At 65.6% G+C, this 56,175-nt stretch carries 52 protein-coding genes and 1 pseudogene (2 of these 53 cut by a window edge); 27 read left to right on the forward strand and 26 right to left on the reverse strand.

The window, feature by feature from the left end:
- The 5 genes in view from GJV37_RS10755 to GJV37_RS10775 are tightly spaced (at most 29 nt apart) and all read right to left on the reverse strand, a layout consistent with a single transcriptional unit that may run on beyond the window.
- Positions 1 to 459, reverse strand: the 5' portion of a protein-coding gene (locus GJV37_RS10755; protein ID WP_024762774.1) for an arsinothricin resistance N-acetyltransferase ArsN1 family B. The gene continues 87 nt to the left of window position 1, outside the view; the window shows 459 of its 546 coding nt (coding positions 1–459); it begins with the start codon at positions 457 to 459; the stop codon falls past the left edge of the window.
- A gap of 7 nt (positions 460 to 466) precedes the next feature.
- Positions 467 to 1,168, reverse strand: a complete 702-nt coding sequence (arsH, locus tag GJV37_RS10760) for an arsenical resistance protein ArsH (RefSeq protein WP_024762775.1) — start codon at positions 1,166 to 1,168, stop codon at positions 467 to 469.
- Between the two features lie 12 nt (positions 1,169 to 1,180).
- Positions 1,181 to 1,651 (reverse strand): arsenate reductase ArsC, encoded by a 471-nt coding sequence (locus GJV37_RS10765; RefSeq protein WP_024762776.1) that lies wholly within the window; start codon positions 1,649 to 1,651, stop codon positions 1,181 to 1,183.
- A 29-nt stretch (positions 1,652 to 1,680) separates the two neighbouring features.
- Positions 1,681 to 2,964: an arsenic transporter gene (locus GJV37_RS10770; RefSeq protein ID WP_170858634.1), complete on the reverse strand. Its 1,284-nt coding sequence runs from the start codon at positions 2,962 to 2,964 to the stop codon at positions 1,681 to 1,683.
- 21 nt (positions 2,965 to 2,985) lie between these two features.
- Positions 2,986 to 3,333: a metalloregulator ArsR/SmtB family transcription factor gene (locus tag GJV37_RS10775; protein WP_024762778.1), complete on the reverse strand. Its 348-nt coding sequence runs from the start codon at positions 3,331 to 3,333 to the stop codon at positions 2,986 to 2,988.
- A 174-nt stretch (positions 3,334 to 3,507) separates the two neighbouring features.
- Here GJV37_RS10775 and GJV37_RS10780 point away from each other — a divergent pair, with 174 nt between their 5' ends.
- The gene (locus tag GJV37_RS10780; protein ID WP_169887668.1) at positions 3,508 to 4,173 is read left to right on the forward strand and encodes a TetR/AcrR family transcriptional regulator; all 666 of its coding nucleotides are present in this window, start codon (positions 3,508 to 3,510) and stop codon (positions 4,171 to 4,173) included.
- 54 nt (positions 4,174 to 4,227) lie between these two features.
- Entirely contained in the window at positions 4,228 to 5,754 is a 1,527-nt protein-coding gene (locus GJV37_RS10785; protein ID WP_193452438.1) for an MDR family MFS transporter, read from the forward strand.
- Between the two features lie 11 nt (positions 5,755 to 5,765).
- On the opposite strand, the gene GJV37_RS10790 is transcribed toward GJV37_RS10785, so the two are convergent.
- From GJV37_RS10790 to GJV37_RS10800, 3 genes are all read right to left on the reverse strand, one after another.
- Positions 5,766 to 5,906: a hypothetical protein gene (locus tag GJV37_RS10790; protein ID WP_169887666.1), complete on the reverse strand. Its 141-nt coding sequence runs from the start codon at positions 5,904 to 5,906 to the stop codon at positions 5,766 to 5,768.
- A gap of 93 nt (positions 5,907 to 5,999) precedes the next feature.
- Positions 6,000 to 7,286, reverse strand: a complete 1,287-nt coding sequence (locus GJV37_RS10795; RefSeq protein ID WP_193452439.1) for a glycosyltransferase — start codon at positions 7,284 to 7,286, stop codon at positions 6,000 to 6,002.
- An 86-nt stretch (positions 7,287 to 7,372) separates the two neighbouring features.
- Positions 7,373 to 8,305: a GntR family transcriptional regulator gene (locus GJV37_RS10800; RefSeq protein ID WP_193452440.1), complete on the reverse strand. Its 933-nt coding sequence runs from the start codon at positions 8,303 to 8,305 to the stop codon at positions 7,373 to 7,375.
- A gap of 199 nt (positions 8,306 to 8,504) precedes the next feature.
- Here GJV37_RS10800 and GJV37_RS10805 point away from each other — a divergent pair, with 199 nt between their 5' ends.
- From GJV37_RS10805 to GJV37_RS10845, 9 genes are all read left to right on the forward strand, one after another.
- Positions 8,505 to 9,554: a polyamine ABC transporter substrate-binding protein gene (locus GJV37_RS10805; RefSeq protein WP_017519222.1), complete on the forward strand. Its 1,050-nt coding sequence runs from the start codon at positions 8,505 to 8,507 to the stop codon at positions 9,552 to 9,554.
- Positions 9,555 to 9,642: 88 nt separating this feature from the next.
- A complete protein-coding gene (locus tag GJV37_RS10810) occupies positions 9,643 to 10,515 on the forward strand; it encodes an ABC transporter permease (RefSeq protein WP_065084685.1) in 873 nt (290 codons plus the stop codon).
- Entirely contained in the window at positions 10,508 to 11,311 is an 804-nt protein-coding gene (locus tag GJV37_RS10815) for an ABC transporter permease (RefSeq protein WP_024762784.1), read from the forward strand. Before GJV37_RS10810 ends, GJV37_RS10815 begins: the two co-directional genes overlap by 8 nt.
- The gene (locus tag GJV37_RS10820; protein WP_193452441.1) at positions 11,304 to 12,383 is read left to right on the forward strand and encodes an ABC transporter ATP-binding protein; all 1,080 of its coding nucleotides are present in this window, start codon (positions 11,304 to 11,306) and stop codon (positions 12,381 to 12,383) included. The genes GJV37_RS10815 and GJV37_RS10820 overlap by 8 nt, the downstream gene beginning before the upstream one ends.
- A gap of 31 nt (positions 12,384 to 12,414) precedes the next feature.
- Entirely contained in the window at positions 12,415 to 13,719 is a 1,305-nt protein-coding gene (locus tag GJV37_RS10825; protein WP_193452442.1) for a nucleotide disphospho-sugar-binding domain-containing protein, read from the forward strand.
- Entirely contained in the window at positions 13,712 to 14,077 is a 366-nt protein-coding gene (locus tag GJV37_RS10830; protein WP_193452443.1) for a cupin domain-containing protein, read from the forward strand. Before GJV37_RS10825 ends, GJV37_RS10830 begins: the two co-directional genes overlap by 8 nt.
- Before the next feature lie 137 nt (positions 14,078 to 14,214).
- Positions 14,215 to 14,559 carry a cupin domain-containing protein gene (locus tag GJV37_RS10835; RefSeq protein WP_017519228.1) on the forward strand — a complete coding sequence of 115 codons (345 nt, stop codon included), beginning with the start codon at positions 14,215 to 14,217 and terminating at the stop codon, positions 14,557 to 14,559.
- 4 nt (positions 14,560 to 14,563) lie between these two features.
- The gene (locus GJV37_RS10840; RefSeq protein WP_193452444.1) at positions 14,564 to 15,616 is read left to right on the forward strand and encodes an aminoglycoside phosphotransferase family protein; all 1,053 of its coding nucleotides are present in this window, start codon (positions 14,564 to 14,566) and stop codon (positions 15,614 to 15,616) included.
- The gene (locus tag GJV37_RS10845) at positions 15,613 to 17,115 is read left to right on the forward strand and encodes an aldehyde dehydrogenase family protein (RefSeq protein WP_038803180.1); all 1,503 of its coding nucleotides are present in this window, start codon (positions 15,613 to 15,615) and stop codon (positions 17,113 to 17,115) included. Before GJV37_RS10840 ends, GJV37_RS10845 begins: the two co-directional genes overlap by 4 nt.
- Positions 17,116 to 17,119: 4 nt before the next feature.
- Here GJV37_RS10845 and GJV37_RS10850 read toward each other — a convergent pair whose 3' ends face one another.
- From GJV37_RS10850 to GJV37_RS10860, 3 genes are all read right to left on the reverse strand, one after another.
- On the reverse strand, positions 17,120 to 17,716 hold the full coding sequence (locus GJV37_RS10850) for a GNAT family N-acetyltransferase (RefSeq protein WP_024762791.1): 597 nt from the start codon (positions 17,714 to 17,716) through the stop codon (positions 17,120 to 17,122).
- Between the two features lie 187 nt (positions 17,717 to 17,903).
- Positions 17,904 to 18,584: a response regulator gene (locus GJV37_RS10855; protein WP_024762792.1), complete on the reverse strand. Its 681-nt coding sequence runs from the start codon at positions 18,582 to 18,584 to the stop codon at positions 17,904 to 17,906.
- Between the two features lie 54 nt (positions 18,585 to 18,638).
- On the reverse strand, positions 18,639 to 19,961 hold the full coding sequence (locus GJV37_RS10860; protein WP_038803181.1) for a CapA family protein: 1,323 nt from the start codon (positions 19,959 to 19,961) through the stop codon (positions 18,639 to 18,641).
- 282 nt (positions 19,962 to 20,243) lie between these two features.
- Here GJV37_RS10860 and GJV37_RS10865 point away from each other — a divergent pair, with 282 nt between their 5' ends.
- The 6 genes from GJV37_RS10865 to GJV37_RS10890 all read left to right on the forward strand — a co-directional run bounded on the left by GJV37_RS10865 (position 20,244) and on the right by GJV37_RS10890 (position 28,358).
- Complete coding sequence (locus tag GJV37_RS10865) at positions 20,244 to 22,097, forward strand: DUF1302 domain-containing protein (protein ID WP_193452445.1); 1,854 nt, start codon at positions 20,244 to 20,246, stop codon at positions 22,095 to 22,097.
- A 26-nt stretch (positions 22,098 to 22,123) separates the two neighbouring features.
- A complete protein-coding gene (locus GJV37_RS10870; RefSeq protein WP_024762794.1) occupies positions 22,124 to 23,482 on the forward strand; it encodes a DUF1329 domain-containing protein in 1,359 nt (452 codons plus the stop codon).
- 209 nt (positions 23,483 to 23,691) lie between these two features.
- Positions 23,692 to 24,597 carry a LysR family transcriptional regulator gene (locus GJV37_RS10875; RefSeq protein ID WP_024762795.1) on the forward strand — a complete coding sequence of 302 codons (906 nt, stop codon included), beginning with the start codon at positions 23,692 to 23,694 and terminating at the stop codon, positions 24,595 to 24,597.
- Positions 24,598 to 24,717: 120 nt separating this feature from the next.
- Positions 24,718 to 25,911, forward strand: coding sequence for a M20 aminoacylase family protein (locus GJV37_RS10880; protein WP_024762796.1), 1,194 nt, complete (start codon positions 24,718 to 24,720; stop codon positions 25,909 to 25,911).
- Positions 25,908 to 27,182 (forward strand): MFS transporter, encoded by a 1,275-nt coding sequence (locus GJV37_RS10885; RefSeq protein WP_170858638.1) that lies wholly within the window; start codon positions 25,908 to 25,910, stop codon positions 27,180 to 27,182. Before GJV37_RS10880 ends, GJV37_RS10885 begins: the two co-directional genes overlap by 4 nt.
- A 66-nt stretch (positions 27,183 to 27,248) precedes the next feature.
- Entirely contained in the window at positions 27,249 to 28,358 is a 1,110-nt protein-coding gene (locus GJV37_RS10890; RefSeq protein WP_193452446.1) for a M14 family metallopeptidase, read from the forward strand.
- A 144-nt stretch (positions 28,359 to 28,502) separates the two neighbouring features.
- Here the strand turns inward: GJV37_RS10890 and GJV37_RS10895 are convergent, their stop codons facing one another.
- The 15 genes and pseudogenes from GJV37_RS10895 to GJV37_RS10965 all read right to left on the reverse strand — a co-directional run bounded on the left by GJV37_RS10895 (position 28,503) and on the right by GJV37_RS10965 (position 46,104).
- On the reverse strand, positions 28,503 to 28,682 hold the full coding sequence (locus GJV37_RS10895) for a hypothetical protein (protein ID WP_024762799.1): 180 nt from the start codon (positions 28,680 to 28,682) through the stop codon (positions 28,503 to 28,505).
- A gap of 165 nt (positions 28,683 to 28,847) precedes the next feature.
- Positions 28,848 to 29,324 carry a hypothetical protein gene (locus GJV37_RS10900; protein WP_226046495.1) on the reverse strand — a complete coding sequence of 159 codons (477 nt, stop codon included), beginning with the start codon at positions 29,322 to 29,324 and terminating at the stop codon, positions 28,848 to 28,850.
- Between the two features lie 311 nt (positions 29,325 to 29,635).
- Complete coding sequence (locus GJV37_RS10905; RefSeq protein WP_193452447.1) at positions 29,636 to 30,994, reverse strand: OmpA family protein; 1,359 nt, start codon at positions 30,992 to 30,994, stop codon at positions 29,636 to 29,638.
- 176 nt (positions 30,995 to 31,170) lie between these two features.
- Entirely contained in the window at positions 31,171 to 32,964 is a 1,794-nt protein-coding gene (locus GJV37_RS10910; RefSeq protein WP_193452448.1) for an acyl-CoA dehydrogenase, read from the reverse strand.
- Between the two features lie 122 nt (positions 32,965 to 33,086).
- Positions 33,087 to 34,067, reverse strand: coding sequence for a patatin-like phospholipase family protein (locus GJV37_RS10915; RefSeq protein WP_246228321.1), 981 nt, complete (start codon positions 34,065 to 34,067; stop codon positions 33,087 to 33,089).
- A gap of 36 nt (positions 34,068 to 34,103) precedes the next feature.
- A pseudogene (locus GJV37_RS29510) lies at positions 34,104 to 34,511 on the reverse strand (DUF3336 domain-containing protein); the annotation flags it as partial.
- A gap of 74 nt (positions 34,512 to 34,585) precedes the next feature.
- Entirely contained in the window at positions 34,586 to 36,094 is a 1,509-nt protein-coding gene (locus GJV37_RS10925) for a wax ester/triacylglycerol synthase family O-acyltransferase (RefSeq protein ID WP_170858643.1), read from the reverse strand.
- Between the two features lie 30 nt (positions 36,095 to 36,124).
- The gene (locus GJV37_RS10930) at positions 36,125 to 38,113 is read right to left on the reverse strand and encodes an alkyl/aryl-sulfatase (protein ID WP_193452451.1); all 1,989 of its coding nucleotides are present in this window, start codon (positions 38,111 to 38,113) and stop codon (positions 36,125 to 36,127) included.
- Positions 38,114 to 38,176: 63 nt separating this feature from the next.
- Positions 38,177 to 39,001 carry an SDR family NAD(P)-dependent oxidoreductase gene (locus GJV37_RS10935; protein ID WP_038803182.1) on the reverse strand — a complete coding sequence of 275 codons (825 nt, stop codon included), beginning with the start codon at positions 38,999 to 39,001 and terminating at the stop codon, positions 38,177 to 38,179.
- Positions 39,002 to 39,012: 11 nt separating this feature from the next.
- Positions 39,013 to 39,432 (reverse strand): MaoC family dehydratase, encoded by a 420-nt coding sequence (locus tag GJV37_RS10940; RefSeq protein ID WP_193452452.1) that lies wholly within the window; start codon positions 39,430 to 39,432, stop codon positions 39,013 to 39,015.
- A gap of 14 nt (positions 39,433 to 39,446) precedes the next feature.
- Positions 39,447 to 39,887, reverse strand: a complete 441-nt coding sequence (locus GJV37_RS10945; RefSeq protein WP_037009498.1) for a MaoC family dehydratase N-terminal domain-containing protein — start codon at positions 39,885 to 39,887, stop codon at positions 39,447 to 39,449.
- An 18-nt stretch (positions 39,888 to 39,905) separates the two neighbouring features.
- Entirely contained in the window at positions 39,906 to 41,093 is a 1,188-nt protein-coding gene (locus GJV37_RS10950; RefSeq protein ID WP_193452453.1) for a lipid-transfer protein, read from the reverse strand.
- Positions 41,094 to 41,112: 19 nt separating this feature from the next.
- Positions 41,113 to 42,252: an acyl-CoA dehydrogenase family protein gene (locus tag GJV37_RS10955; protein WP_024762806.1), complete on the reverse strand. Its 1,140-nt coding sequence runs from the start codon at positions 42,250 to 42,252 to the stop codon at positions 41,113 to 41,115.
- Positions 42,253 to 42,374: 122 nt separating this feature from the next.
- Complete coding sequence (locus GJV37_RS10960) at positions 42,375 to 43,202, reverse strand: enoyl-CoA hydratase/isomerase family protein (protein WP_084357722.1); 828 nt, start codon at positions 43,200 to 43,202, stop codon at positions 42,375 to 42,377.
- Between the two features lie 85 nt (positions 43,203 to 43,287).
- Positions 43,288 to 46,104 carry a winged helix-turn-helix domain-containing protein gene (locus GJV37_RS10965; protein WP_193452454.1) on the reverse strand — a complete coding sequence of 939 codons (2,817 nt, stop codon included), beginning with the start codon at positions 46,102 to 46,104 and terminating at the stop codon, positions 43,288 to 43,290.
- Positions 46,105 to 46,352: 248 nt separating this feature from the next.
- On the opposite strand from GJV37_RS10965, the gene GJV37_RS10970 reads away from it, so the two are divergent.
- From GJV37_RS10970 to GJV37_RS11015, 10 genes are all read left to right on the forward strand, one after another.
- Complete coding sequence (locus GJV37_RS10970; RefSeq protein ID WP_193452455.1) at positions 46,353 to 47,507, forward strand: CaiB/BaiF CoA transferase family protein; 1,155 nt, start codon at positions 46,353 to 46,355, stop codon at positions 47,505 to 47,507.
- 45 nt (positions 47,508 to 47,552) lie between these two features.
- The gene (locus GJV37_RS10975; protein ID WP_193452456.1) at positions 47,553 to 48,752 is read left to right on the forward strand and encodes an acetyl-CoA C-acetyltransferase; all 1,200 of its coding nucleotides are present in this window, start codon (positions 47,553 to 47,555) and stop codon (positions 48,750 to 48,752) included.
- Between the two features lie 15 nt (positions 48,753 to 48,767).
- Positions 48,768 to 49,163, forward strand: coding sequence for a Zn-ribbon domain-containing OB-fold protein (locus tag GJV37_RS10980; protein WP_193452457.1), 396 nt, complete (start codon positions 48,768 to 48,770; stop codon positions 49,161 to 49,163).
- Positions 49,160 to 50,305, forward strand: a complete 1,146-nt coding sequence (locus GJV37_RS10985) for a thiolase family protein (protein WP_193452458.1) — start codon at positions 49,160 to 49,162, stop codon at positions 50,303 to 50,305. The genes GJV37_RS10980 and GJV37_RS10985 overlap by 4 nt, the downstream gene beginning before the upstream one ends.
- Before the next feature lie 9 nt (positions 50,306 to 50,314).
- Positions 50,315 to 51,061, forward strand: coding sequence for a 3-oxoacyl-ACP reductase FabG (gene fabG, locus GJV37_RS10990; RefSeq protein WP_037009491.1), 747 nt, complete (start codon positions 50,315 to 50,317; stop codon positions 51,059 to 51,061).
- Positions 51,062 to 51,064: 3 nt separating this feature from the next.
- A complete protein-coding gene (locus tag GJV37_RS10995; protein ID WP_193452459.1) occupies positions 51,065 to 51,868 on the forward strand; it encodes an enoyl-CoA hydratase/isomerase family protein in 804 nt (267 codons plus the stop codon).
- A 21-nt stretch (positions 51,869 to 51,889) separates the two neighbouring features.
- Entirely contained in the window at positions 51,890 to 53,044 is a 1,155-nt protein-coding gene (locus tag GJV37_RS11000) for an acyl-CoA dehydrogenase family protein (protein ID WP_170858654.1), read from the forward strand.
- Positions 53,045 to 53,079: 35 nt separating this feature from the next.
- Entirely contained in the window at positions 53,080 to 53,997 is a 918-nt protein-coding gene (locus GJV37_RS11005) for an SDR family NAD(P)-dependent oxidoreductase (RefSeq protein WP_024762814.1), read from the forward strand.
- 10 nt (positions 53,998 to 54,007) lie between these two features.
- Entirely contained in the window at positions 54,008 to 55,240 is a 1,233-nt protein-coding gene (locus GJV37_RS11010; protein ID WP_193452460.1) for an acyl-CoA dehydrogenase family protein, read from the forward strand.
- A 129-nt stretch (positions 55,241 to 55,369) separates the two neighbouring features.
- Positions 55,370 to 56,175: the beginning of a long-chain fatty acid--CoA ligase gene (locus GJV37_RS11015; RefSeq protein WP_193452461.1), read on the forward strand. Its footprint extends 919 nt past the window's final position; only the first 806 of its 1,725 coding nucleotides appear in the window; it begins with the start codon at positions 55,370 to 55,372; the stop codon falls past the right edge of the window.

The raw sequence follows: 56,175 nt of genomic DNA on the forward strand, positions 1-56,175 counted from the left end.
CCATTGGCCGAGCTTGAAACCGACCTGCGGGAAGGTGCCGACATGCTGGAAACCCAACCGCTCATGCAGGCCGACACTGGCTGCATTGGGCAGGGCTATGCCGGCATAGGCGGCGGTGAATCCCTGCCTGGCCAGGATGGGGAGCAGCTCGGCATAGAGGCTGCGGCCCACACCCGAGCGCCGCTCGCTCTCCGCGATGTAGACCGTGACATCCACTGCCCATCGATAAGCAGCGCGCGCCCGGTGCTGGCTCGCATAGGCGTAGCCGGCCATGCGCCCATCGCGTAACGCAACCAGGTACGGGTAAGTCTGCAGGGTCGTGCAGATCCTCTGCCGAATCTCTGCGGCACTCGGCGGCACCTCTTCGAAGGAGATCGCCGTTCCACTCACTATCGGCGCGTAGATGGCCTGGATTGCTGGCGCATCCTCGGGGCGCGCCTCCCTGATTTCGCTGGGCATGGTCACCTCAGATCGAGCGCTGATTCACACGGGCGGACAGCTGCTCGGCGTTCTCCTTGCGCTCCGAATAACGATCCACCAGGAACTCCTGGCGATCCCGCAGCAGCAGGGTGAACTTCACCAGCTCCTCCATGACGTCGACCACGCGGTCGTAGTACGCCGAGGGCTTCATCCGGCCCGCCTCGTCGAACTCCAGGTAGGCCTTGGGAACCGAGGACTGGTTGGGGATGGTGAACATGCGCATCCAGCGGCCAAGGACGCGCAACTGGTTGACCACGTTGAACGACTGCGAGCCGCCGCAGACCTGCATCACCGCCAGCGTCTTGCCCTGGGTGGGGCGCACGGCGCCGAGGGCCAGGGGGATCCAGTCGATCTGTGCCTTGAACACCGCCGAGAGTGCGCCGTGGCGTTCCGGCGAGCACCAGACCTGGCCCTCCGACCACCGCACCAGGTCACGCAGTTCCTGCACCTTCGGATGCTCCACCGGCACATCGTCCGGCAGCGGCAGGCCTGAGGGATTGAAGATGCGCGTCTCGGCACCGAAGTGCTGCAGCAGCCGTGCGGCTTCCTCCACCAGCAGGCGGCTGAAGGAGCGCTCGCGCGTCGATCCGTAAAGCAGCAGGATGCGCGGTTTGTGCTCGCTGGCATCGGCGGCTGCTGGTAGCGGATCGATCAGCGACAGGTCGAGGTTGGGCAGTTGTTCGGACATGTGTCCTCCTGATCAAAGGGCGCCGATACGATCCAGCTCGCGCTTGAGTTCGTCGCGGCCGAGGGTGGCGAAGGGCAGGGCGAAGAAGGCGCGGCAGCGCAGTTCGATGCGCGCCAGCGTGGCGCGGAAGGCGGCGTCGATCGCGGCCTCGTCACCCTCGGCATCCGAAGGATCTTCCAGCCCCCAGTGGGATTTCACTGCCGGGCCGAAGTAGACCGGGCACGCCTCGCCGGCGGCCTTGTCGCAGACGGTGACGACGATATCCGGCGGGTTGCCTTCGAAGGCGTCGTTGCCCTTGCTGCTCAGGCCTTCGGTAGAGATGCCGGCCTGCTCCAGGGTAGCGAGGCTGCGGGGCAATACCTGGCCCTTGGGAAAACTGCCGGAGCTGACCGCCTCGAAGCCTTCGGGCGCCAGGTGATTGAACAGCGCCTCGGAGAGGATGCTGCGGCAGCTGTTGGCCGTGCACATGAACAGGACTCGCATGGAAGGCTCCTCCGCTTCTGGGCGGGACGTCAGAGGCTCAGGCGCAACGCCAGGGCCGAAAGGGTGATCAGCAGAACCGGCAAGGTCAGGAGGATGCCGACCTTGAAGTAGTAACCCCAGGTAATCCGCACACCCTTGCGTTCCAGCACATGCAGCCAGAGCAGCGTGGCGAGGCTGCCGATGGGGGTGATCTTCGGGCCGAGATCGCAGCCGATGACGTTGGCGTAGATCATCGCCTCGCGCACCAGGCCTTCCGCGCCGCTGGCCTGGATCGACAAGGCGCCGACCAGCACGCTGGGCATGTTGTTCATCACCGAGGACAGCAGCGCCGAGAGCAGGCCGGTGCCGAGGGCGGCGCTCCACAGCCCCTGTTGGGCAAGACGGTCGAGCAACTGGGCAAGGAAGTCCGTGAGGCCGGCGTTCTTCAGGCCGTAGACCACCAGGTACATGCCGAGGGAAAAGATCACTACCTGCCAGGGCGCTTCGCGCAGTACACGGCGGGTGGAGATGCGCCGGCCGCGGGCGGCGACAGCGAAGAGGAGCGCGGCACAGGCGGCGGCCACGGCGCTGATCGGGATGCCCAGCGGCTCCAGGGCGAACAGGCCGACCAGCAACGCCAGCAGCGTCCACCAGCCGACGATGAAGGTGGCGCGGTCATGGATGGCGGCCTTGGGTTCCTTCAGCGCATGGAGCGCGTACTGCCTCGGGATGTCGCGGCGGAAGTACAGAAACAGCACCAGCAGGGTGGCGGCAATGCTGGCAAGACTCACCGGCAGCATCACCGAGGCGTATTCGGCGAAGCCCAGGCCGAAGTAATCCGCCGAAACGATGTTCACCAGGTTGGACACCACCAGCGGCAGGCTTGCGGTGTCGGCGATGAAGCCGGCGGCCATGACGAAGGCCAGGGTCGCGGCGGGGGAGAAGCGCAGGGCGAGCAGCATCGACATGACGATGGGCGTGAGGATCAGGGCCGCACCATCATTGGCGAACAGCGCCGAAACGGCCGCGCCGAGCAGCACGCAGAAGGCGAACAGGCGATGACCGCTGCCGTTGGCCCAGCGCGCCACGTGCAGTGCGGCCCACTCGAAGAAGCCGGCCTCATCCAGCAGCAGGCTGATGACGATGACCGCGATGAAGGTGGCGGTGGCGTTCCAGACGATGGCCCAGACGACCGGGATGTCGTGCAGCGAAACCGCGCCGGCGGCCAGGGCGATGATCGCACCCAGGGCGGCGCTCCAGCCGACGCCAAGGCCCCTGGGCTGCCAGATGACCAGAACGAGGGTGAAGATGAAGACTGCAATGGCGACCAGCATGGAGGATTCGCTCGGTGGGGATCAGCAGCAGGCGGCGTCACGGACGGGTCGGCCGTCCATGTTCTGCAGGCGCAGGGTGTTGTCGGCCAGCCACTGCCCGTTGGCCAGCAGGGTGACCTGCAGCATGTCGTGCACCCAGGTGGGTAGGTCGGGGTTGAGGCGGTAATACACCCACTGCCCCTGGCGGCGATCCAGCAGCAGGCCGCTGCTGCGCAGTTGTGCCAGGTGGCGGCTGATCTTCGGCTGGCTGTCGTCCAGCGCGCACATCAGCTCGCAGACACACAGTTCGCCCAGGCTGGCGATGAGCAGGGTGGCGCGAGCGCGGGTCTCGTCGGCCAGACACTTGAAGACGTCGGGTGGGGTAATCATGGCGCTGCCTAAATATATGGAAAATCGAATATACGTATTTCCATATATTAAGCGCAAGCCCCCGAAGCCTGATCCCGGCGGAGAGGGCAGTTCATCGTATTTTCTAAATTTAAATTGAATTTATATTTAACCTGCTTCAGGCTTCCTGGCACTGTCCGCTGTTCAGGAATAATCATGGCCTCCCGCGAAGCTCGAAAAGATGGTGAAGCGACCCGCCTGCGCATCCTTGAAGCCGCCGGCGAACTTTGCGCGACGCTCGGCTTCGGCGAAACCAGCAACAAGGCCGTCGCCGCCAAGGCGGAGGTCGACCTGGCGTCGATCAACTACCACTTCGGCAGCCGCAACGGTCTCTATCAGGCCGTGCTGGGGGAGGCCCGTCGACGCTTTCTCGACATCGCCGACCTGCAGCGGATCATCCAGGGCGAGCAGGCGGCGCCGGACAAGTTGTTTGCGCTGACCGAACTGGTCGTGCGCAAGGCCGCGCGCGGGAGGGAGAGCTGGCACCTGCGGGTGCTCGCTGCCGAAGCCCTGGCGCCCAGCAGCCACGGTCAGGAGTTTCTGCACCCCGAAAAGGCGCTGAAGCTGACGTTGCTCAAGCAACTGTTCAGCGAGATCACCGGGATCCCCCCCGAAGATCCCACATTGGTGCCCTGCATTCTCAGCGTCACGGCGCCATGGGCGATGCTGCTGATCGGGCCTCGTGGAGGGCATGGCGCCCTGCGCGACATTCTCGACATGCCGGGTCCTGTGGTCGTCGCCCAGCTCTACAGCTTCACCCTGGCCGGCCTGCAGGAAGTGGGGCGGCAGCATCGCCAGCGTGCACTCTGCGCGGGCGAATGAGCCGACTCCATTCCTTCCCTGTCCCACGCCACCTCATCTCATCAGGTCCGCCCCATGCAAACGGCCTCCGAAAAAAGCCTGGCCACGAAGCTGAGCCCCCCGGACGACGCTCAGGCGACGCAGCCGTCCATTCCACTGCTGCTGGCGGCGTTGCTGCTGGTGATGTTCCTCGCGGCGCTGGACCAGACCATCGTGTCCACCGCGCTGCCCACCATCGTCGGCGAACTGGGCGGCCTGCACCTGTTGTCCTGGGTGGTGACCTCCTACCTGCTGGCCTCCACGGTCGTGGTCCCGCTGTATGGCAAATTCGGCGACCTGTACGGCCGCAAGCTGGTGCTGCAGACCGCCATCCTACTGTTCCTGGCGGGCTCGGCGCTCTGCGGGCTGGCGCAGAACATGACCCAGCTGATCCTCCTGCGCGCGCTGCAGGGCCTGGGCGGCGGTGGCTTGATGGTGGTGGCGATGGCGGCCATCGGCGACGTCATTGCGCCGGCCGAGCGTGGTCGCTACCAGGGGCTGTTCGGTGGCGTATTCGGCCTCGCCACGGTGGTCGGTCCGCTGGTGGGCGGCTTCCTGGTCGAGCAGTTGTCCTGGCGCTGGATCTTCTACATCAACCTGCCGCTGGGCCTGCTTGCCCTGCTGGTGATCGGCAACGCGTTCAAGCCCCACGTCGCGCGGGTGAAACACGTCATCGACTACTTTGGCGCTTTCTTCCTGACCCTGGCCCTGGCTTCGCTGGTGTTGATCACCAGCCTGGGCGGCAGCACGCTCGAGTGGACCTCGATCGACATCCTGTGCCTGTCGCTCTTCGCCGTTGTCGGTGTGATCGGCTTCGCCCACGAGCAGCGCATCGCGGCGGAACCGATCATGCCGCTGCACCTGTTCCGCCACCGGACCTTCGTGCTCGCCGGGCTGATCGGGTTCACCGTCGGTGTTTCGCTGTTCGGCTCGGTGACCTTCCTGCCGCTCTACATGCAGGTGGTCAAGGACGCCACGCCGACCAGTGCGGGCCTGCAGATGCTGCCCCTGATGGGTGCGATGCTGATCGTCTCGGCTATTACCGGTCGCCTGATCAGCCGCTGGGGGCGTTACCGGGTCTTCCCCATCCTTGGCACGCTGCTGCAGGTCATCGCCCTGGCGTTGCTGAGCCGTCTGGACCTGCAATCGTCGATGTTGCAGATGAATCTCTACATGGCCTTGCTCGGCGCCGGGCTGGGCATGGTGATGCAGGTACTGATCCTGGCGGTGCAGAACAACGTCGAATTTCGCCACATGGGCGTGGCGACCTCCGGGGCGACCCTGTTCCGCTCCATCGGCGGCTCCATTGGCGTCTCGGTGTTCGGCGCATTGTTCTCTCACGAGCTGATGAGTCGGCTCGTGAGTGCCTTCCCGGCCAGCGTCGGCTCACCGGCCAACCTGTCGCCGGCCGCTGTGCATGCCTTGCCCGCAGCGTTGCGGCAGGCTTACCTGGAAGCCTTTTCCGGATCGATGCACTGGGTCTTCCTGGTGGCCTGCATGGTCAGCGCCGTGGCCTTCGCGCTGTCGTGGCTGCTGCAGGAAGTACCGCTGCGCAAAGCCTGAAGACGCCTGGGTCACCGGTCCTTCACCGGGTGTCCGGCCCAGGTTCCGGGCGAGTTGGCGGCGCCGGAGAGGGCGTCGAAATCCTCGCTGCGCAGTGGGCGAAGTTGCAGGGAATCGCCGAGCAGGGCTGGCTGGTCATTGAAGCTTGTCATGCCTGGTTCCAGGGACAATGGAGCCGGGCTTATGGGTCGACCGGAAACTTGCACAGAGCCAATGGCACGTCCTTGCACGGTGCCATTGGCCGCTTAGTCGCTGCAGATGCCAAGAATCGCCCGCGCGGCCGACGCTGTGCCGCGCGAGGCCTGCATCTGTTCGCGTACGCTGGTCAGCCGTTGCTGCATCGCCTTGTCGCAGAGCAGGTCGGCCAGTGCGCCGGGCAGCGCCGCCAGCGGGTTTTCGAAGCGCGGCAGGTAGCGCGCCACGCCCACTTCCTCGGCGCGCCTGGCGTTGTCATGGCCGTCCCAGCAGTAGGGGATGATCACCGACGGCAGGCCGAAATACAGTGCCTCGCAGAAGCTGTTGTTGCCGCCGTGATGGATGAACAACTGGCATTCGCGCAGCACGGCCGGTTGCGGGTACCAGCTGTCGAGGTAGACGTTGTCGGGCACGCTGTCGTAGTGCTCGCGGTAGGCGCCGACGTTGATCAGGAAGCGGTAGGGCAGTTGCGCGACGGCATCGATCAGCTTGCGCATCATCTCGATATCGGCCGCGCCGAGGCTGCCGAAACTCACATAGATCAGCGCAGCATCGTCGTGTCGCGGGAACTGCGGCGGGATATACGGCGCCTCGCTGCGCACGCAGCCGTCGAGGTACAGATAGCGCTCGGCCGGCAGCGGATTCTGGCGCTCGTAGCGCACCGGTGTGGGTGAGAGCAACAGGTTGAGCCAAGGCGAATCTTCGAGGAATTGGCCGGTGGGCAGGGCAGGGTGACCGCACTCGGCGAGGAAGCGGGCGAAGCGTTCGTGCGCCGGCTTTGTCGCTTGCAGGTAGTGTTCGCGGTAGGTGGCGCAGGCTTGTGGATCGCTGCTGCTGGCGCCGGACAGGTAGGGCGGCACCGCGGGGTCGGGTAGTTCGGTTTCCGCGCAGGAGATCATCCGCACCCAGGGACAGCCGGCGGCGGCGATGGCCGGGAAGCTGACCACGTTGTCCAGCACGATGGCATCGGGCTTGAGCCGGGCGAGCAACTGCTGCAGCGGTTTTTCCGACTCGATGGCGGTATCGATGATGGCTTCCCAGGCCGGCGCAACGTAGCTGTCGATCTGCGCCAGGGGCGGCTGGTCGAAGTAGGGCACGTTGCGCTCGATGAAGCGCTCCCAGTAATGCTGGTGGTCGGCGGCGGAGAGCGGCGAGTCCAGTTGCAACGGGTACTCGGCGAAGCCGTACTCGGCGAAGATGCCCTGGAAATGCGCATGGCAGATGAACACCGGGCGTGCGCCGAGTTCGCGCAGGGCCTGGGCGATGCCGATGCAGTTCAGCGCGGCGCCGAAACTGGCCTCGGGGAAGAAGGCGATGGTTCTTGTTCTTTGCGTCATGGGCACATCCGGGTGTTGCTCACGGGCACTGCGTGAAACTGATACTGCATTTTTTCGTTAAAAAAAACACTGTGTGAGAAAAATAATCAGCGACGCCCCTGGGCGAACGACTGTGGAATCCCGCGGTTGGCGGTCTGCGGGCGTTGCGCGAAGGACAGCCGCAGGTGCAGGCGCATCAGGTCGGCGGCGACTTCCAGCTGGCCGCGCTCGATCTGCTCGATGATTCGCAGGTGCTCGCGCAGGGCTTCCTGCAGGCGGTGCACGCTGACCATCGGCAGCAGGTTGGGCAGGCGGCGCAGACGCTGGTGCTGCAGCAGAGCGTCGCCGACGAAACGGTTGCCGCAGCCCTGGGCGATCAGCTCGTGGAAGCCGATGTCCAGCTCGCGGAACTGGGCCACGTCGAAGCGCTCGATGGGCGCCGCCAGCAGTTCCTCCATGGCCCCGCGCAGCAGGGCGAGGCGCGCGAGATCGGGGTCGAAGCCGGGGGCGAGGAGGGCTTCGGGTTCGAGGATCAGCCGATAGCGCAGGCTGTCTTCCAGCGCTGCGAGGTTGTTCAGCAACGGGCGGAACGACCAGCTCTGCCCGGCGCCGCGCTCCAGCACCTGGTCCTCGCTGAGTTGCGCCAGGACCTTCTGTGCCGCGACTCGGCCGATGTCGTAGCGGCGCATCAGCTCGCTGGCGCTCAGGCTGTTGCCCAGGCGACCGGCCATGCGGTCGCGCAGTACCGAGGCGGCCAGGGCTTCTTCCTCGGCCTGGGGCAATGCCGAGCCGAGCACCTGGGCGGACGGATCGGCGGCGAGGCGATAGCCCTTGCCCGGCTCGTGGGCCACCAGTTGCTGCTCCTGCAGCAGGTCGAGCCCGGCGCGGATCAGCGTGCGCGACACGCCGAAGGTGCGCGCCAGTTGCTGCTCGGACAAGGCGTCGCCATCGGCGAGACCGGTGTCCTGGGCATGCTCGATGATCCGCCGGGCCAGTTCCAGGTGGTTGGTGCGCGGTCTTTTCTCGGTGTCCTTGCTCAAGCGGCTTCTCTCCGGCAGGCGTCGCAGGCTTGTGGGCGCGGGGCGCCCCCTTATGCCACAGCGAGGAGGGTCCAACAAGAATGCAAGAAATGGTTGACTTCGCCAGTGGTTCGGTTTTTATTTTGAAAAAAAGACATGTAGTACGCTTTTCGTTCCGCTGCCGTTGACACACAAAAACAACCATCGTCAGGTGCGCAAGATGAAGCTGAAGACCATGCTCTACGCAGGGGCAACCCTCGCGCTCACGCTGTCCGCCACCACGGCCAGCGCCAAGGATCTGGTGATCTCCATCTGGGACGGCTACATGGCCCCGGACAACCTGGAGAAGTTCCAGAAGGCCACAGGCCTTGAAGCCGACAAATCTCTCCACGCCACCAACGAAGAAATCATGGGCAAGCTCATGGCTTCCGGTGGCGAAGGCTATGACGTGGTGTTCGTCTCTTCGCCCTTTGCCGAGATCCTGCACAAGCAGGGCCTGCTCGCCGAGATCGATCCGGCCAAGGTGCCGAACCTGAAGAATCTCTACCCCGAAGCGCAGAAGCTCGAGTACGACGTCGGCAACCACTTCTCCGTGCCCTACACCTGGGGCACCACCGGCATCTGCTACCGCTCGGACAAGGTCAGCCCGGCGCCTTCGAGCTGGAGCGACCTGCTCAAGCCCTCCGACGCCCTCAAGGGCAAGACCACCATGCTCGCCACCGACCGCTGGCTGCTCGGCGCCGGCTTCCTGGCCAACGGCTGGTCGGTGAACGACGGCAACCCGGACCAGATCAACGCGGTGCGCGACCAGTTGATCGCCACCAAGAAGCGCCTGCTGTCCTTCGACGACACCACCTTCTACTCCAAGCTGGCTTCGGGCGAGGCGCTGATGGCCCACGCCTGGGACGGCTGGTGCAACTACGGCACCCAGGCCAACGAGTCGATCAAGTTCGTCGTGCCCAAGGAAGGTTCCGACCTCTGGGTGGACACCATGGTCGTGCTGAAAAGCTCGAAGAACCCCGACGCCGCCTACCGCTTCATCAACTACATGCTGGAGCCGGCGAACCACGCCTGGGTCGCGGAGAACATCCTCTACAAGGTGCCCAACCAGGCGGCGATGGCGACCCTGAAGCCGGACCTGCTGGCCAAGTATCCGAACCTCACCACCACACCGGCCGAACTGGTCAAGCAGCAACAGTTGCGTGACGTGGGTGGCTCGACGCAGAAGGCGTACACCCGCGCCGTAACGGAAATCATGGCCGCCCAGTAAGGCCGATGGGGCGTCGCGCTGGCGCCCCGAACTCTCTCCGGAATAACCCTGAAGCACCCCGCCTGGCGTGGGGTTGGGGGAACTACGCATGACCGCTTTATCCGCCGACCGCAAATTGTCGGCCTGGCTGCTCGCGCCCGGTCTGGGCTGGCTGGCCCTGTTCCTGCTGCTGCCGTGCCTGCTGGTGTTGGTCTACAGCTTCCTCGAGCGCGGTGCCTACGGCGGCATCGACTACGTGTTCACCTGGGAAAACTACCGCCGCGCGGTGGACCCGCTATACCTCGACATCCTCCTGCGCTCGGCGAAGATCGCCGGCCTGGCCATGCTCTTCGCGGTGATCATCGGTTACCCGGCGGCCTACGCCATCACTCGCACCACGCCACGTCGGCAGGCGGTGTACCTGTTCCTGGTGATGCTGCCGTTCTGGAGCAACTACCTGATCCGCACCTATGCCTGGATCGTGCTGCTCAACCGCGAGGGGCTGCTCAATCGCCTGTTCAGCCTGCTGGGCTACGGCGGCGAGCCGATCAGCCTGCTGTACACCGACGCCACCGTGGTGCTCGGGCTGGTCTACAACTACATCCCCTTTGTCATCCTCGCCATCTACAGCTCGCTGTCGCGCATCGACAACGAGCTCTGGGAAGCCTCGCGGGACCTTGGCGCGTCCGGCTGGACCACTTTCCGCCGGGTGATCCTGCCGCTCTCGGTGCCCGGCGTGGCGGCCGGCGCGGTGTTTGTCTTCGTGCTCTCCATCGGCAACTTCATCACCGCCGACCTGTTGGGCGGCAAGCAGGTGCAGATGGTCGGCAACCTGATCTACGCGCAATTCCTCACCGCGCGCGACTGGCCGTTCGGCGCGGCGCTGAGCTTCTTCCTGATCGGCATCATGCTGCTCCTGCTGTTCATCCAGGCCATGGTCTCGCGCCGGGCCCAGGGCGCGGAGGGCGAACGCCATGCGTAATCCCTCCGGCATTGCCCTCGGCACGCACCTGTGGCTGGTGTACGCCTTCCTCTATGTACCGATCCTGGTGCTGATCCTGCTGTCGTTCAACGCCAGCGGCCTGCCCACCGCGTGGGGCGGCGCATCGCTGAAGTGGTACGCCAAGCTGCTGGCCAATGCCTCGATCCAGCACGCGGCGCTGAACACGCTGATCGTTGCACTGACCTCCACCTTCATCGCCTGCGTGCTCGGCACGTTGCTCGCTCTCGGCGTGGAGATGCGCGCCCGCAGCAGCGGCAAGAAGGGCAGCAATATCGCCGACACGCTACTGATGGCGCCGATGATCATCCCCGACATCGTCCTGGCCATCGCGCTGCTGAGCTTCTTCAACCTGCTGAAGATGAGCCTGGGGCTGCACTCGATCATCCTCAGCCACGTGGTGTTCAACATCGCCTTCGTCTGCGCAGTGGTGCGTACCCGCCTCAAGCACTTCGACTATTCGATCCTCGAAGCGTCCATCGACCTGGGCGCCGGCTGGTTCACCACCGCGCGCCGGGTGCTGCTGCCGGCAATCTTCCCCGGCGTGCTGGCCGGCGGGCTGCTGGCGTTCACCCTGTCGGTGGACGAATTCATCATCGCTTTCTTCAACTCCGGCTCCGGCAGCGCCTCCACCACGCTGCCGATGCAGATCTATTCGATGATCCGCTTCGGCGTGACCCCGGAAATCAACGCCCTCGCCACCCTGGTGATGCTGGTCAGCTTCACCGCGCTGTTCGCCTCCCAACGTCTGAACAAGGTGCCCAAAGCCCATGACTAAGTCATCCGACCTGCTCGTGCTGGAGCAGGTGAGCAAATCCTACGGCGAGGGCCTGACGGCGGTGGACCAGGTGTCCCTGGCGATCCGCGAGAACGAGTTCTTCGCGCTGCTCGGCCCGTCCGGCTGCGGCAAGACCACTCTGATGCGGATGATCGCCGGCTTCGAGACGCCCAGTTCCGGCGCCATCTATCTCAACGGCCAGGACATCTCGCCGCTGCCGCCAAACAAGCGCCCGCTGAACCTGATGTTCCAGTCCTACGCGCTGTTCCCCAACATGACCGTGCGCGGCAACATCGCCTACGGCCTGGAGATGGAGAAGCTGCCCGCTGGCGAAATCCGCCAGCGCGTCGACGCGGTGCTGGACACCGCGCAGCTCGGCCCGCTGGCCAACCGCCGGCCGGACCAGCTTTCCGGCGGCCAGCGCCAGCGCGTCGCCCTGGCCCGCGCCCTGGTCAAACGCCCGCGCGTGCTGCTGCTGGACGAACCCCTCGGCGCGCTGGACAAGAAGCTGCGCGAGAAGATGCAACTGGAACTCAAGCGCCTGCAGCACGAGAGCGGCATCACCTTCATCATGGTCACCCACGACCAGGAAGAAGCCCTGGTCATGTCCGACCGCATGGCCGTGCTGCGTGACGGCAAGGTCTGCCAGTGCGGCAGCCCCAGCGAACTCTACGAGAACCCGGGCAGCCGCTTCGTCGCCGACTTCATCGGCGTCAGCAACCTGATCGAGGGCCGGCGCGTGGGCACCAATCGCCTGCAGGCCGGCGACCAGGTGCTGAGCATCGAGACCACAGCCGAGTCCAGCCCCGAGAGCGTGACCCTGGCGCTGCGCCCGGAACGTCTGCGCGTGCTCACCGACTCGACTCCGGCCACCGACAACCAGATCCAGGGCCAGGTGGCGGAGGTCGCCTACCACGGCCTGGACACCAACCTGCACGTGAACACGGCGCTGTCCAGCAAGCCGCTGATCGTTCGCGTGCCGTCCTCGGACTACGACTTCCTCCGCCTCGCCGCCGGCATGCCGGTGCGCCTGGGCTGGGATGCGCGGCACGGCCGCGTGCTGACTCACTGATTGCCAAGAACAAGACCTACAGGAGAGCACCATGAGTAGTGAACGCAAGGTCATCGCCTTCTTCCCCGAGGCCGCCTACGGCCCGGCCCTCAACTCCGTCGGCATCGCCCAGGCCTGCGAGGCGCTGGGGCACAAGGCGGTGTTCCTCACCGATCCGGGCATGACCGGAGTGTATTCGGCCTACGGCTTCGAGGAGCACTACGTGAACATGTCCGAGCCGATGCCGGCCGAGGAGATGGCGCGCTACTGGACCGACTTCATCAACGGCCACATCCCCAACTTCCGCAAGGCGCCGATCGACCAGCTCGACAACTACGTGAAGGAGTGCTGGGAGGCCATCGTCTCCACCGCCAAGTGGGCGCAGAAGGAGCTGCCGGCGATCCTCGACAGGATCAAGCCGGACCTGATCTGCGTGGACAACGTGATCCTCTTCCCGGCCATCAAGCACTACGGCAAGCCGTGGGTGCGGATCATCTCCTGCTCGGAGAACGAGGTGCACGACCCGGATATCCCGCCGTATCTGTCGGGCATGAGCGTGGACGACAAGGAGGGCCACGCGCGCTTCCAGAAACGCTTCGAGGAGGTGATCGCGCCGATCCACGCCGACTTCAACGACTTCCTCGCCCAGTGTGGCGAGCGACCGTACCCGCTGGGCACCTTCTTCGAAGAGTCGCCCTACATGAACCTGTTGCTGTACCCGGACCCGGTTAAGTTCCAGCGCCGCCATCCGCTGCCGGCGCGGCAGTTCCACTACCTGCAGGGTTGCGTGCGCACCGACAAGCCCTACGAGATTCCGCAGTTCAGGGCGCACAACGACAAGCCGCTGCTGTACGTCAGCTTCGGCAGCCTCGGCTCGGGCGATGTCGACCTGCTCAAGCGCCTGGTCACCGCTATCGGCAAGCTGCCGTACCGCGCGCTGTTCAATGTCGGCGAGCACGTGGAGAAATACGACGACCTGCCGGACAACGTGATCGTTTCCAACTGGTACCCGCAGCCCTCGGTGATCGCTCAGGTCGACGGGGTGATCCACCACGGCGGCAACAACAGCTTCACCGAGTGCCTGTTCTTCGGTAAGCCGGCCATCGTCATGCCCTACGTCTGGGACGGCCACGACAACGCCATGCGTGCCCAGGAAAGCGGCCACGGCCTGCGCATGGACCGCTACGACTGGAGCGAGGAAGACCTGGCGCGCAACATTGCCCAACTGCTCGGCGATGACCTGATGAAAGAGCGCCTGGCGCGCACCAGCGACTACATGCGCTCGCGCAAGGGCCCGGAAGACGCCGCGCGCATCCTCGACCAACTGATGGGTGGCAAGGCGGTGAGCCATGGCTGAGTTCAAGGCCGACAGCACGGCGCCGCACATTCGCGGCGCCCGCGAGTACGACGACCTGGTGGACTGGGGCGTGCAGTCCGATGCGCTGGAGGGCGTCTCGCACTCCAGCGGGCGCCTGCTGTTCAAGGGGCCGAACAACAGCCCCGAGACCGGGCTGTGGGTTTGCACTCCTGGGCGCTGGCGGTTGTCGATCCCGCGTGACGAGCTGTGCCATTTCGTTTCCGGGCGCGCCACCTATCGCTCGGACGAGGGCGAGGTGATCGAGGTCGAGCCCGACACCCTGGTGCTGTTCCCCGCCGGCTGGACCGGCGAATGCACCGTGCACACGACCCTGCGCAACCTCTACATGCTGGCGTGATTTCGTAGGGCGCATAACGCCTCAAGCGTTATCCGCCACCAACCTTGCGCCGAACCTGTCGGCGGATAACCGCAAGCGGTTATTCGCCCTACGCCTTAACCGGCTGCCCGTGCGGGTGGCCATCGCTGGAGAAAGACATGAAAACCCCCGTTATCCATCGCCCGCTGCAAGTCACCGAACTCAAGGACTGGGGCGTGATCCCGACCATGCTCGAGGGCGAGTCCCACGTCAGCGGCGTGGTCCTGCACAAGGGGCCCGAAGGCCAGTCCGAATGCGGCATCTGGCACTGCACGCCGGGCAAGTGGTTCTGCCACGTGACCAGCGACGAGTTCTGCCACTTCCTCGAAGGCCGCTGCACCTACGTGCACGAGTCCGGCGAGGTGATCGAGATCGAGCCGGACACCGCGGCCTTCTTCCCCAAGGACTGGAAGGGCGTGTGCACCGTGCACGAGACCATCAAGAAGGTCTACATGATCCGGTGATGCCATGAACCTGCCTTGTGAAACCACCCGCGCCGCTGCCCGCGAGACCTTTCTCGCCGGCAGCGGCCTGGCCGGAGAGACGCTGACCGCGCTACCGGCCGACGCCTCGGCGCGGCGCTACTTCCGGGTCGACGGCAAGGGTCTGCTGCTGATGGATTCGCCACCCGGCGCCGAGCCGCTGGCGCCGTACCTGCGGGTGGCACAACTGCTGCGCGACTGCGGGCTGTCGGCGCCGAACGTGCTGGCCGCCGACCGTGAGCTGGGCCTGGCGCTGATCGAGGACTTCGGTGACGCCACCTATACCCGGCTGTTCGCGGCCGGCCACAGCGAGACGGCGCTGTACCGTCTTGCCGTGGACGCCCTGGTGCGCCTGCACCGCGCCGGCCCGCAAGCGGCCGAGGGCGTGCCGGCCTACGACGGGCAGAAGCTGGGCGAGGAAGCGGCGCTGTTCATCGATTGGTACGCGCCGCTGCTCATCGGCGAGAAGGCCGCCGCGCAATTGCGCGAACGCTATCTGGCCGAGTTCGCCGCGCTCTGGCGAGACGCCTCGATGCGCCGCGAAGTACTGGTGCTGCGCGACTATCACGTCGACAACCTGATGCTGCTGGAGGGCAGGGAGGACGTGGCGGCCTGCGGGTTGCTGGACTTCCAGGACGCGCTGTTCGGCGCACCGGCCTATGACCTCATGTCCCTGCTCGAAGACGCGCGCCGCGACATTCCCGAAACGCTGCGCGTGACCCTGCTCACCCATTACCTCGGCCAGCGCCCGGAAGTGGACGGCCGGCGCTTCCTGGCCGACTTCCAGGTGCTCGCCGCACAGCGCCACGCCAAGGTGCTGGGCATCTTCGTGCGCCTGGCCAGGCGCGATGGCAAGCACGGCTATCTCAAGCACCTGCCGCGCGTACTGCGGCTGTTCCAGCGCGCGCTGGATAACGAGCAGCTGCGCCCGCTGGCAGCGCTGCTCGACGCAAACCTGCCGAACTGGCGCCAGCCGCTGGAGAGCGACGTGATCGCCCAGCGTCTGGCCTCACCCGAATCCCTGCGGAGCATTCCATGACCGACTTCCACAGCGACGTGCCCCTGCGCTTCATCGGCCCTCACTACCAGGGCGTGGCCACGCAGCGCCTGCGCGACATCATCAATCCCGCTGACCTCACGCCCGTGGGCCGCATTGCCCTGTGCGATGCCGAGGACGTGGACGCCACCATCGACGCTGCCAACGCTGCCCAGCGCGAGTGGAAGCGTGTCGATGCGAAATCCCGCGCGGCGATCCTTCACCAGTTGGCCAACGCCATCGAGACCGACCAGGCGACCCAGCGCGAAGTGGCGCGGCTGATGACGCTGGAGATGGGCAAGCCGTTCCCCGAGGCCATGGGCGAGCTGGCCAACTGCGCGCCGATCTTCCGCTACTACGCCGAGATGGCCCGCGATGAAGCGGGCAAGGTAGCCGGCACCACCCAGCTCGGCTCGTTCCAGCATGTGCGCTACGAGCCCTATGGGGTGAGCGTGCACATCATGCCGTTCAACTTCCCCATCCTGCTGATGTGCTGGACCCTGGCAGCCTCGCTCGCGGCGGGCAACGCCTGCATCGTCAAGCCGGCGGAAAGCACCACGCTGTGCACGCTGAAATTCATGGAGCACTTCAAGGTGCTGCCGGCGGGGATGGTCAGCTGCGTGCCGGGCGATGCCAGCACCGCGCAGCGCCTGGTGCAGTCCGAGCGCACCCACGCCGTGGCCTTCACCGGTAGCGTTGCCGCCGGCAAGGCAGTGGCGGTGGCCTGCGCCGAGCGGATGAAGCCGGCAGTGATCGAGGCCGGCGGTAGTGACCCGATGATCATCTCCCGCCACGCGCCGCTGGAAGTGGCGGCAGCCGGCGCAGTGACCGCGGCGTTCCACCTGAGCGGGCAGATCTGCACCTCGGCGGAGCGCTTCTATGTGGTCGACGAAGTGCATGACGAGTTCGTTGCGCGTTTCGCCGAGCGGACTCGCGCGTTGCGCATCGGTCACGGGCTGGAGCGCTCAGAGATCGGCCCGATGGTCAGCGAAGCGGCTCGCGCCAAGGTGATTCGCCTGGTGGACGACGCCATCGCCAAGGGTGCCACGCTGGTCTGCGGCGGGCGCATTCCGCCGCAATTCCCGGTGGGCTGGTACTACGAGCCGACCATCCTCACCGACGTCACCCCGGCGATGGCCATCTTCCACGAGGAGTGCTTCGGCCCGGTGGCGGCGATCTGCAAGGTGAAGGATTTCGACGAGGCCGTGCGCCTGGCCAATGACTCGCCCTTCGGCCTGGGCGCCTCGCTGTTCTCCACGGACCTGGCCGAAGCCATGGAAGCGGCGGACCGCCTGGAGGCGGGGATGGTCTGGGTGAACAATCCGCTGATCGACAACGATGCGCTGCCGTTCGGCGGCTGGAAGATGTCCGGCATGGGCCGCGAACTCGGTCGCCAGGGGCTGGATGCGTTCCGCCGCTCGAAGATGGTGATCATCGACCACCAGCCGCAGATTCATTCCTGGTGGTACCCCTACAGCGACGAGGTGTTCTACCAGGGCTGATCCTTCAAGCCGAGGTGCGGCCCAGCCTTTGCTGCAGCCGCGCCTTCACCTCGGACCACTCGCTGTCGATGATGCTGAAACGCACCGAGTTGCGCTTGCGGCCGTCGGGCATGATGCGTTCGTGACGGACGATGCCTTCCTGCACAGCGCCCAGGCGCAGGATGGCGGCGCGGGATTTCTCGTTCAGCTCGTCGGTGGTGAACTGCACGCGCACGCAATCGAGCTGCTCGAAGGCGTAGGTGAGCAACAGGAGCTTGGCCTCGGTGTTGATCGGTGTGCGCTGCGCCGACAGGGCGAGCCAGGTGTGGCCGATCTCCAGCTTGCGGTTGGCTCGGTCGACCTTCCAGAAGCGGGTGCTGCCGACGATCTTTCCACTGCGCCGGTCAAGGATGGCGAAGGGCAGGACGGTTCCTTCCTCCAGGCCCTTTTCGGCCTTGGCGATATAGCCCGCGACCGTGTCCGGCCCGGGTACCACGGTGACCTTCAGGTTCCACAGTTCGCCATCGGCGGCTGCGTCTAGCAGGGCCTGCGCGTGTTCGGCGCGCAGGGGGAGGAGTTCGACGTGGTCGCCGATCAGGTGGGGACAGGTGAGGGCGTGCATGCTGTGCGGCTCTTCAGGACGAGGCTACAGCCTACCGGATGCCACGCGGTTTTCGTAGGAGCGAGGGGGACGCCGGGGCCTTGCTCGTGAACCGGCGCGATATGTGGATCGCCGCTGAATCCGTTTGCGAGCAGGCTCCACCGTACGGCGGATAACGCTGAAGCGCTATGCGCCCTGCGAGGGCGTTTCAGCCGACGAAGCGATAACCCTTGCCGCGCACCGTCAGTATCAGCGGATGCGAGGGCGCTTCGCCCAGCTTGGCGCGCAGGTGGGCGATGCGCACGTCCATCGAGCGGTCCAGGCCGTCATAGGTAATGCCGCGCAAGGCGAGGAACAGCTCATCGCGGCTCAGTGTCTGGCCGGCGCGGCTGGCGAGGTACCAGAGCAAGTCGAACTCGGCGCCGGTGAGGTCGATGCGCTGGTCATCGCGATGGACCTCGCGCTGCCGTGCATCGAGGAGCAGGCCGGCGATTTCCAGTCGTTCGGAAGTGGTTCCGGGAGCCTCGCGACGCCGTAGCAGCGTGCGCACGCGGGCCAGCAGCAGGCTGGGGCGCACCGGTTTGCAGACGTAGTCGTCGGCGCCGTTTTCCAGGCCGTCGATCTGCTCGGTGTCTTCCGAGCGCGCGCTGAGCATGAGGATGGCCCCCGAGTAACCGGGGCGGATGCGCCGGCAGACGGACAGGCCGTCTTCGCCGGGCAGCATGCGGTCGAGGATCACCAGGTCCGGGCGTTCGTCCATCACCCGGGCGGCGGCGCGGGCGCCGTTGGCTTCGATGCTGGCGGTGAGACCGTGGTGCTCGAGAAAGTCGCGGGTGAGTGCGGCGAGACGCAGGTCGTCCTCGACGATGAGAATGCGGGTGGTTGTCATGGCTGCGGGAGTCAGAGGGCGCCGGGCAGCTTGTGGCTGCCCGGCGCTGCGGCATCAGAGTGTGATGCGCGCAATCGAGCCGTCGATCGACAGCCGAGTACCGTAGGGCTCCGACAGCGCGGCGAAACGCTGCAGGATCGCTTGTGCATGGTCGCCTTCGGCCAGGCGCGGACGGCCACGGCGGTGCACCGCCTCGCCCAGGCCCAGGCTCACCGGGTGCAGTTCGATGCCGGTCAGGCGACGGCCGTCGAACTGGCACACCGGTACCAGGCTTTCCCAGAAGCGCGAGTCGGAGGGAAAGCTGCGGGTGTCGTTCTGGGTGCGCTGCAGGAAGACTTTCGACGGCGTCTGGTTGCGGTCCACGCGGAACTGCTCGTAGCTGTCCGCCGGCAGGCGCGACACCAGTTCGTTCTGACCGATGAAGTTGCCCAAACTGTAGAAGATCGGCTTGCCGTTGTAGATCTCCATGCCGCGCAGCAGGTGCGGGCCGTGGCCGACCACGATGTCGACGCCGGCATCGATCATGCGCCGCGCCACCGGCTGGACGAATTCGGCCGCCACTTCCAGGTCCCACTCGCCGGCGGCGTCGTGGCCCAGTTCGTGGGCGTGGATGCTCAGCACCACCACGTCCGACATCAGCCGCGCTTCCTCGACCCAGCGCAGGATCTCGTCCATGTCCTTCTTGCGCGGCAGGGTGCGCAGGCGCGAGGACTCGCCCTGGCGGAACAGCAGCGGGGTGAAGGGGCCGAATACCGCCAGCGACGGATCGGGAATCGGATGGGCGAAGCCCAGGTCCACCGCGCCCTGGTAGAGGCGGTCCAGGCCGAGGCTGGCGATGATGCCGCGCATGGCTTCCATCTGCGCGCCGTCGAGCTGGTGCACGGTGTCGTAGCGCAATGGGTTGAGGCCGGGTCGGCCGGGCATGTCGCGGGTCTGCTCGCTGGCTTCCTGGCCCTTGCCGAAGGTGGAGGTGCAGGCCAGCAGCGAGACGGTGCCGGCGGGTTTGGTGCAGTACACCGGGCGGCGGGCTTCCTCCAGGTTGCGGCCGGTGCCGGCGAACAGCAGCTCGCGCTTGTTCAGCTGGGCGTGGGCGGCATGCAGGCCGGCGATGCCGTAGTCGAGGCTGTGGTTGTTGGCCGTGGAGAACAGGTCGATACCGCCCTCCACCAGTTCATCGAGGATCCACGCCGGCGCGCCGAAGTGCGAGCCGCCGCTTTCCAGCACGGCATCGCCCTGGAAGTCGTTGGGCAGCACTTCCAGGTTGGTGAAGCTGACGTCGGCGCCGCGCAGCAGGTCGAACAGCGGGCGCAGGGTTTCGTCGTCGCGGCTGTTCAGGCGGCGTTGCAGGATGCTGTCGCCGGTCAACGCAATCTTCATGGTCCACCTCATCGTTGGGGAGTCGCTGATGGCGGCGGACTTTAGGGCAACTCAAGGCTGCGGTCGGCTGAATCCTGGGTATCGCAATAGCCGTCGGTTATCGCTCGCGGAGCTTCGCGCGGGGGGATGGTCGCGAGCTTGCATTCTGGCTATGGGCATCACTTTTTTTCAGAAGTCAGGCTCGTGACCGCGCTCTTACCATGCGACCGCCTACCGGCCGACGAGCCGGGGGCAGGGGTGGCGCGGCTTGCCGTGACCAGCACGATCCAGGCGGAGAGCAGCATGAAAAGAACAATAACCGGCGCCGCAGGCTTCAGGCCGCACGCGCTGGCGCTGGCGACCAGCATGGCCCTTGGCGGGGCAACTTCGGCTCAGGCGGTGAGCTTCAACGTGGGGGAAATCGAGGGGCGCTTCGACTCGACGCTGTCCATCGGTGCGAGCTGGGCGATGGACAGCCCGGACAAGAAATTCATCGGTACCCGCAACGGCGGCACGGCGTCCAGCCAGACTTCCGACGACGGCCGCCTGAATTTCAAGAAGGGCGAAACCTTCTCCAAGATCTTCAAGGGCCTGCACGACCTGGAGTTGAAGTATGGCGACAGCGGTCTGTTCCTGCGGGGCAAGTACTGGTACGACTTCGAGCTGAAGGACGAGCATCGCCCGCTCTACGATATCGACGACAGTGGTCGAGACAACGCCGCCAAGTCCTCCGGCGTCGAGCTGCTCGATGCCTTCATCTACCACAACTACGACTTCCGCGATCTGCCCGGTACCGTGCGTCTGGGCCGCCAGGTGGTGAGCTGGGGCGAGAGCACCTTCATCCAGAACGGCATCAACTCGATCAACCCGGCAGATGTCGCCGCGCTGCGTCGTCCCGGTTCCGAGGTGAAGGAAGCGCTGATCCCGGTGAGCATGCTGTATTTCAACCAGGGGTTGACCGACACCCTGTCCATGGAGGCCTTCTACCAGCTCGAATGGGAGAAGACCGTGCCGGACAATTGCGGCACCTTCTTCGGCAGCGATGTGGCGGCCAAGGGCTGCGACATCAACATGGCGGTGAACGGCAGCGACTTCGACCGCGACATCGACGGCACCGGCATCAGGGGTGGCTATGGCTACGTGCCGCGCACCAGGGACCATGACGCCCGCGATGGCGGTCAGTTCGGCGTGGCGTTGCGCTGGATGGTCAACGACACCGAGTTCTCCGCCTACGCGATGAACTACCACAGCCGCACGCCGACCAGTAACTGGGTGGTGGGCAAGGGCGCGCTGGCCGACCCGGTGGGGGGCCTGATCGGGCAGGGCGGGCGCAGCACCGCCAGCTGGTACCTGGATTACCCCGAAGATATCCGCCTCTACGGCCTGGGCTTCAACACCACCTGGGGCAGCACGGCGGTGCAGGGCGAGATCAGCTACCGGCCGAACATGCCCATGGGCATCAACTCAAGCGACGTTTCCGGTGCCGCGACGCTCGGCTCCGCGGCGACCAGCCCGCTGGTCAACGGCGGCCTGCCGATCTTCTCCAGCGGCTGGGCGGACTCGAGCTACGGCTCGCTGATCCAGGGCTACAAACGCCTCCCTTACACACAGGCGCAGATGACCTTCACCAACACCTTCGACCAGATCCCGGTGATCGGCGCCGAACGCCTGACCCTGGTCGGCGAAATCGGCTTTGGCCATATCGCCGACCTGGGCTCCACCGACGGCTCGGACCTGCGCTTTGGTCGCAGCAGCGTCTATGGCAATGGCGAACTGGCCAGCGCCGGCACCTCCGCGTTGCTGGGACTGTCGGGCAATGCGATCTGCCAGAAGGTGGTGAACACCGCCAACCCCGGCCAGTGCGACGACAAGGGCTTCTACACCCAGAATTCCTGGGGTTACCGCGTGCGCGCCGGCCTGGAATACAACGACCTGATCGGCGGCATCTCTTTGCGCCCGAACCTGGCCTTCTCCCACGACGTGGAAGGCTACGGCCCGACCTTCAACGAGGGCGACAAGTCAGTCAGCGTCGGCGTCGATGCCGAGTACCTGAGCCGCTACACCGCGAGCATCAGTTACACCGATTACTTCGGCGGTGATTACAGCGTCAACACCGACCGCGACTTCCTCGCCGTCAGCCTGGGCGTCAGTTTCTGATGCCTATCCGTCCCAGAGGTACAAGCATGAACAACAAGCAATGGTTGCAGGCGGGTTGCCTGACGCTGAGCCTGCTCGCCGGGCAGGTCATGGCCGCGGTCGGCGCCGACCAGGCAGCGCGCCTGGGCAATGAACTGACGCCTGTGGGTGCTGAAACAGCGGGCAACGCCGATGGCAGCATTCCAGCCTGGACCGGTGGCCTGGCGCCCAATGCCGGCAAGGCCGACGCTGGCGGCTTCCTCGCCGATCCGTATGCGGCCGACAAGCCGCTGTTCACCATCACCGCGCAGAATGCCAGCCAGTACCAGGACAAACTCACGCCCGGCCAACTGGCCATGTTCCAGCGTTTCCCGCAGACCTATCGCATCCCGGTCTACCCCAGCCACCGCAGCGCGAGCTACCCGCAGGCGGTGATCGATGCGGCGAAGAAGAACGCCACCGCCACCTCGCTGGCCGAAGGCGGCAACGGCCTGACCAACTTCCAGATGACCGTCCCGTTCCCTATTCCGCAGAGCGGCCTGGAAGTCATCTGGAACCACGTTACCCGCTACCGCGGCAATGCGATGCTGCGCACCACCGCGCAGATGAACCCGCAGACCAACGGTGACTACACCATCAGCTACATGAAGGAGCAGTTCGCCTTCCCGTTCGGGCTCAAGGACTACGACCCGGCGAAGATGAACAACATCCTCTACTACTTCCGCCAGGAAATCCTCTCGCCGCCGCGCCGCGCCGGCAGCGTGATGCTGGTGCTGGAGACCATCGATCAGGTCAAGGAACCGCGCATGGCGTGGATGTACAACGCCGGCCAGCGCCGCGTGCGCCGCGCCCCGCAAGTGGGCTACGACAGCCCCGGCGCGGAAGGCATGCGCACCTACGACGACTTCGACATGTTCAACGGCGCGCCGGATCGCTACGACTGGAAACTGGTGGGCAAGAAGGAGCTGTATATCCCCTACAACAGTTTCGCACTCGACTCGCCGACGCTGAAGTACGAGGACATCGTCAAGCCCGGCCACCTCAACCCGGACCACACCCGCTACGAGCTGCATCGCGTGTGGCATGTGGTAGCGACCCTTAAGCCGGGCCAGCGCCATATCTACAGCAAGCGCGACCTGTACATCGACGAAGACAGCTGGCAGATCGCCGAGGCCGACGCCTACGACGGTCGCGGCAGCCTCTGGCGTGTGTCCGAGGGCCATGCGCGGCCGTTCTATGACCAGCAGTTCACCTGGCTGACGGCGGAGACCCACTATGACGTGCTGTCCGGCCGCTATACGGTGTCCGGCCTGCGCAACGAAGAGAAGAGCAGCTACGACTTCGCGGTGCAGTCGAGCAGCAACGACTTCACGCCCAACGCCTTGCGCGCCACGGGTATCCGCTGACCGCGGGCTCTACTGGCGCTCACCGGCGCTCCTTGTGTTTATCAGCGGCCTTCGGGCCGCTTTTTTTTCGCCTGCGCCTCGCTCGTTCCTGCAAATTCATGCGAACACGACCCGCCGGTCCCGCTCCGTTTACCAACCGTTACTCACGCAGGCCTCGTTTTTGCTTTATGTTCGGACCTGTTACCGATCCCCGAGCCGTCGTTCAAGCCATGAAGTTGCATCAACTCCGCGCCATCGTCGCCATCTGCGAGAGCGGCAGCATCCAGGAGGCTTCGCGCCTGCTGCATATCTCACAGCCCGCCCTGTCCAAGAGCATCAAGGAGCTGGAGGCCGAGCTGGGCGTGCCGCTGCTGGTGCGTTCCAACCGCGGCATTACCGCCACCGAATACGGCGAGCGCCTGGTGCGCCGGGCGCGCCTGGTGGTGGAGGAGGTGCGCCGCGCGCGGGATGAAATCGAGACGCTCAAGGGCGCGATGGACGGCCGCGTGGCCATCGGGGTGTCGCCGGTGACCCCCAGCCAGCAGTTCGCCAGTTGCCTGCTGCGTTACCGCAAGCGCTACCCCAAGGTGCAGTTGCAGATCAGCGAACTTCGTCCGGCCAAACTGCTCGAAGGCCTGCGCGAAGGTCAGCTGGATCTTGTGCTCACCTCGCAGCCGGCCTCGCGCAATGTCGATGGTTTCCACTGGCAGGAGCTCTACGCCCAGCCCACTACGTTGGCAGTTCGCAAGGGACATCGACTGCGCAGCGCCCGCTCGCTGCACGAACTGCTCGACGAGGAATGGCTGGTGCCCGACTCGCTGGATGTCTCCCTCGCCGGGCAGATGTTCGAGCAGTACCAGGTGCGTTATCCGGAGCGTGTCATCGAGTGCGCCTCGGTGGTGCTCTACGCGGAGCTGGCGGCCAATACGGATGCGGTGAGCTTCTGGTCGCGGAGGGTGTTCGACCTGCCCATCGTGTCCAGCACCCTGGAGGCGCTGGACATCGCCGAGACCGTGCCGGGCACCGACATCTCCCTGGTCTGCCGGCCGCCGGAGCTGATGACCCGCGAGGCGCAGACTCTGGTGGACGAGCTGGTCTACGCCTTCAAGGGCCCGCACCTGCGCAAGGCCGACTGATTCTGGCTCGAAAACGGCCGTCGATAACCAGCCTCGATAAGCATGCGTGAAGGTCATTATTCAGCATCGCGCGCGTGGGGCATCCTGCCGGCCACATCAGAACAATGAGCAGGATGCGGCATGAGTCAGCACCCCACGATAGAAAGACTTGCGGCAAGCACCGAGGACTTCGCGCGGATTCGCCGGGACCTCCACCAGCATCCCGAACTGGGCTTCGAGGAGGCGCGCACCAGCGCCATCGTCGCCGGCTACCTGCGCGAATGGGGCTATGAAGTCCATGAGGGCATCGGTGGTACCGGCGTTGTCGGCGTACTGCGCCAGGGCAACAGCGCGCGCAGCATCGGCATTCGCGCCGACATGGATGCATTGCCCATCGACGAGGCCAGCGGTGTCCCCTACGCCAGCCAGCACGCCGGGCGCATGCACGCGTGCGGCCACGACGGCCATACCGCCATCCTGCTCTGTGCCGCACGCGACCTGGCCGAGCAGCGCCACTTCGACGGTACCCTCAACCTGATCTTCCAGCCCGCCGAGGAAACCCTCGGCGGCGCCGTGGCGATGATGGACGATGGCCTGTTCGAGCGCTTCCCCTGCGATGCGGTGTACGCGCTGCACAATGCGCCGGGCCTGCCGGTCGGTTGCTTCCTGACCCGCGAGGGCGCGCTGACGGCATCCTCCGACCGCGTGTCGATCCGCCTGACCGGTGTCGGCGGTCATGGCGCCATGCCGCACCTGACCAAGGACCCGATAGTCGCCGCCGCCGAACTGGTACTGGCACTGCAAAGTATCGTCGCGCGCAATGTGCCGTCCACCGAAGTGGGCGTGGTGACGGTCGGCATGCTCAAGGCAGGGGAGGCGGCCAACGTCATTCCCGATCATGCCGACCTGCGCCTGAGCGTACGCGCTACCAGACCCGACGTGCGCGAGCTGCTCAAGCGGCGCATCGGCGAGATCACCCGTGGCGTTGCCGCGGTGCACGGCATGGAACTGCAGTACGAATACGAGGAGCTGGTGCCGGTGCTGGTCAATACGCCGGAAGAAACCCGCCTCGCCCGCGAGGTACTGACCGAGCTGGTCGGTCCGCAGCGCCTCCTGTCCGAGATCCCTTCGGGCTTCCTCGGCAGCGAGGATTTCGCCTGGATGCTCGAGCGCCGCCCCGGCTGCTACATCGCCCTGGGCAACGGCAACAGCGGCCCCAGCGGCTGCATGGTCCACAATCCAGGCTATGACTTCAACGACGCCGCCATCCCCTTCGGCGCTGCCCTCTGGGTGCGACTGGTGGAAACCTTCCTGGGCACGGGAGCCAGAGCATGACCCGACGTAATGGGGTACTCATTCTGTTGATGCTGGTGATGGTCATCAGCGTGCTGGACAAGACCATATTCGCCTTCGCCGGCGCACAGATCATCGACGAACTGAAGCTCTCGCCGACAGAGTTCGGCTTTGTCGGCAGCGCGTTCTTCTTCCTCTATTCGATCTCCGGCGTGCTGGTGGGCTTCCTCGCCAACCGCTTCCCGACGCGCTGGATTCTCGCCGGCATGTCCGTGGTGTGGATGGCCTCGCAACTGGTCGTGGCGCTGTCCAGCGGCTTTGCCGCGCTGGTCGCCGGGCGCCTGTTGCTGGGCGCCGGCACCGGCCCGGGCACGGCGGTGACCCAGCATGCCTGCTTCAAGTGGTTCGGGCCGAAAGAGCGTGTATTGCCCTCGGCGCTGATCCAGGTGTCGATCATGCTGGGCGCCGTGCTCGGCGCGTTGAGCCTGCCGCTGGCGATCCAGCATTTCGGCTGGCGCACCGCGTACTTCCTGTTGGCGTTGCTCGGGCTGGTCTGGCTGGTCGTCTGGCTGATCTTCGGCCGGGAAGGGCAGCAGACCGAGCAAGAGGGGCCGGGCGCGTCGCTGCGTCTGCCGTACAGTCGCCTGTTACTGAACCGCAGCTTCCTCTGGATCACCCTGATGGGCTTCCTCAGCTATTTGCCCACCGCACTGGTGTACAGCTGGGTGCCGGTCTATCTGCAGAAGGGCCAGGGCATGACGCCGATGCAGTCGGGCTACACAGTGATGGTGGTGACGGTCGGGGTGATACTTGCCAACCTGCTGCTCTCGACGCTGTCGCAGCGGGCCATGCAGCGCGGCACCTCGGTGCAGCGCGCCATGGTGCTGCCGCCGATGGCCTTTGCGGCGGTCGCCGGCATCGCCTTCTGCGCGCTGACCCTGCTGCATGGCGATCGCCTGGCGATCCTGGTGCTCTATGCACTGGGTGCCATCCTGGTGAACGTCCTGCCGACCTTCTGCAACACGCTGGTCGCCTATATCGCCCCGAGCTCACAGCGAGGTTCGATGCTGGCGATCCATATCGGCGGCATGACCAGCGCCGGCATGCTCGCGCCATGGATAGTCGGCCAACTGGTCGAGCTGCGCGGTGGTGACATTGCCCATGGCTTCGAGACGGCGCTCGGCCTGTTCGGCGTGCTCACCGTCGTCTGCGCCATCCTCGGCTGCCGGATCATCGCTCCCGAGCGCACTCGCCAGTCCCTGCAGGGCGGGCACAGCGAAGCGCCGCTCCCCGGTGCTGTCGGCCACGCCTGATCTCTTTCAAAGGGCCCGCACGTCGGGCCCATATTCCTGACTCGAATCCAATCATCCGGAGTGGTGATGAAGCCGTCTGCCTGTTTTTCCCAGAGCTACGCCGAGGCGCGTGGCAAGTTTCTCGCCGCCTGCCTGTCCGCCGGCCTGGTCGTCGAGTCCCACCGCCACCCATTGCCAGGCCGAGATGGCGAGCCGCTGGCGCTGGATGTGGCTCGCGGCGGCCCAAGCGATGCGCAGAACCTGCTGATCATCAGCAGCGGCTGCCATGGGGTGGAAGGCTTCTGCGGCTCGGCGGTGCAGGTCGCGCTGCTCAACGACCCCGATTGGGTTGAGCTATGCGCCAAGGCCGATTGCGCGGTGCTTTACCTGCATGCCGCGAACCCCTATGGATTTTCCTGGTGGCGGCGTTGGACCCACGAGAACGTCGACCTGAATCGCAACTTCATCGACTTCTCCCAACCGCGCCAGCGCAACCAGGCCTACGCAACATTGGACCCGATCCTGATACCGCGCCGCTGGCCATCTTTCGCCAGCCACCTGCGCCTGCTGCGCTACGCCATGCGCCATGGGCGCAAGCGATTGCAGGCGGCCATTTCCAGCGGCCAGGACAGCCACCCCAACGGCCTGTTCTATATCGGCGCCAAACCGACCTGGAGCAACCAGGCGGTGCGCCAGGTGCTGCGCCAGCATGCACGTCAGTGTGCTCGCCTGGGTTGGATCGACGTGCACACCGGCTTGGGCCCTAAGGGGCATGGCGAGCGTATCTACGTGGGGAGTGACGACCCGCGAACGCTGGCGCGCACGCGTCGCTGGTGGGGAGCCGAGGTGACTTCTGCGAGGGAAGGAGGATCGGTGTCGGTGCAGTTGCAGGGGCAGATGATCCTGGCCGCCGCCAGCGAGTGTCCGCAGGCCGAGCTGACCGCCATCGCCCTGGAGTACGGCACGCTGCCAGGGCTCAAGGTCCTCAAGGCGCTGCGCGCCGACCAATGGCTGGCCAACAATCCCGGCGTGCCGGCAGACAAGGCCCGGCGTATCCATCGCCAACTGCGTGATGCCTTCTACGTCGACGAGGATGGCTGGAAGCGCCAAGTGCTGGAGCAGGCCGGCCAAGCGGCGCGGCAAGCCCTTGCCGGGCTGGGCGAGTCTCGGGCACTGCCGGCGCGCGCGTCGAGGTAGCAGGCGGTGATGCACCGCGCCCCGTCGGGAGCGGAGCTGCCGGTCGGCCATGGGTTTTCCCTCGACGTCGAGACTAACGCCTCCAGCCACTACCGCTGCATGCGGGCAGGCCCAGTGGCTTGGGAAAACGCTGGGGGGATCGGATCAGCGGCCGGGCAGCATCGGCGTCAGGTGCAGGATGTTCAGCAAGTGCGGAACGCGTAGCGGGTAGCAGGCCTGCAGGCGCACCCGCGCCTCGGAGAGGGTCATCTGACGGGAGAACGAGCGCAGCACAGTCTTGCCCAGGCAGTGACCGTCCTGAAAATGCACGAGGAATTCATTCATGGCAAAGCGACAACGAGGAAACACGCACGAGGAGGCGCACAGGGCGCGAATAATAGCGGCTTCAGCGCGTTCATCGTTGCCATAAATCATCCTTTGCAGGAACTGTCCGACGGAACGCTTTGTCCGCCACCGGCCGAATCGACGACCGGAGGTGTCGGAAATGGCCTAGAGCCCGGAGGCATGCTCGTAAGAGTAGTCCAGGCGCAGAACGTTGTAGTCCAGGCGCATGCCGAAGGCGTGCATGAAGAAGGCCTCCAGCTGCAGCTCCAGCGAGCGCGAGGTCAGCGTGGCCAGGCGCGCGCCCTGGCGGCGCGTGCGGCGGTTCACGGCGGTGAATTCCTCGTGGACTATGCCCTGGGCGGCCGGGTCGGCAATCAGGCGATAGCAACTGTCCGGCAGGTCATCGCGCTGGGTGGCCGACAGGCTGAGCTCGGGGTGCCCTTCGGCATTGGTGATCAACTCCACGCAGCAGCGCAGACCTCGGTCGCGGGCGAAGCGCGAGGCCTCTTCGAAGGCCGGCAGGGCCTTCTGCAGGACCTGGATCTCGAAGGCGAGGAAGAATTGCTCGTCGAATTCAACGTCCTGGGTATCGCGGGGTGCCTGGTTCAACATCGCCGGCATCTCCTGTGTCGATGAAGCCATGAAACGTCCGGAAGCGACCGTCGGGATCGCCGAAGTTTCGTCATCGCGGCATTGCGGATACAACGCACACAGTCAGTCGGCAATGCCATTTGCCTGAACGAAAGGCCATCTCACTGAAGCCACGCAGGACTGTCAACGAGCATTTCCATATAAGGACGGCCCCTCGCAATAGCCAAGCGTTCACCTCGGAGAGGCGAGACCAGCCGGTGGCGCGATTGGCGTGGTCAACACGAGGTGTAATGAAGTCTTTACAGAGAATGGCCGCCCATCCTTGATTCGGATGGGCGGCCAGGACGGCTGTCTACTGCGCGTCACTCACCTTGAACGGTGAACTCGATGCGGCGGTTCTTGGCCCGGCCTTCATCCGTCGCGTTGTCGGCAATCGGCTTGCTGGAGCCGTAGCCTTTGGCGATCAGCGAGGACGGTTGGACGCCCAGCTCCACCAGCTTCGCAACTACGGCGTCGGCACGTTTCTGGCTCATGTCCAGGTTGCCCTGGTCGGTACCGACGCTGTCACTATGGCCGCTCACCTCGATGTGCGTTCCCTGCGGGGCGGCCTTGATCGCTTCGGCGGCGCGGGAAAGGATTTCCAGGCTGTCGGCGGTGATCGCGTTGGAGTTGGTATTGAAGTAGACATTCATCAGGTTCAGCGCCTGAACCAGGTCCTGGGCACTGAAACCGGCTTGCAGTCCCGCCAAGGCTGCGGTCGCGCGCTCCCACAGGCCACTGATGGAGTAGCCGTTGAACAGCGTACGCAATTGCTGGCTGATGTCGAACCGCTTGTCTTCCGGCAGAGCCGATGTATCGATGGACAGCTCGTCGCCGTCGAAGCCGATCTTCAGGCCACTGGCATTGAGTTTCGGCAAGGCGGCGATGAGCCTGTCCAGCCAGTCGGCCGGCAAGGTCTGCGGTTCGACCTGGATATTGCCGGAGAGGTTGCTGGCGCCGAACTGGGCATTGAGCGCATCCCATAGCCGTTGCTTGTCCGCCTCACTCGCCAGGCGGCCATGAACGGTGATGTGGCCGTCCTGATTCGCCAACTGGAATTGAGCGGGCTCCGGTGCCGGCTGCACAGGCTCCTGGACGGCCGTTTCCTCCACCACCGGCGCAGGTACATTCTGCGTTACCGGAGCGGGGCTGGTGGGCGGGGTTTGCTGTGCCAGCAGAGCAGGGCGGCATTGGCTGATCGCCATGATGAACAGGGCGATCAGCAGGGCGAGAATCAGCCAGAACACCCAGCCCAATCCTTCGCGACGAGTTTGAGAAGGGATTTCGCTTTCGCCGATAAGGGCTGCCAGCGGCGTCGGCAGGGTGCCGGGGATGGGGTATCTGCCGTCGGTGGTGATCAGCGCAACTAGCCTGGGTAGCGTTTCCGCACCTGCCATGTTGACCGCTCCCGGAGTCACACCGAGCAACTGGGCGATACGGTTGCTTTCCTGCTGGCCGAAACCTGCGCTGAACTGGTCGGGGTGCAGAACGTGGTCCGCTGGGTGGGCACCGATCCACGATTGCAACAGATCGCCAAGTCCTGCGTCCTCGAAGCGCTTCGTGAGCCCTGCGAAGCCGCCAGTGCGAGTGTTGACGAGCGAGTCCGCCAGCAGGCCGACAAAACGTCCGGCCTGGTTACCCATGCCCCGCTGGGCGGCCTGGTGAATGAGGGTGTCTAGCATCAGAATCTCCGTGGGAAAGGATGCCGGTCCGTGCTTGTGCCGCGGACCGTTTAGCTCGGCGCAATTCCGTGATGAGCCGAAAGCGGTCTCATTCTTGGATGCACCACATGCCGAGTCAGTCAGTCATTTCCCATTTGGATCATCTTCATGCCGCAATTCGCCAGGCGCCGCGGGTTTCAGAACGAGAAGTCTTCCATCGTCAGGGCTGCATCTCCACCGTCCGTGATCGTTTGCGCCAGCCCTGGCGCGCGTGTGAGGTAGTGCCCGGCATAGAACTGAGCAGTGCGCAGTTTGGCGCGGTAGAACGCGGTATCGCCGGTTGCCTCAGCCAGGCGCTGCCGGGCGACCTGGGCCGAGCAGGCCAACTGCCAGCCACCGCCGACGATACCGAACAGCTCCAGCAGCGGGACCGAGCCCAGTGCAACCTGGCGTGGCTGCTCGGCATAGTGCTGGACGACGAACCGCACGGCATCGTCCAGGGCGTTGATCGCGGAGAAGAATCGGTGGCGGATGGCGGCCAGGGCCGGATCGTCATCCGGTAGCAGCCGCTGGACATCGCGCATGCGGGCGATCAGGGCGAATGCGGTGGCGCCCTTGTCACGGGCGATCTTGCGGCCGATCAGGTCGCTGGCCTGGATGCCGGTGGTGCCTTCGTAGATCGGCGTGATGCGGGCATCGCGCAGATGCTGAGCGGCGCCGGTCTCCTCGATGAAGCCCATGCCCCCGTGGACCTGCACGCCGAGGGAGGCGATATCCACGGCGTTCTCGGTGCACCAGCCCTTGAGCACCGGGATCATCAGCTCGACATAGGCCTGGCGTTCCTCGCGCACCGCGGTGTCGGGGTGCCCGTGGGCCATGTCGGTGGCCAGTGCGACATCGCAGGCCAGGGCGCGCATGGCCTCGATCCGCGAGCGCATGGACATCAGCATGCGGCGTACGTCCGGATGGCGGATGATCGCGGCCTTGTCACGGCCGGGCACGCCGATCTCGCTGCCCTGCACGCGCAGCCGCGCGTAGGCTGCGGCGCGCTGGTAGGCGCGTTCGGCCAGGCCGACGCCTTCGATCCCCACGGAGAAGCGGGCGGCATTCATCATGATGAACATGTATTCCAGGCCGCGATTCTCTTCGCCCACCAGCCAGCCCGTGGCACCGCCCTGGTCGCCGAACGCGAGCACGGCGGTCGGGCTGCCGTGGATGCCGAGCTTGTGTTCGATGGATACGCAGTGCACGTCATTGCGCTCGCCGGGGGCACCATCGGCATTCAGCAATACCTTTGGCACCACGAACAGCGAGATGCCTTTCACGCCTTCGGGTGCGCCGGGCACACGGGCCAGCACCAGATGGACGATGTTGTCGGTGAGGTCGTGCTCGCCGTAGGTGATGAAGATCTTCTGCCCGAACAGCTTGTAGGTCCCGTCACCCTGCGGCTCGGCTCGGGTGCGCACGGCGGCGAGGTCGGAGCCGGCCTGGGGCTCGGTGAGGTTCATGGTGCCGGTCCACTCGCCACTGACCAGCCTGGGCAACCAGGTCTGCTTCAGTTCTTCGGAGCCACGCAGTTCGATGGCCTCGATGGCGCCACGGGTCAACATCGGGCACAGGCCGAAGGCGACGTTGGCGGCATTCCACATCTCCTCGACCAGCGCCGACACCAGTCGCGGCGCACCCTGGCCGCCGAAGTCAGGCGGGCAGGAGAGGGCGTTCCAGCCATTGCTGGCGAACTTCCCGTAGGCGTCGCGCCAGCCGTCGGCGGTATGGACTGTGCCGTCATTCCACTTCGCGCCCTGGCGGTCTCCGATAGTGTTCAGCGGCGCCAGTACGCCCTGGGCGAAGCGGGCGGCCTCATTGAGGATCGCGTCGACCAGTTCGGCGCTCATGTCTTGCTGGTTGGGCAACTGTTTCAGGCTGTCGAGCAGTTGCAGCTCACGCAGGACGAACTGCATGTCGCGCAGCGGGGCGCTGTAATCACTCATGGTGAAACTCCTGTCCGGGGGGCGTGGCTGTTATCCCTGGCCGCGGCGAGGGAAACGTCGGTCACCAACGCTTGAGACCGATGCAAGGCGGCGAAGGTGCCATCGTCGTGCGGCGCAGACCGTCAAGCCGTCCAGTGGCGGGCGCGCAGGATGCCGTCCAGGGTGCGGCTGATGGCGGTGCAGTTGCGCACCATCTCCATGCGCTCCCAGGTCGCCTGTTCACCCTCGCGCAGCAACTGGCGCAGCTCGCCCAGAGGCATGGGGGCCAGCAGCTTGAGCGGGTTGTGCCAACGCTTGCCGAGGAAGATGTTGATATCGGCGATGTAGTCCTGCACCAGCACGCTGTAGCTCAGGTGCTGCCAGCGGGCGAGGGTGGGATTGCGGATACGCAGGTGGTCGCGGCCCAGCCGCAGCAGGTGGGTGGCGACGCCCTTGCTGAGGCGTATCTGCTGGTTGAATGCACTCTGCAACAGGTTCGGCTGGGCGTTCGGGTTGGGCGTGAAGAACAGCGCGGCGGGATTGGCCATGCTGGAGATGAAGTGGTTCACCCCGTACAGGCGACCCAGGCGCTTGGCGGGCAGATCGTCGAGGAAGGAACCGTCGATCCACTGTTGTTCCGGCAGGTAGGGCACTTGGACGCCCGCTGCATTCTTCGCCTGCAGCGTTACCGGCGGGTAGATGCCGGCAATGGCGCAGGAGGCCATGACCGCCGAGCGCACCAGGACCGTCGGTGCGGTGATGGCGTTGAGCAGGCGCGGCGCCTGGCGCGGCTCCAGCCCCGTGACGGTGATGTTCAGGTGGCGACCGCTGACCTTGTAGGCTTCGGCGAAGGTCAGGTCGGGAATCAGGCGCTCCAGGTAGCTGGCCAGGTCGCCCGCCTCCAGGGCGGGGCGGGTCCTCGGCCGGCGTTTGCCGGCCCGGCCTTCCGGATGCATCAGCAGGAGTTCCGGCTGCAGCTTGTCGAGCATTTCGCTATCGGCGTGGGTGCAGGCGATGGAGGCGAGGATGGAGCCGGAGATGATGCTCGGCAACATGCCTTCCTCGAACAGTGCCTTGAGCACGCCGGCATGGAAGTAGCCCAATACTGCACCGCCGCTGAGCATCAGGGCGGAGCGGCCGAAGCACTGGCTGGCGCGGAGGAAGAAGTCCTTGCGCTCGTCCAGCGCGATGACACTCTCGTCGAGGGCGTCGATGGCCTGCAGTGCCAGGCAGACTTCCTCGATGTACTGGTGGATCAGGTGCTTGGTGCCCAGGTTGGCGCGGCCATAGAGCACGGCCTTGCCCATGCCGGCGAGGTTGCCGTGGATACCCTCGTTGAGGACGAACATGAGGTTCGCGTAGGCGCCGGCGTTGCGCATGCCGCGCAGGCGCTCCATGCGCTATCGCACCGTGCGGTAATCGTAGTCGCTGGAAACTTCGTTGCCGCGCCAGTCGTCCATGCCGGTCGCGTGGTCGAGGGCGGCGGCGTGTTCCGCCCATTCCTGGTAGCTGTGGGCATGGTCCATCTTGTCGCTCAATTGCCGGACCGCTGACTTCTGCCTGAACATCGGGACTCTCCCTGTTCGCTGATGGATGACGGCGGCGCGCGGGGCGTCCCTGCTTTTCACGCGCCGCCGCAGTTTTACTCGGCGCTCGGCTCGGCCGGTTGCGAGGCGGGGCGCTTGCGCGGGGGCGCCGGGCGCTTCGTCGATTGGCTGGCCGCTTCGGCCCCGCGCTGGTGTGCCAGGGCCAGGTACTCCTCGGTCGATTCCTGAAGGCTTGCCATGTACACATCCATGTCCGGCAGCATCTGCCGGTCGGCCAGTACGCCGAGGATGATGTTGCCGTAGAGGCTGGTGATGCCGTGGCTCAGGCCCATGCCGTCGAACACCGGCACTATGGGGTAGGTGGCGAGGATCTCGGCGCCGGCGAAGTACTTCTTCTCCGCGCCGTTGGTCGGGCCCGGCACGTTGGTGATCAGGGTGTTCTGCAGGTGGAAGCGGCTCACGTAGCGGACCTGGTTCTGCAGCCAGCCGCCGAGCATGCGCATCGGCGCGGGCAGCACTTCGCCCATGGAGGTGATCAGCTCGTGCATCACTTCCTTGGCCAGCGGTGCGCCGCGCTGGGTGCGCTCGGTGATGGCCTGCAGGCGCAGTTGCGGATCGGCCATGTCGGTACCCATGCCGATCAGCATCATGGAGATCAGGTTGCCCATGTCGCGCCGGGCGCTTTCCGGACGCATCGCCACCGGGCACAGGGCGACCAGCGATTGCTCCACCGGCAGCGCCTCGCGGCGCAGCAGGTAGCGCCGTAGCCCCCCGGCGATGATGGCGATGATCACGTCGTTCAGGGTGGCGCCCTCGGCGCAGCGGCGGATCTGCTTGAGATCGGCGATCGGCCATTGGGTGGCGCCATAGCTGCGGTGTGGAGAAATCTGCGCGTTGAACAGCGTGCTGGGCACACGGTTCTGGTCCGGGCTGGCATCGCCGCGCAGCTGGGCCGCCAGTTGCAGGCTCTTGCGCGCGATGCTGAGGCTGGCCTTGGCGCTGCGCAGGGACTGGCCGAGCAGGCGCGGGACGGTCTTGGCCCACATCTGGGTGCGGGTGGGCAGGCGGTCGCTGACCGGCTGGCGGTAGGTGTTCTCGTCAAAGTCGATCTGGTCGTCCATCAGCAGGGTGGTGATCTCCACCCCCGACTTGCCATCGACATAGGCGTGGTGCAGCCGCAGCAGGAGCGCAAAGCTTCCCGGCGGCACGCCCTCGACGTTGTTCAGACCCTCGATGACGGTGATTTCCCAGGGGGCCCGTTCCATGTCCAGGGTCCGCGACATCGCCCGGGCGGTGAAGATGCACAGTTGCCGCCAGTCGCCCGGTTGCGGCAGGCCGACATGGCGAATGTGGTACTCCAGGTCGAAGTTCTTGTCTTCCAGCCAGTAGGGGTCGTCGAGCCGCAGCGGCGCGTGTTGCAGGCGGCGGCGGAACAGCGAGGTGCTGCTCAGGCGGCTGTTGATGTAGCGGATGATGTCCTTGTGCCGGACCAGGCCATTGGGTGCGGAGTTCTGATCGCAGATCCACAGGCCGCCGATGACCATCGGCTGATGGGGGGCATCGGAGTAGAAGAACTGTGCATCCATGGGGGTAAGTTGCTTCATGCCTTGTGTCCTGTGTCGAAGTGGCTCGCGTCAGGGAGTGACGATGTTGAACTGGGGAGCGGGGGTGTCGATCATTCCCAGGAAGACGCCCAGGGCCTTGCCGTCGCCGTCGAGCTTGATGTCGCCCTGTTTGATGGCGGTGGGGAAGTCCAGTTTGCGCAGGCTGATCTGGTCCAGCGTGGCCTTGGCCAGGGTGATGGTCACCGTGGGGCTGGCGTTCTTCTCGTTATCACGGTGGGTGAGTACGCCGTTACGCAGGGTCACGGCGTAGTCCTTGCCCAGATCGCTGAATACCCAATTCATCACCATGTCGTGGCCCTGGGCTTTATCCGAATCCAGGCGGATCGCCAGGAAATCGAAGAACTGTCCCGGCTCCATGCTTCTCACCACATCGGCCTTGGTGGCACCAGCGTCGTACTGCGGTACGCCGTTGCGCAGCTCCATGGCGCCCGTCAGGTAAATGTTGCGCCATAGGGCGTTCTCGGACTGGTAGCCCAATTGCTCCAGGGCATCGGCCTGCAGCTTCTTCGCCTCTTCGTTCTGCGGCTGGGCGAAGACCAGGTGGTTGCCCAAGGTGGCGGCCCAGCGATAGTCGCCCTGGTCGATGGCAGCGCGGATCAGCTTGATGACGGCATCGGCACCGCCCATCGCGTCGACGTAATGGGTGCCCGCATCCACCGGCGTCAGCGGGTCGAGGTTGGCCGGGTTGCCATCATAGAAGCCCAGGTAGCGTTGGTAGACGGCGCGGGAGTTGTGGCTGAGCGAGCCGTAGTAACCGCGGGTGTACCACTTCTTCTCCAGGTCGCCCGGCAGCTTGTCCATCTTCTGGGCGATCTCGGTAGAGGTCAGGCCCTGGTTCATCAGGTGGACGGTACGGTCATTGAGGAAGGCGTACATGTCGCGCTGGTCGGCCAGCAGCGTACGGATGCGCTCACCGCCCCAGGTCGGCCAGTTGTGCGAGACGAACATCACGTCGGTCTTGTCGCCGTAGCGTTCCAGGCTGGCGTCCAGGTATTGCGACCAGGCCTTGGCGTCGCGCACCAGCGCGCCGCGCGGTGTGAGAATGTTATGCATCATCTGCGTGCTGTTCTCGGACATGCACAGCGCGCGATGTTGTGGGAAGTAGAAGTTCATTTCCGCCGGCGCTTCGGTGCCGGGGGTGAGCTGGAACTCGATCTCGATGTCGCCGACGGTGTGGGTTTCGTATTCCTTCTGGATCAGGTCGGTCGGCGCGATCAGGGTGAAGGTGCCGCCCGAGGGCAGCGCCTTGCCCATGCCGACGTCGACCTGGCCACGCTCGCCTCGCGGCAGGAAGGTACCGAACTGATACTGTGAGCGGCGGCTCATGGCGTTGCCGGCGAAGATATTCTCGCTGATGGCGTGTTCCATGAAGCCCGATGGCGCGAAGATCTTCACCTTGCCGCTCTTCACGTCGGCCTCGTCGACGACGCCACGCACGCCGCCGAAGTGATCACCATGGCTGTGGCTGTAGCCTACGCCGATGATGGGTTTCTTCGGCCGGTGCTGGTAGTACAGGTCCAGTGCATTGCGCGCGGTTTCCGCATAGGTCAGCGGGTCGATCACGAAGAGGCCGTCCTTGCCCTCGATGATGGTCATGTTGGACACGTCCATCCCGCGCAACTGGTAGATGCCGTCGGCCACCTGGAACAGGCCCGCATGGTTGTTCAACTGGGCCGTGCGCCAGAGGCTCGGGTTGACCGTCTCCGGCGCTTCGTCCTTGTAGAGGAAGTCGTGGGCCTGGCTATCCCAAATCACCTTGCCGGCGGCGTTCTTCACCTGTCCCTTGAAGGGCGCGATCAGGCCGCGGGTGACCGACTCGTAGTCGGTACGGTCACTGAACGGCAGCACCTTCAATACCGCGGCGTTCTTCTGCGCGGTGATCGGGCTGGCCGGCTGGTTGCCGTTGGGTTCGTCGGCGCGCAGCGGCAGGCTGATGCCAACAGCGATCGCGCCGGCCAGCAGGGTATGGGGCAGGTAGCGGGTGATCCGGGCCTTCATGGCTGACTCCGTGTTCTTGTTCTGGTGTTCGACTGAGTGCGTGACGGCTGCGTGAGGTGGCGGTTATTGCAGGTTCCCGGCCACGGCGACGGTTTGCGCGGTGATGTAGTTCGACTCCGGCGAGCAGAACAGGTACACGGCGTCGGCCGCTTCCTGCACCGTGCCTGGGCGCCCCAGTGGATTGCGCTGGGCGAACGATTTGGCGACCTCCGGGCTGATGCCCACCCGAATGTCGCGCCCGTCAATGCTTACCGTTGCGCCGGCATGGGCGTCGGCACGGGTCATGCGGGTCTCGATGAAGCCGAAGGCCACGGCGTTAACGTTGACCTTGAAACGCCCCCACTCGCGGGCCAGTGCGCGGGTCATGCCGGCCACGCCGGCCTTGGCGCCGCTGTAGTTGAGCTGGCCGGCATTGCCGTTGAGGGCCGACACCGAGGAGATGTTCACCACCTTGCGGAACACTTCTTTACCGGCCTCGGCCTCGGCCTGGGCCTGCGCCTTGATGATCGGATAGGCCGCGCGGAAGATGCGGAAGGGCGCGGTCATGTGGCAGTCGAGAATGGCGTACCACTGCTCGTCGCTCATCTTCTGCACCACATCGTCCCAGGTGTAGCCGGCGTTGTTGACGATGATATCGATGGCCTTGAAGTGCTCCATCGCGGTGCGGATGTAGCGCTCGGCGAAGTCCGGTGCGCTGACGTTGCCGTGGCAGATCGCTGCCTGGCCGCCCAGGTCGCGGATCATCGCGGCGGTTTCCTGCGCGGGCTCCAGATCCAGGTCATTGATCACAATGCGCGCGCCTTCGCTGGCCAGCTTCAGGGCGATGGCCTGGCCGATGCCGCGTCCGGAACCGGTGACCAATGCCACCTTGCCGTCGAGTTTTGCCATGTGCTTGTTCCTCACTGCAGGGCGACGATGGCGTCGCCGACGATCTTGGTTTCGCCGTATTGGTTGGCGGTCTGGATTTCCAGCTTCACGCGACGCTCGCCTTCGGCCTCGAACTTCTCCACCACCTTGCCGGTGCAGGTGAGCTGGTGGCCGAGATGGGTGATGCCGGCGAAGCGCACGCCGAAGCCGCGCAACTGGCGCTGGTCGACCCACTGGGTGAGCAGCCGGCCCAGATAGGCCATGGACAGCATGCCGTGGGCGAACACGTCGACCATGCCGGCTTTGCGGGCATAGTCGATGTCGATGTGGATCGGGTTGTGATCGCCCGAGGCCCCGGCGAACAGCGCCAGGGTGGTGCGGTTGATCGGTGCCAGGGTCAGCGGCGGCAGGCTGTCGCCAACCTGGACGGAATCGAAGCGGATTGTGCTCATGGGTGGTCTCCGGTTCAGCCGTTGCGGTGGACGAGGGTGGTGCGCAGGGTTGCCACGTGCTCGCCGCGCTGGTTGGTCACCTTCGATTCGCGCACCACGAAGCTCAGTGCGCCGCCTTTCTTGTCGTAGATGTCGGTGATGCGCACGTCGTAGTGCAGGGTGTCACCGGCGTAGGCCATGCGCTGGTAGGTGAAGGACTCTTCGCCGTGCAGGATGCGCGAGGAAATGATGCCCAGCTCATCGCGCCAGGCCTGGTTCGGCATCTGGAAGGCAAGGGAGAACAGAAAGGTCGGCGGCAGCGGCAGGGCGGGGTGTCCCGCGTCGCGTGCAGCCTGCTCGTCGAGATAGATCGGGTTGGTTTCGCCGATGCTCTTGGCGAAGAAGCGCAACTGGCCAGCTTCGGCGGTAGCGCTGAAGGACGGCAGGACTTTGCCGATGTGTTTCTTGTCGATCATCTGGTAGGCGCTCCGACGTCAGTTCTTCTGGTACACGGTGACCACCCCGGCACCACCCAGGCCGAGGTTGTGCTGCACGGCGATGCGGGCGTTCGCCACCTGGCGATCACCGGCGCTGCCGCGCAACTGGTGGGTCAGCTCGTAGCATTGCGCTAGGCCGGTAGCGCCCAGCGGGTGGCCCTTGGAGAGCAGACCGCCGGACGGATTGACCACCCACTTGCCGCCATAGGTGTTGTCGCCGTCGGCGACCAGCTTGGCGCCTTCGCCCTCGGCGCACAGGCCAAGGCCTTCGTAGGTCAGCAGTTCGTTCTGGGCGAAGCAGTCGTGCAGTTCGATGACGTCGATATCGTTCACGCCGATGCCGGCCTGCGCGTAGGCCTGCTGTGCGGCGAGGCGGGTGACCTCGAAGCCGACCACGCGGATCATGTCGCGCGTTTCGAAGGAGGCGGGGATGTCAGTGGCCATGGACTGGCCGGCGATCAGTACGTCGGTGCGCAGGCCATGTTTTTTCGCGAAAGCTTCGGAGACCACAATGGCCGCAGCGGCGCCGCAGGTGGGCGGGCAGGCCATCAGGCGGGTCAGCACGCCGGGCCAGAGCACCACGTCGTTCATCACCTGCTCGGTGGTGACCACGTTGCGGAACACCGCCAACGGGTTGCGTGCGGCGTGGCGGCTGGCCTTGGCACGGATGGCGGCGAAGGTTTCCAGCTTGGTGCCGTACTTCTGCATGTGCGCGCGGCCCGCACCGGCGAACTGGCGAATGGCGTTGCTCGGTACATCGACACCGGTCACCAGTTCGCTGACGACGGCGTTGGCGCGCTCCAGCGCTGCCGGGCGGTCCGTCCAGGCGGACTTCAGGGCGCCGGGGTTCATCTGCTCGAAACCGACCGCCAGCGCGCAGTCCACCGCGCCGCTGGCGACAGCCTGGCGGGCGAGGAACAGGGCGGAAGAACCGGTGGCGCAGTTGTTGTTGACGTTGAGTACCGGAATGCCGGTCATGCCGGCGTGGTACACGGCTTTCTGGCCACAGCAGGAGTCGCCATAGACGTAGCCGGCGTAGGCCTGTTGCACCAGGCGATAGTCGATGCCGGCATCGCTCAGCGCCTGTTGGATCGCCTGGGCCGCCATGACGTCATAGAAGTCGCTGGTGCCGGGTTTCTTGAACTGGATCATGCCGACGCCGGCGACGAATGCTTTCTGGCTCATGGTTGTTGCCCTTGTGTGATCAGAGCTTGCGCGAGATGAGTTCACGCATGACTTCGCTGGTGCCGCCGTAGATGCGGTTGACGCGCATGTCGACGAAGGCGCGGGCCACCGGGTACTCGAGCATGTAGCCGTAGCCGCCATGCAGCTGGACCATCTCGTCCAGCGCCTTGCCCAGGGTTTCGGTGGCGAACAGCTTGGCGATCGCCGCCTCTTCCAGGGTCAGGCGGCGACGCATGTGCTCGCCCAGGTAGTGATCGATCATCAGGCGCACGGCGGTAGCCTGGGCCTTGATGTCGGCGAGCTTGAAGCGGGTGTTCTGGAAGTCCCAGACGGTCTGGCCGAAGGCCTTGCGGCTCTTCACGTATTCCAGGGTGTGTTCGAGCACGGTTTCCAGCCGGGCGGCGGCGGAGACGGCGATGGAGAAGCGCTCCTGCGGCAGTTCGCCCATCAGGTAGGCGAAGCCCTTGCCTTCCTCGCCCAGACGGTTGCCGACCGGTACGCGCACGTTGTCGAAGTACAGCTCGGCAGTGTCCTGGGCGTGCTGGCCGACCTTGTCCAGCTTGCGGCCACGCTGGAAGCCCGGTCGGTCGGTTTCCACCGCGATCAGGCTGATGCCCTTGGAGCCGGCGTCCGGGTCGGTCTTGCAGACCACGATGACCAGGTCGGCGGTCAAACCATTGCTGATGAAGGTCTTGCTGCCATTGATGACGTACTCGTCGCCGTCGCGGATGGCGCTGGTACGCACCGCCTTGAGGTCGCTGCCGGTGCCCGGTTCGGTCATGGCGATGGCGAGAATCAGCTCCCCGGAGCAGGCACCGGGCAGCCAGCGCTGTTTCTGCTCTTCGCTGCCGCAGCGGGCGATATAGGGGGCAATGATGTCCGAGTGCATGCCCAGGCCGTTGCCGGACAGCCCGGCCCGGTTGAACTCCTCGTTGTACACCGCGCTATGGCCGAAATCGCCGCCGCCGCCGCCGTATTCCACGGGCAGAGTGATGCACAGCAGCCCTTCGCGGCCGGCCTTCAGCCAGATATCGCGGTCCCATTGCCCTGCCTGGTTCCAGGCTTCCTGGCGTGGCACGCATTCGCGCTCGAAAAAGCGTCGCACCGTGGTGCGGAAGATCTCATGGTCGTCGCGGAAGACGCTGCGCTCGATATGCACGGAAGGCTCCTGACTGCCCGACCGGCGCCGCCGGTCACTGTTGTCGTGTTGCGCGAAAGGGCGCGATGGTTCGTTACGTTAGGGGTGGGCGCCGGGTGGCTACTCCACCCAGGCTGGGTGGCTCAGTCGCGGTCCCAGTCGTAGCGCGACGGCTCGCCGCGCAGGAAGGCGGAGACTGCTTCGTCGTGATAAGGCGCAGTGGAGGCGACGCCCTGGGCCAGGCCTTCCAGTTCGGCCATGGCGTTCCAGTTCGTCTCGTAGCTTTGGTTGAGCAGGCGCTTGCTCATGGCGATGGCATCGCGGGGCGAGGTCAGGAAACGGCGGGCCAGACATTGAGCCGCGGCGGGCAGTTCTTCCTGGGTGTGGATCGAATGAACGATGCCCAATTCGCGGGCTTCTTCGATCGAGACGCGGCGGGCGCTGAACAGCAATTCCTTGGCCTTCTGTAGGCCGACCGCTCGGGGCAGTGTGTAGAGCGCGCCGGAGTCCGGCACCAGGCCGAGCTTGGCGAAGGGCATGCAGAACGAGGCGCGGTTGGAGGCGACGATGAAATCCGCCAGCAGGGCAATGGCGAATCCGGCGCCGTAGGCCGGCCCGTCGACGGCGGCAATCACCGGGATCTCCAGGCCGCGCAGACGTTCCAGCCAGCCATGCAGGCGACGGATGCGCAGGCGCATGGCATTGGCCGAGTTGACTTCCGGGTCGGTACTGACCTGGCGTTCCTTCAGCGACTTGATATCGCCACCGGCGCAGAAGCTGCCGCCGGAGCCGGTGATGATCAGCGCGCGCAGGCTACGGTCGGCTTCCACGCGGTCGAGCATGTCGGCGTAGTCTTCGCGCAGGTCCAGCGAGAGTGCGTTGCGCGCGGCGGGTTTCTGGTGGGTGAAGGTGGCGATGCCGTCGGCAATGGCCAGCTGGGACTCGCGAAACTCGATCACTTCGGTGCTCATGGCGGATCCTCGGGAAAGGTTCCAGCCATGCTCGGCTGCGTTGCAGCCGACGCCGCCACCCGTTGCGGGTGGCGGCGCGGTGGGGTCAGCGGTTGGCGTCTTCGGCAGTCTCCGCATCCCGCAGGCGGGCCACGGCTTCGTCGCGGCTGCCGACGCCAAGCTTGCTGTAGATGTGCCGCAGGTGCCATTTCACCGTTTCATGGGAAAGGCCCAGTGCACGGGCAATCTTCTTGTTCGGCAGGGCCTGGGCCAGTAGGCGCAGCACCTCGAGTTCGCGCTCGCTGAGCGGTTCCATGCCAGCGCCCAATTGCAGGCCGGTGGTTCGGGTTACGGGATCTGCACAGGCCTGTATGGCCGGTGCGCGGCGTGTGCCGCGCAAGCGTTCGACGTAGAACGCCAGCAGGGGGTCCAGCGGGTGGTCGCGGGTCAGTGTTTCGATCAGCTCCAGCGCATCGGGATGGGCGTCGATCACGCTGCGCAATTGGCCGTAGCGCTGGGCGACGCGTAGCAGGGCGAGGACCTTTTCCCCGGCCTGCTCGGTCTGTCCGCGCTGGGCGTCGAAGACCGCGCTGAGCATTTTCAAACGGGTTACCGCCAGTTGCCGACCGTCCTGTTCGCCGGCCGCGATCATGCGGTTCAGGCGCAGGTTGGCACTGTGCAGGTCGCCGTGGGCTGCGTCCCAGCGTACGTGGGCATTCTCGACGATGATGAAGATGTCCTTGAGGTGCCGGGTGGCGGCGTCGGGATGGCGCGCGGCGATTGTGTCCAGGCGCGCCAGTTTGGTCTCGGCGGCGACCACTTCGCCCAGCAGCAGGTGCCAGTGCACCTGCCAGACCAGCGCGTGGGCCATGAGCCGGTCGAGCTTGTTGCGGCGGCCGTATTCCTCCAGGTGCTCGAGATAGGCGAAGGCTTCGCGGCGGTTGCCGGCGACCCAGTGCGCCTTGCCCAGTACCTCCAGGGCGCGCAGGACCGAGTCGGGAATCGAGATGCGCTCCAGAACATCGATCTGCGGCTCCAGCAGGGCCAGCGCGGCTTCGATTTCATTGCTTTCGTAGAGCGTGTCGCCCAGCAGGGCGGTGGCCAGGTGCAGCGCGTCCGCGCAGGAGCGGCCGTGGCGCTGCGCTTCGTAGATGACCTCGCGGTAGATGCGCTCTGCCTGGCTGATCTGGCCTTCCATCGCCAGGCTCAGGCCGATCAGGCAGCGGCCCTGCAGCGTCCCGCCGGCGGTGCCGAGCAACGGCGCACCATTGACCAGCAGGGGCGGGCGATCCAGCTGTACCTGCCGCGCCCGCTCGTATTCGCCGCGGTTCATGTACAGCCAGGAGAGGATATTCAGGCTGCCGCCGAGCATCACCGAGTTGACGCCCGGTGGCGGGTTGAGCAGCTGTGGCAGGATAGCCAGTGCCTCATCGGTGTCGTCGCGCTGCACCGCCAGCACGGCACGCAGCATCGCGAGGCGGAAGCGTGAATCGTCGTCATCGACCGGCAGGTCTCGCTCCAGGCTGGAGATGCTGTTCTCGCAGGCATTGAAGTCGCGGGCGAAAACCTGCATGCGTGCCAGCAGCAGGCGCAGGCGGATGCTGGTCTGGATCTGCTCCCTGGGCAGCAGGCGCGCCAGTTCGATGAGGATACGCAGGTCGCCCTGGGCATACAGCGCCTCGAGCTGATCCTCGACCAGTTGCGCGGCCATCGCGGCCTGGCCGCCGGCTACGGCATGGCGGACGGCCTCGACCAGTTGCCCGCGATCACGCTGCCATTGCCAGGCGCGACTGTGTACCGCACTTTGCTGCTGGGCGGGCAGGCGGGCGAAGAGGCCGAGGAGCGTTTCCCGCAGCAGAGGGTGCAGGCGATACCAGTTTTCCTGATCGGGAGTCTCCAGAGCAATCAGGAACAGGTTGTCCTGCTCCAGGCGCGAGAGCAGTTCCACGGCCTCGGCAATGGCCTCCGGGCGATCGACGAGTGCTGCGCACAGGCTGGGGCAGAAGCGATTGCACACGGCGGTGTGCAGGAGCAATTCGACATCGTCGGGTTGCAGACGAGCCAGCACGGCCGATTCGAAATAGCTGGCGAAGGCCTGGTGGTCGCGCAAGGGAGATGGCGAGCCGTTGCTGCTCTGGGATGGCTTGCGCCGGCTGGCGGCGAGCAGTTGCAGGCCGGCGATCCAGCCGTCGGTCAATTCATGGATCTCACGTATCTCATCGGTAGCCAGTTCGCCCAGTTGCTGCTGCAGGAACTGCCGGGTTTCCTCCAGGGTGAAGCTCAGGTCGCGGAGATCCAGCTCCAGGACCTGTCCCTGGCTGCGCAGGCGGGCAAGCGACAGCGGCACCGCGCTGCGAGTGCCGAGCACCAGGTGCAGGTTGCTCGGCGCGTAGTCGAGCAGCCATTGCAGAGCCTGGTGGATGCCAACGTCGGTCAGGCTGTGCAGGTCGTCGAGCACCAGCACCACTTCGCGCTGGCTGCTGGCGACGCCCTGCACCAGCGTGATGATGGTGCGCTCCACCGATTCGCTGTCGAATCCGTGAGCCTCCATCAGGGACGCGTGCTGCACCATCTGCAGGTCGATCTGCGCCAGGCTGCCCAGCAGGTAGTCGATGAAGCGACCCAGGTCGTTGTCCTCCGGGCCCAGGCTCAGCCACGCGACTTCGAAACCCAGCGAGAGCAACTGCTGGCGGCAGGCGAGCAGGAGGGTGGTCTTGCCCCAGCCGGCAGGGCCCTTGATCACCGTGCAGCGACGCCGGCGGTTTTCCACCAGTTGCTGCAGCAGGCGGTCGCGACTGATGGTGCGGCTGCCGCTACGGGGAGGGATCAGCTTCGAGCGATCCAGGGCCGTGGTCAGTGCCGGTTCGTGGGGGCGGTCGTGCGGAGCTGAGACGTTTGTTGTTGTGCTGCTTGGCTTGTCCATGGCGCTTCCGAGGCAGTTTCATGCGCCCGCGATTGTTTTCAGTGTAGGCGGGCGTCGATCAGAGCATGCCCCAGTTGCCACGCTCTTCACCAGAGGCCTTCGGGAGCTCGATGACCGGGTGGAAGGCTGCCACCCAACGCGGGTGGCGGCCCCCGCGAGCCTGGAATGTTCCATTGATGAAAAGCCGCAAAGGCGCGGCATTGCCGAGGCGCGGGCCAATTGCGCTGCAGATCAATGGGACTACGTCGATGGGTGTGTTGAGCGGTATTCGAGTTCTGGAGTTCGAGGCCATAGGCCCGGCACCCTTCGCCACCATGCTGCTGGCCGACATGGGCGCGGACGTCATCCGCATCCACCGGCCACAGGCGCACAGCGACCTGGGGCCGAAGATGAGCGGGCCGAAGGTGGATATCACCGGTCGTGGCCGCCGCTCGGTCACGCTCGACCTGAAACTCCCGGAGGCGGCGGCTGTTGCTCTGGAACTGATGGAGCATGCCGACGTACTGATCGAGGGCTTCCGCCCCGGTACCCTGGAGCGCCTGGGGCTTGGCCCCGAGCAGGCATTTGCGCGCAATCCGAAGCTGGTCTACGGCCGCATGACCGGCTGGGGCCAGCACGGCCCCCTGGCTCAGCGCGCAGGGCATGACATCAATTACATCGCGCTGTCCGGGGTGCTTTCCGGTATCGGTCCGGTGGCCGGCCGGCCCGTGCCGCCATTGAACCTGCTGGGCGACTACGGCGGTGGTGGCATGCTGCTGGCCATGGGCGTGCTGGCGGCGCTGGTCAATGTGCTGCGCGGCGGTGTCGGCCAGGTGGTGGATGCTGCCATGGCCGAAGGCGCCGCCCAGCTTGGCTCGGTGATCTGGGGGCTGCTGGCCTCCGGCAACTGGCGCGAGGAGCGCGGCAGTAATCTGCTGGATGGCGGTGCGCCCTGGTACGACACCTATCGCACCCTGGATGGGGGCTACATGGCCATCGGTCCAGTGGAGTCGCGCTTCTATGCGGAGCTGCTGGCCAAGCTTGGCCTCGATCCGGCCCAGTTGCCGCCGCAGCATGATCGCCAAGGCTGGCCGCGCCTGCGCGAGGCCTTCATGCAGGCGTTCCTCCAGCGGCCCCGTGAGCAATGGTGCGAGATTTTCGCCGACAGCGATGCCTGCGTGGCGCCGGTGCTGGGGTTCACTGAGGCCGCCGAGCATCCTCATGCGCAAGCCCGAGGCAGCTTCATGCAGATCAATGGCGTGGTGCAGCCGGCGCCGGCGCCGCGTTTCCTCGGCACTCCCGGTTCCGTTCCGAAGCCCGCACCGGCGCGTGGTGAGGGCGGGCTCAGCGCGTTGCGCGACTGGGGGCTGACCGATGAGCGGATCGACCGCCTGCGCCAGGGCGGATTGGGCATGAGTGCCTGACCGTCTTTGCATCCCCACGACCCGAATCGACAAGAAGAGACAGCCATGTCCAACGCCTACATCCTTTCCCCCGTGCGCACGCCCATCGGCAAGTTTGGCGGTGCGCTGGCCTCCGTGCCGGCGGCGAACCTCGCCGCGCTGGTCCTGCAGGAGGTGCTGCGGCGCACCGGCGTGGATGCCGCGCAGGTCGACGAAGCGATAGTCGCGCAGTCCTACCAGTCCAGCGAGGCACCCTGCATGGGGCGCTACGCGGCGTCACTGGCGGGGTTGCCGGACGAGGTAGCCGGCTACACCGTGGATCGTCGCTGCGGCTCCGGCCTGCAGGCAGTGATAGACGCCGCCATGCAGGTTCAGACCGGCGCTGCCGACTGCCTGCTGGTGGCCGGCGTCGAGAGCATGAGCAATATCGAGTACTACAGCACCAGCATGCGCTGGGGCGCGCGGCTGGGTGACGTGAAGCTGCACGATCGCCTGGATCGCGGGCGGGTCAATTCGCAACCGGTCAGCCGCTACGGCGAGTGCTCCGGCGGTGCGGTCGAAACCGCCGAGAACCTGGTGCGAGACTACGGCATCAGCCGTGAAGCCTGCGACCGCTGGGCCGTGGGCAGCCACCAGAAAGCCGCCGCAGCCTGGAGCCAGGGCCGCTTCGATGCCGAGGTGATGCCAGTGGCAGTGCCGCAGCGTCGAGGGGAGCCACTGGTGGTCAAGCGCGATGAGGGCATTCGCGAAGACGCCAGTTACGAGGCGCTGGCCAAGCTATCCCCGATCATCAAGGGTGGCACCGTCACCGCCGGTAGTGCCAGCCAGCAGAACGATGCGGCGGCGGGGTGCCTGGTGGTGTCCGAGCGCTTTGTCATCCAGAACGACCTGCGCCCGATGGCGCGCTTCGCTGGCTGGGCCTCGGCCGGCTGTCACCCGCTGCGCATGGGCATCGGTCCGGTACCGGCGGTGGCCAAACTGCTGAAGCGACTGAACCTCGAGATGGCGGACATGGGCCTGATCGAGGTCAACGAGGCCTTCGCCGGCCAGGTGCTCGCCGTGCTGCGCGAATGGCAGCTCGAGGACGATCCGCGCATCAATGTCAACGGTTCCGGGATTTCCCTGGGCCACCCGATCGGCGCCACCGGCCTGCGCATCATGACCTCGCTGCTCCACGAGATGCAGCGCAGCAAAGTCCGTTACGGCCTGGAAACCATGTGCATCGGCGGCGGGCAGGGGCTTGCCGCGGTGTTCGAACGCGTCTGAAGCCAAGGAGCTCCCATGAGTGCACACCACGAGGCGACACCCAGCGTCGCCGAACAACCCTGGCGCGAGCGAGATGGCCGTGTGGTTCTGCTCGCCAGCCGGCGTGCCGGCCATGCTGGCCTGCACTTTCCACCGCTACCGGAAACCTCGCCACTGTGCGAGGGCGGCGAACTGGTCGAACTGGATTCCACGCCGCGCCTGTACAGCTTCACCGTCGTGCATTTCAGCCCGAAGGCGAACAAGCCGCCGCAGCCGCTCGGCTTGGCTGACTTCCCCGAGGGCCTGCGGGTGTTCGCCCGCCTGGACTATCCCGCCGGGCGCCAGCCACGTATCGGTGAGGCGCTGAGCCTGTGCCTGGTGGAGTCCGACAGCGGCCCGATCTACGCCTTCCGTCCGCAGGAGGACGCATGAACAAGCCCGTCTACATCTCCGGCGTGGCGATGACGCCGTTTGGCCGTCCGAACGCCTCCATGCAGGACCTCACCCAGCAGGCTGTATTGCAGGCCCTGACCGACGCTGGCGTCGAGCTGCACGAGCCGCAGGCGTTCTATGCGTGCAACGTCTTCGGCGGCATGGTCCTGGGCCAGGTACTGCTGCGTGATCTCGGGCTTTCCGGCCTGCCGATCTACAACGTCGAAAACGCCTGCGCCAGCGGTGCCACTGGCGTGCATCTGGCCTGCCATGCGCTGCAGGCGGGTATCTACGACACTGTGGTGGTGTTCGGCGTGGAGAAGCTCACCGCCTTGGGCGGCGGGACCATTCCGCTGCAGCGCAACGACTACATGACCGAGCTCTATGCCCGTGCCGGCATGGCGTTGCCGGCGATCTACGCCATGCGCGCCACCCGCTACCTGCACGAATTCGGCGTGAGCGCCGACGTGTTGGGCGAGGTGGCGGTGAAGAACCGGCGCCATGGTGCGCTCAATCCCTACGCGCAGACCCGTACCGAGGTATCCCTCGATGAGGTGATGAACTCGCGGATGGTCTTCGATCCGCTGACGCTGCTGCAGTGCTGCCCGTCAGCGGTGGACGGCGCGGCAGCGCTGGTGCTGACCACTCGCAAGCCGCAGCAGGCGCGCCCGGTACGGGTGATGGCCTCGGTGATCCAGTCCGGCCGTGCCGAGGAACCGGATGACGACATCCTGTCAGCCGAGATCACCGCCCGCGCCGCCACGCTGGCCTATCAGCAGGCGGGCGTGAAGCCGGCCGAAATCGATGTCATCGAGTTGCACGACGCCTTCAGCATCGCCGAACTCATCTACTACAACGCCCTGGGTCTGTGCGGCCGCGGTGAGGCTCACGAGCTGCTGAAAAGCGGTGCCACCAGCCTGGGTGGCAAGACAGTGGTGAACCCCTCCGGCGGCCTGCTCGCCAAGGGCCACCCACTGGGCGCCACCGGCGTCGCACAGATGGTCGAGGCGGTCTGGCAGCTGCAACAGCGTGCCGGCGAACGCCAGGCCGATGGCGCCGAGCTGGCGCTGACCCAATGCACCGGCGGCGGCATTGCCGGCGTCGATCACGCGGCGTCCGCCGTACACATTCTGGGTGTTTGAGGAATTTCCATGAGCAAGCAAGTTGCAATCGTTACCGGCGGCGCCCAGGGCATCGGCCTGGGCCTGACCCGAGCACTGTTGAATGCCGGTTATGCGGTGGCCATGTTCGATCTCAATAGCGAGGCCATGGACAAACTGGTCGCGGAAGCGGGCGCCCAGGCGCAGAACCTGATGGGCGTGAAGGTCGACGTGACCAGCGCCGAGCAGGTCAACGCTGCCGTGGCGCAGGTCGCCGCGCGCTGGAAGGCGCCGGACCTGCTGGTGAACAATGCCGGCCTCACCCGTGACAAGCGCCTGGTGAACATGAGCGAGGCGGACTGGGACCTGGTACTGGATGTCAATCTCAAGTCGCAGTTCCTCTGCGCCAAGGCCGTCGTGCCGGGGATGATCGAGCAGGGCTTCGGGCGCATCGTCAATATCTCATCGCGCGCCTGGCTCGGTGGCTTCGGCCAGGCCAACTACTCGGCGGCGAAGGGTGGCGTGATCAGCCTCACGCGCACCCTGGCGATCGAGTTGGCCAAGCATGGCATCACCGCCAATGCCATCGCTCCGGGCGCCATCGACACACCGATCCTCGCACCGCTCTCCGACGAGCAACGGGCGAAGATCATGGCGACCATTCCCGTGGGCCGCATCGGCAAGCCCGAAGATATCGCCCATGCGGTACTGATGTTCGCCGACCCGAAGGCGTCCTACATCACCGGCCAGACGCTGTACGTCTGTGGCGGCCGTTCCCTGTCCAGTCCGAGCGCGTAAACCATGGCGATCCAGTTCCAGATCATCGGCCACGTGGCGCTCATCACCCTGGATGCACCCGAATCCATGAACGCCCTGACCATCGGCGATCTGCGCCATCTGCGCAAGGCGCTGAACACCGCGCAGGATGACGACCAGGTGCGCGTCATCGTTCTGACCGGCGCCGGCGACAAGGCGTTCTGCACCGGCGCCAACCTCAAGGCGACGCTGCCGCCGTCCACGGGCTTCGCCAGCGGTCACTTCAAGAGCCGCGCGGCGGAGGCCGAGGAGGGCGGCTACACACGGCTGATCGACCTCGGCGACCTGGAAATCTGGAAACCGATGATCGCCGCCATCCATGGCTACTGCCTGGGGGGCGGCCTGGAGCTGGCGCTGCAGTGCGACCTGCGCATCGCCAGCGACGAAGCGTCTTTCGCTCTGCCCGAAGCCAAGGTGGCCAGCGTTCCGGCGGTGGGTGGCGTGCAGTACCTGATGCGTGCGGTACCCGCCGCCCACGCGATGAAGTTGGCACTGACCGGCGAGCGCATCGGCGCGGAGGAAGCCCTGCGCATCGGCCTGATCAGCGACTGCTTGCCGCGGGAGGGCCTGCTGCCGCTGGTCATGCAACTGGCCGAGCGGATTGCCGCCAATGGCCCACTGGCTGTCCAGGCGATCAAGCGCCTGGCGGTGGAAACCAGCCACATGGCGCCGCGCGATTTCGTCGCCCAGTCCAACCTGCATTGGGGCCTGCTGCGCGACAGCAAGGACCGTATCGAAGGCCGCAAGGCTTTCGCCGAAAAACGCTCGCCGAAATACACCGGCGCCTGAGCCCGTCAACGAGTTCCCACGATGAATTTCGCGCCTAACGAATCCCAGGAAATGATGATCGATGCGGCCAAGCGCATGGTGCGCGACCGTATCGATCCGGTGCTCTCTCGTCACCCCGTGGATAAGCCGCTACCCAAGGCGGCCATGCTGGAAATCTATGCCGCGCTGGCCGAGTTGGGCATCACCGCGCCGCGCCTGCCGGTAGAAGTCGGCGGCGGTGGGCTGAAGATGCTCGACTACGGGCTGATCCTCGAACAACTGCCGGCCATCGTCGCGTTGTCGCTGATCTCCCATGAAGGCACCGTGGCGCGCATCTACTCCGGCTGTCCGGAGGCGATTGCCGCGCAGTACCTGCCAGACCTGATCGCCGGGCGCAAGATCGCCTGCACCGCCAACTCCGAAGTGAACGCCGGCTCCGACTCCAATGCGGTGAAGACCCGTATCCGTGTCGAGGGCGAACACGCCTACATCACCGGGCGCAAGATCTGGATCACCAACGCCTCGGTGTGCGACGTGCTCAACGTCTCCTGCACCCTGGGCAACGACGAGCGCGGCCGGCCCATCGCCCAACGCGCGTTGGTCGACCGCAGCCAGTCGCAGGTCGAGGTCCGCGAAATTGGCGTTACCGGCCTGCAGCAGGGCCATCTGAGCGAGGTGGTCTTCGAGGAAACCCGCATCCCCCGCAGTCACCTGATCGGCGAAGCCGGGGACGCGGCCAAGACGCTCACCGTCGGCTGGAACGGCAACCGTCCGCTGATCGGCCTGATGTGCGTGCACCTGGCGCAGAAGGCTTTCGAGATGTGCGTCGAGTACACCCGCGTGCGCGAACAGTTCGGCAAGCCGCTGGCCGCGCACCAACTGGTGCAGCAGGACCTGGCCGATATGGAAACCCTGATCGTCACCTCGCGCCTGCTCTGCTACCAGGCGCTGGACGCCATGGACCGCGGCCAGCGCGCCAACGGCACCTCGGCCATGGCCAAGCGCTACGCCACCCAGGCCTGCGAGCGCGCGCTGGGCTTGGCGATGCAACTGCACGGCGGCATGGGCATCACTGAGGAACTGGGCATCGAGCGCATGTGGCGTGATGCCCGGATGTTCCAGGTGCCCGACGGCATGAACGGCATCCTGGCGCTGATCCAGGGCCGCGAGATCACTGGCCTCAGCGCATTCCGCTGAGAGCCGCACAGAACAAGAATACGAGGGAGCAATCGATGAGTTCGCAGATGATGGAAGGCAAGGTCGTCATCGTCACCGGTTCCGGCCGGGGTATCGGCCGCGAGATGGCGCTGCAGATGGCCGCGCAGGGCGCGCGCGTGGTGGTCAACGACGTTGGTGTCAGCGTGACCGGGGCTGCCGATGATGAAGACCCCGGCCGCGAGGTGGTGGACGCGATCCACTCGGCGGGTGGCGAGGCGGTATTGAGCCGCGACAGCGTGTCGGAATGGGACAGCGCGCAGCGTATCGTTCAGCAGGCGCTGGACAGTTTCGGCCGAGTCGACGCGGTGGTGAACAACGCCGGTATCCTGCGTGACCGCATCTTCCATCAGATGAGTCCGGAAGAGTTCGATGCGGTGATCAAGGTGCACCTGTACGGCAGCTTCTACATGAGCCGCGCGGCCATCACCCATTTCCGTGAGCAGAAGTCCGGCGCCTTCGTGCACATGACCTCCACTTCGGGTCTGGTTGGCAATGTCGGCCAGGCCAACTACGCGGCGGCCAAGCTGGGGATCGTCGGTCTGTCCAAGTCCATCGCCCTGGACGGCGCGCGCTACGGCGTGCGCTCGAACTGCATCTCGCCCTTTGCCTGGAGCCGCATGGTCGGCTCGATTCCCGCTGCTGATCCGGCCCAGGCCGCACGGGTGGAAAAGATCAAGTCGATGACGCCGGCGCCGATCGCCGCCATGGCCACCTTCCTGGCCAGCGATGCAGCGGCCAGCGTCAACGGGCAGATCTTCACCGTGCGCAAGAACGAAGTCTTCCTGATGAGCCAGCCGCGGCCGATTCGCTCGCTGCACCGTGCCGAAGGCTGGACGCCGGAGTCGTTGGCCGAGCATCTGCTGCCGGCTTTTACGCCATCCTTCCTGCCGCTGGAAGTGTCGAGCAACGTGTTTGGCTGGGACCCGGTCTGAGGAGCGCACCATGGATTTCACGATTCCCGATGAGTGGGTCGCGGTTGGCGATGCCCTGATCCGCTTCATCCAGCAGGAAGTCGAGCCGCTGGAGAAGCAGCATGCCGCGCTGCTGCACAACGAACGCAAGTTGTACACCGAAGAAGGCCGCTACGCGCCGGAGCTGATGGCGCTACGCGCCCGCGTCCGTCAGTTGTCCGCCGAGGCCGGCTTCTACACGGCGCTGGGCGATGAGTCGCTGGGTGGCGGTGGGCTCGGCGCCCAGGTCTCGGTCTACATCCAGGAGCGTCTCAATGCCCACGTCGGCCCGTCGCGACACCTGATCCAGACGGTGATCCTGCCATCGCCCTTCACCAATGGTTTGACGCCGGTGCTCAAGCATATGGACCCGAAGGTGCTGGCGGATTATCTGCCAGGCATCGCCAGTGGCGAGAAGACAATGTGCTTCGGCCTGAGCGAGCCGGATGCCGGCTCCGACGTCATGGCCATGCGCACCCGTGCGGTACGCGATGGCGACCATTGGGTGATCAACGGCACCAAGCAGTGGATTACCAACGCGCCTTATGCCGACTACGCGATGATTTTCGCCGTCACCGACGAAGAGAAGGCCAAGGCAGGGAAGGGCGGCATCAGCGGTTTCTTCCTGCCAACCGATACACCCGGTTTTTCCGTGCCGAGTGTCATCCCTACCATGGGGCACCTGGGCGCAGATATCGGCATTGTCAGCCTGGACAATGTACGGGTGCCGCACAGTCATCTCATCGGCCCTCAGGACAAGGGGCTGAGCGTGGCGCTGGACGGCGTGAATGCCGGCCGCCTGAGCATGGCGGCGTCCTGTCTGGGACTGGCGCGCTGGGCACTGGACCAGGCGCTGGACTACGCCAAGGTCCGCAAGACCTTCGGCAAGCCGATCGCCGAGCACCAGATGGTGCAGGCCATGCTGGCCGAGTGCGCCATGGACATCTATGCGGTGAAGAGCATGGTCAGCCATTGCGCCTGGCTGATTGATCAGGACATGCCTGCGACCAAGGAAGTTTCCATCGTCAAGGCGTCCTCCACCGAGGCATTGTGCCGCGTGATGGACCGCTGCATGCAGATCCACGGCGGCATGGGGCTGACCAACGAGTTGCGCCTGGAGGAAGGTTTCCGCTTCGCTCGCACCATGCGTATTCCCGACGGCACCTCGGAAATCCAGCGGCGCACTATTGCCAAACGGCTGCTGGATGGCGACACGCAGTTTTGAGCAACACGCCAAGGGGCGGCGGATGGATAAAGCGTATCCGCCCTGCGTTGGGCGTTGGCACGGATTGCAGACAGGCTCTAACGATTATTCCAACAAGCGGGTTATAGCCTGCGATTGAGGAGAGGCTTCATGGCCTATACACATCCCCACCCGACGCCGCCCGGCGTGATCGAGCGACCGAGCAGCCCATTGAGCGTCGACCCGCGTCACGCGGCGAAGGTACCGACCCGCCAGGTCCATGTGCCGCAGGCGAGCATCTTCAGCAACCTGGAGATCGCCGCCCGGCGTTACCCGGACAAGACCGCCATCCAGTTCTACGGGGCGGCGTACCGCTACGCCGACCTGCTGGACGACGTGGATCGCATGGCCGGCTACCTGCAACAGGTCTGCGGTGTGCAGCGCGGTGACCGAGTGGTGGTGTTCAGCCAGAACTGCCCGCAGTTCATCGCCGCCTACTTCGCCGTGCTGCGTGCCGACGCGGTGCTGGTGCCGGCCAACGCCATGCTGTTGCTTGAGGAAATGCAGCACATCGTCAACGACAGCGGCGCCGTGGTGGCCTTTGTCGGCGAGGAGTTGCTCGATCAGGTATTGCCGCTGCTCGGCACTACCTCGCTGCGGCAGATCGTCGTGCATGCCTATGGTGATGTGTTGGGCGATGACGATGCCGGCCTGACGATCCCCGACTGGCTGCGGGCCCGCTCGTCCACGGCGCCGTTGCCGGCTGGCTGCGTGCGCTGGAACGATGCCCTGGCGCAACGCTGCTTGCCTGCGCCGCACCTGTCCGGCGCGGACGACCTATGCATGCTGCCCTACACCTCTGGCACCACCGGCAAGCCCAAGGCGTGCGTGCATACGCACCGCACGGTGAGCACCTCCTTTGTCGGCGGCAGCCTGTGGCGGCCGACCAATGCCTCGTCGGTGTTCCTCGCGGTGGC

The sequence above is a fragment of the Pseudomonas nitroreducens genome, from assembly GCF_010994165.1.
Lineage (GTDB): Bacteria > Pseudomonadota > Gammaproteobacteria > Pseudomonadales > Pseudomonadaceae > Pseudomonas > Pseudomonas nitroreducens.

Excerpts from the sequence above, each read along its gene's own strand:
- arsH (WP_024762775.1), bottom strand. The coding sequence starts at position 1,168 with ATGTCCGAACAACTGCCCAACCTCGACCTGTCGCTGATCGATCCGCTA.
- GJV37_RS10765 (WP_024762776.1), bottom strand. The coding sequence starts at position 1,651 with ATGCGAGTCCTGTTCATGTGCACGGCCAACAGCTGCCGCAGCATCCTC.
- GJV37_RS10770 (WP_170858634.1), bottom strand. The coding sequence starts at position 2,964 with ATGCTGGTCGCCATTGCAGTCTTCATCTTCACCCTCGTTCTGGTCATC.
- GJV37_RS10775 (WP_024762778.1), bottom strand. The coding sequence starts at position 3,333 with ATGATTACCCCACCCGACGTCTTCAAGTGTCTGGCCGACGAGACCCGC.
- GJV37_RS10780 (WP_169887668.1), top strand. The coding sequence starts at position 3,508 with ATGGCCTCCCGCGAAGCTCGAAAAGATGGTGAAGCGACCCGCCTGCGC.
- GJV37_RS10785 (WP_193452438.1), top strand. The coding sequence starts at position 4,228 with ATGCAAACGGCCTCCGAAAAAAGCCTGGCCACGAAGCTGAGCCCCCCG.
- GJV37_RS10790 (WP_169887666.1), bottom strand. The coding sequence starts at position 5,906 with ATGACAAGCTTCAATGACCAGCCAGCCCTGCTCGGCGATTCCCTGCAA.
- GJV37_RS10795 (WP_193452439.1), bottom strand. The coding sequence starts at position 7,286 with ATGACGCAAAGAACAAGAACCATCGCCTTCTTCCCCGAGGCCAGTTTC.
- GJV37_RS10805 (WP_017519222.1), top strand. The coding sequence starts at position 8,505 with ATGAAGCTGAAGACCATGCTCTACGCAGGGGCAACCCTCGCGCTCACG.
- GJV37_RS10810 (WP_065084685.1), top strand. The coding sequence starts at position 9,643 with ATGACCGCTTTATCCGCCGACCGCAAATTGTCGGCCTGGCTGCTCGCG.
- GJV37_RS10815 (WP_024762784.1), top strand. The coding sequence starts at position 10,508 with ATGCGTAATCCCTCCGGCATTGCCCTCGGCACGCACCTGTGGCTGGTG.
- GJV37_RS10820 (WP_193452441.1), top strand. The coding sequence starts at position 11,304 with ATGACTAAGTCATCCGACCTGCTCGTGCTGGAGCAGGTGAGCAAATCC.
- GJV37_RS10825 (WP_193452442.1), top strand. The coding sequence starts at position 12,415 with ATGAGTAGTGAACGCAAGGTCATCGCCTTCTTCCCCGAGGCCGCCTAC.
- GJV37_RS10830 (WP_193452443.1), top strand. The coding sequence starts at position 13,712 with ATGGCTGAGTTCAAGGCCGACAGCACGGCGCCGCACATTCGCGGCGCC.
- GJV37_RS10835 (WP_017519228.1), top strand. The coding sequence starts at position 14,215 with ATGAAAACCCCCGTTATCCATCGCCCGCTGCAAGTCACCGAACTCAAG.
- GJV37_RS10840 (WP_193452444.1), top strand. The coding sequence starts at position 14,564 with ATGAACCTGCCTTGTGAAACCACCCGCGCCGCTGCCCGCGAGACCTTT.
- GJV37_RS10845 (WP_038803180.1), top strand. The coding sequence starts at position 15,613 with ATGACCGACTTCCACAGCGACGTGCCCCTGCGCTTCATCGGCCCTCAC.
- GJV37_RS10850 (WP_024762791.1), bottom strand. The coding sequence starts at position 17,716 with ATGCACGCCCTCACCTGTCCCCACCTGATCGGCGACCACGTCGAACTC.
- GJV37_RS10855 (WP_024762792.1), bottom strand. The coding sequence starts at position 18,584 with ATGACAACCACCCGCATTCTCATCGTCGAGGACGACCTGCGTCTCGCC.
- GJV37_RS10860 (WP_038803181.1), bottom strand. The coding sequence starts at position 19,961 with ATGAAGATTGCGTTGACCGGCGACAGCATCCTGCAACGCCGCCTGAAC.
- GJV37_RS10865 (WP_193452445.1), top strand. The coding sequence starts at position 20,244 with ATGAAAAGAACAATAACCGGCGCCGCAGGCTTCAGGCCGCACGCGCTG.
- GJV37_RS10870 (WP_024762794.1), top strand. The coding sequence starts at position 22,124 with ATGAACAACAAGCAATGGTTGCAGGCGGGTTGCCTGACGCTGAGCCTG.
- GJV37_RS10875 (WP_024762795.1), top strand. The coding sequence starts at position 23,692 with ATGAAGTTGCATCAACTCCGCGCCATCGTCGCCATCTGCGAGAGCGGC.
- GJV37_RS10880 (WP_024762796.1), top strand. The coding sequence starts at position 24,718 with ATGAGTCAGCACCCCACGATAGAAAGACTTGCGGCAAGCACCGAGGAC.
- GJV37_RS10885 (WP_170858638.1), top strand. The coding sequence starts at position 25,908 with ATGACCCGACGTAATGGGGTACTCATTCTGTTGATGCTGGTGATGGTC.
- GJV37_RS10890 (WP_193452446.1), top strand. The coding sequence starts at position 27,249 with ATGAAGCCGTCTGCCTGTTTTTCCCAGAGCTACGCCGAGGCGCGTGGC.
- GJV37_RS10895 (WP_024762799.1), bottom strand. The coding sequence starts at position 28,682 with ATGAATGAATTCCTCGTGCATTTTCAGGACGGTCACTGCCTGGGCAAG.
- GJV37_RS10900 (WP_226046495.1), bottom strand. The coding sequence starts at position 29,324 with ATGGCTTCATCGACACAGGAGATGCCGGCGATGTTGAACCAGGCACCC.
- GJV37_RS10905 (WP_193452447.1), bottom strand. The coding sequence starts at position 30,994 with ATGCTAGACACCCTCATTCACCAGGCCGCCCAGCGGGGCATGGGTAAC.
- GJV37_RS10910 (WP_193452448.1), bottom strand. The coding sequence starts at position 32,964 with ATGAGTGATTACAGCGCCCCGCTGCGCGACATGCAGTTCGTCCTGCGT.
- GJV37_RS10915 (WP_246228321.1), bottom strand. The coding sequence starts at position 34,067 with ATGCTCAGCGGCGGTGCAGTATTGGGCTACTTCCATGCCGGCGTGCTC.
- GJV37_RS10925 (WP_170858643.1), bottom strand. The coding sequence starts at position 36,094 with ATGAAGCAACTTACCCCCATGGATGCACAGTTCTTCTACTCCGATGCC.
- GJV37_RS10930 (WP_193452451.1), bottom strand. The coding sequence starts at position 38,113 with ATGAAGGCCCGGATCACCCGCTACCTGCCCCATACCCTGCTGGCCGGC.
- GJV37_RS10935 (WP_038803182.1), bottom strand. The coding sequence starts at position 39,001 with ATGGCAAAACTCGACGGCAAGGTGGCATTGGTCACCGGTTCCGGACGC.
- GJV37_RS10940 (WP_193452452.1), bottom strand. The coding sequence starts at position 39,432 with ATGAGCACAATCCGCTTCGATTCCGTCCAGGTTGGCGACAGCCTGCCG.
- GJV37_RS10945 (WP_037009498.1), bottom strand. The coding sequence starts at position 39,887 with ATGATCGACAAGAAACACATCGGCAAAGTCCTGCCGTCCTTCAGCGCT.
- GJV37_RS10950 (WP_193452453.1), bottom strand. The coding sequence starts at position 41,093 with ATGAGCCAGAAAGCATTCGTCGCCGGCGTCGGCATGATCCAGTTCAAG.
- GJV37_RS10960 (WP_084357722.1), bottom strand. The coding sequence starts at position 43,202 with ATGAGCACCGAAGTGATCGAGTTTCGCGAGTCCCAGCTGGCCATTGCC.
- GJV37_RS10965 (WP_193452454.1), bottom strand. The coding sequence starts at position 46,104 with ATGGACAAGCCAAGCAGCACAACAACAAACGTCTCAGCTCCGCACGAC.
- GJV37_RS10970 (WP_193452455.1), top strand. The coding sequence starts at position 46,353 with ATGGGTGTGTTGAGCGGTATTCGAGTTCTGGAGTTCGAGGCCATAGGC.
- GJV37_RS10975 (WP_193452456.1), top strand. The coding sequence starts at position 47,553 with ATGTCCAACGCCTACATCCTTTCCCCCGTGCGCACGCCCATCGGCAAG.
- GJV37_RS10980 (WP_193452457.1), top strand. The coding sequence starts at position 48,768 with ATGAGTGCACACCACGAGGCGACACCCAGCGTCGCCGAACAACCCTGG.
- GJV37_RS10985 (WP_193452458.1), top strand. The coding sequence starts at position 49,160 with ATGAACAAGCCCGTCTACATCTCCGGCGTGGCGATGACGCCGTTTGGC.
- fabG (WP_037009491.1), top strand. The coding sequence starts at position 50,315 with ATGAGCAAGCAAGTTGCAATCGTTACCGGCGGCGCCCAGGGCATCGGC.
- GJV37_RS10995 (WP_193452459.1), top strand. The coding sequence starts at position 51,065 with ATGGCGATCCAGTTCCAGATCATCGGCCACGTGGCGCTCATCACCCTG.
- GJV37_RS11000 (WP_170858654.1), top strand. The coding sequence starts at position 51,890 with ATGAATTTCGCGCCTAACGAATCCCAGGAAATGATGATCGATGCGGCC.
- GJV37_RS11005 (WP_024762814.1), top strand. The coding sequence starts at position 53,080 with ATGAGTTCGCAGATGATGGAAGGCAAGGTCGTCATCGTCACCGGTTCC.
- GJV37_RS11010 (WP_193452460.1), top strand. The coding sequence starts at position 54,008 with ATGGATTTCACGATTCCCGATGAGTGGGTCGCGGTTGGCGATGCCCTG.